Consider the following 56869-nt stretch of genomic DNA (forward strand, 5'->3'; position numbering starts at 1 on the left):
CGTGCTGGTGGAACCGGGCGTCTGGAACCGCCGGCGCGTGCACGCCAGGATCGGCGCCTGCCCGGTCCTCGAGAAGCCCGCCGAACCGGCGCCGCGCGGTCATCGGTCCTGGACTCGCCTCCCCATGACGATCTCCCGCCGGCCGTCGGCGCGGACGTCCTCCGGTTCCCCGGTGACCTCGAATCCATTGCGCCGGTAGAGCGCGATCCGTGCGAGTTGTTAGTTTGCGATACGTGGACCTCTTCACTCGCTCGTGGACAGCATTGCGGACCGCGGTCGCCGATCTTCCGGACGAGGACTTCGCCCGGCCGTCCGGGTGCGCCGGGTGGTTGGTGCGGGATCTGGTGTGTCACTTGATCATCGACGCTCAGGACGTTCTGATCACGCTGGTGACACCGGCCGATGCGGAACCGACCCGGACGGCGGTGACCTACTGGGAGACCGCGGACAAGCCGCCGACCGGTGACGATCCGCTCGACGCGTTGATCGTCCGGTTGGCGGCGGCCTATCAGGATCCGGGTCTGTTGAAGTTTCACCTCGACGATGTCGGCGCCGCGGCGGGACGGGCTGCGGCGCTTGCCGATCCGGGTCTCCGCGTGAGTACGCGCGACATGATTCTCACCGCCGGTGACTATCTGTCCGCATATGTCCTGGAGTGGACTCTGCACCACCTGGATCTGGTCGCACATCTGCCGAATGCGCCCCAGCCGCCTGCTGAGGGCCTTGCTTACACCCGGCATCTGCTCGAACAGATCGCGGGCACACCATTTCCGGCGTCGTTCTCCGACAAGGACGCACTGCTGCTGGGCACCGGACGACGTGCCCCGACTCCCGCGGAGCAAGCCGAACTCGACAGCGAGAGCGCGCGTTTCCCCGTCTTCCTCGCGTAAGCCTCCGGATCAGGGGAGCGCCCGACCGGCGTAGGCGGCGGCGAGGGTGCCGCCGAGGGCCGAAGCGGACACGATGGTCCAGGCGACGGGACCCAGTGGGACGCAGCCGAAGAAGGTGTTCACGCCGGGCGTCATGATCACGCCCGCCAGCAGCGCGGCGCTGCCCGCGGCGGTCACCCAGACCAGGGGGCTGTGGCGGCCGATCACCAGGGTTTGGCCCAGCTGGGTGGAGATGAGAGCGGCCAGGGCCATGGTCTCGGCGCGGCGCGGGCGACCGGTGGCGCGGCCCAGCAGCCAGGCCGCTCCCGCTCCGGCGGTGGTGCACGCGCCGCGTACGGCGACCGCCCGCAGGAAATCGCCGCCCAGGTCGGGGCGGGGGAGGGCGCTGAGTTCGGCGCCGGTGTCGGCGGGTTCGATGGCGTCCTCGGCGGTACGGGTGCCGGAGAGCGCGACGGCCATGGCCGGTCCGAGGTCGGTGAGCAGGTTGACCAGCAGGAACTGGCGGGTGCCGATGGGTGCGCGGCCGGACAGCAGGGTGCCGAGAACGGTGAAGGTCACCTCGCCGGCATTGCCGCCGACCAATACTCCGATGGCATCGCGCACGCGCTGCCACATGCCTCGCCCCTCAACGAGGGCAGTGAGCAGCACGGACAGATCGATGCCACCGGGATCGGCTGCCGGGCTTCCCGGACCCGGCGGCGGTGCGGTCGATGCACCGGGCTCCTCGGTATCGGAGTCCTCGCTGTCCGAGCGCGATGCGGGCTCCGTGGTCGCCGCAGCTGTCTCGGCCGCTGTATTGCCGAGTACCTGGTCCGCGCGCCCGGAGGTCTTCGCGTCACGGGGGTTCTTCGCGTCATGGGGGTTCTTCGCGTCATGGGGGTTCTTCGCGTCATGGGGGTTCTTCGCGTCATGGGGGTTCTTCGCGTCACGGGGGTTCTTCGCGTCACGGGAGTTCTCCGCGTCACGGGGGTTCTTCGCGTCACGGGGGTTCTTCGCGTCACGGGAGTTCTTCGCGTCATGGGGGTTCTTCGCGTTACGGGAGTTCTCCGTGTCACCGGGGTTCTCTGCGTCACGGGAATTCTCCGTGTCACGGGAGTTCTCCGGGTCGTCTGCGGTATCCGTGTCCTTCTCGGTCCCCGGGGCCGGCTCCGTCTCCGTGCGGATTCCGGTATCCAGCCGGGATGCGCTGTCGGTGTCGCCTGCCGAATCGGCCTCGGCGCGAACGTCATCCGAGCCGGTGATGATCAGGTCGGCGGCCTCGCGGGCGGCGACCGAGCCGCGGGCGGCCAGGCCGATGCCGATATCGGCGGTGCGGATGGCGGCGGCGTCATTGCTGCCGTCGCCGGTCATGGCGACCACATGACCGCGGCGCTGCAGGGCGGTGACTATGCGGACCTTGTGTTCGGGGGTGACGCGGGCGAAAACGGTTGCGCGGTCGATCAGATCGGCTTGCGCGTCCTCGTCGAGGGCGTCCAGGTCGGAGCCGGTGGCGACGGTGTCGGCGGGGATGCCGAGCTGCGCGGCGACGGCGCGGGCCGTGACCGGGTGATCGCCGGTGATCATACGCACGCTGATGTCGTTGCGGGACAGCTGTTCCACCAGGTCCGCCGTCTGCGGGCGGGGCGTGTCGGCCAGGCCGATGAAGCCGAGCAGGGTGAGTTCCTCGATCTCGTCGGCCACATCGTCGGGCTCGCGCTGGAAATCGCGGCGGGCCACGACCAGCACCCGCAGCCCGCGTTCGGCGAGTGCGCGCACGGCGTCCTCGGCGGCGGCTTGCTCGTCCGGGGTGAACTTCACCAGTTCGCGGTCGCCATTGCCGTTGGTGCGCAGCACTTGACTGCAATGGGGCAGTAGGACTTCCGGTGCGCCCTTCACCGCCAGCCGGATGTGGTGGGCGGTGTGCCCGACGGCGGCCGAATAGCCGCGGCTGCTCTCGAAGGGGATCTCCTCGATGGGATCCCAGGTGTGTGCGGCGCGCGCGCCCAGCGCGCGATCGGCGGCCTCGACGACGGCGCGGTCGGTGGCGTGCACCAGCGGACCGTCCTCGGGATGCGGGCAGGCGCGGGCGGCGGCGCGCAGCAGCCGCCGGGACTGCGCTGTATCGGCGGCCTGCGCGGTGTCCCAGGTCTCGTCCGTATCGCCCAGTGCGGCAAGGTGCAGGCGTCCGGCGGTGAGGGTGCCGGTTTTGTCGAAGCAGATGGTGTCGAGCCGGCCCAGGGCCTCGATGGTGCGGCTGGAGCGCACCAGCACGCCGCGCCGGGACAGCCGCCGGGTGGCGGAGAGCTGGGCGACGGTCGCCACCAGCGGCAGCCCCTCGGGCACCGCCGCCACCGCCACCGCCAGCCCGTCGGCCAGCGCCGGGCGCAGCGGCAGGCCGCGCAGGAAACTCGTTGCGGTGACCACGCTTCCGCCGCCGAGGGTGAGCGGCAGCACCCGCGCGGAGAGTTCCCGCAGCTGGGCCTGCACGCCGCCGGTGCGCGGCGGTCCGGCCGCGGCCAGCGCGCGCCCCGCCTCGGTGGCGGTGCCCACCGCGACCACCACCGCCCGCGCGGAGCCGTTCACCACGACCCCGCCCTCGAACACCATGCAATCCCGATTGCCCAGTGCCGCACCGGGTGTCGCGGACACCTGCTTGTCCACGGTCACCGATTCCCCGGTGAGCCCCGATTCGTCCATCTCCAGCCCGTCGGCCTCCAGCAGCCGCGCATCGGCGGGCACCACGTCCCCGCTGCGCAGCACGATGATGTCACCGGGCCGCAGATCGTCGGCGGGCGTATCGGTTTCCTCGTCGTCGTGCACCACATGCGCCAGCAGCCGCTCCCCGACCAGCAGCCGATGCAGCGACTGCCCCGCCCGCTGCCGCTGCAGGGCCGACACCACCGCATTCAACGCCAGCACCGACCCCACCAGCACCGCATCGGTCGGCGACCCCAGCAGCGCCGAAGCCACCGCCCCCACCGCCAGCAGCGGAGTCAGCGGATCCGCCAACTCCTTGCGCACCTGCCCGACGAACTGCATCACCCCCGTCGCCGGAGCCCCGATCCTTTCCGCCGCTTTGATCGCCCCCGCCGCCACCGCCCCATGCTCCGGCCGCTCCCGTCCCCCCGGCTCCGGCAGCCGCGCCAGCACCTCATCCGGCTCCAGCGCATGCCACGGCACCAACGGCACCGGCGTCACCTCATCCGCCCGCCCCGCCTTCCGCGCCGCCAGCACCGCCCCCGCGAAACTCAACAGCGTCGCACTCGCCACCGGCGACATCACCGCCACCGGCCGCGCCCCCACCGGCCCACTGGCCAGCAACAACCCACTCAACGTAGCCGCCGACAACGTCAACGTCCGCCCCCGCTCACTCACCGACCGAGCCACCCCCGCCGCCCCCACAATCTGCCGCGCACACCCCAAATCCGGACACACCACATCCGCCTGCCACGGAACCCGCACCCTCGCCCCCATGCCCCCACCGTCCGCCGCCCGATCATCGTCGGATGCGGCAGCGGGTTCGTTCGCCTGTCGTTCCAGCAAGCCGATGCCCAGATCCGCAGCGGCCAGGGCCTTGTGCCCGCGCCCGCTCAGGACCGCGACCACGTGGCCCTGCTTCTGGAGCCGTCGCACCACGGCGCTCTCGGAGCCGCCCGCGGGGACGAATTCGTCGGCGCTGCGCCGCAATTCGCCGGTGGACTCGTCGCCGATCAAGACCACTCGCAGCCCGGCCCGGCGCGCTGTCGCCAGCAAGGCCACGGCCTCCGGGTGCAGTTCGAGACCGATGAGCACTCGTCCGACGGCGCGTTTCCCGTCGTACAGCCGGTGCCACACCGGATCTCCGCGCCGGTCCTCGTCCGGTTCCGCTGTCCGGTTGCGGTTCTCGCGACCGTGCTGGTGGTCCTGCGCGCGAGTTTCTGCGCGGCCGGATGCGCGGGCAGTGGCCCGTGTTTCCCGCCCGCCAAGATCGTTCGCGTCGTCTGCCGCGCCGCTTCGCGTGCTACTGGATTCGCTTCCGTCGTCGGTGTCCATGGCGGCGGTTTGCGTGCGACCGGATTCGCCTCCGTTGTCGGTGTCCACGGTGGCGGTTTGCGTGCGACCGGATTGGCCTGTGTCGTCGGTGTCCATGGCGTCGATCCGCGTGCTGTCGGATCCGACTGGGCTGTCCTTGTTTTCAGCGTGCTGGGTGCGGCCGGCAGGCGTTCTGCGGCGGGCTGGGGGACCGGCGGCACGGTCCGTGTCGGGCGGTTCGCATTCCTCGAGGCGCAGGCGGTCGCGTTCGCGGCCGCGCGGGGGTGGGATGGGGAGGTCGGAGCCATTGCGCCACAGGAGTCTTTGCGCGGCGCTCCAGACGTGTTCGGTGGACCAGTCCGGGTCGTCGGTGTCGGCGGCGAGGACGACCGGCCGGTCGCCGCGGACGGCGTGGCGGTCCACGACCAGGGCGGAGACACGGTCGAGGCGGCGCCAGAGGATGGGGTCGATGGTGAGGACGCCTTGGCCGGCCATGAAGGTGGACAGCAATCCGGCGAAGGTTTCGCGCCCGGCGCGGGCCGCCCGCGGGACGCCCGCGGCGACGGCGTCGGCGGCATCGGAGGACTCGCGGCCACCGGTGAGGGTGGCCAGGGACACCAGGGTGGAGCCGGTGCCGACTTGTTCGGCGCAGCGTTCGATGGGCCCCGGCAGCAGGGGAGCGGGGCGCGGGGCGGGCGGTTCGTAGTCGTGCACGCCCGGATGATCGGAATCCGCGATGAGCTCGTCCCACCGCCGCCACTGCGTGTATCGGGAGTACGCCTCGACGACGCGCACACCGCGTTGCAGACTGTCGGCGAACAGTCCGGCGATCTGCGCGTCGAGCGCCTGCCCGAGCGCAGTGCCGATGGTGAGCACCGTATCGGCGCGGTGCGTGCCCAGATGTCGCACCAGCAGCGCCCGCACTCGCGGCTGCCCGTCCACGAAGGCCACGCCCGCGCGCAGCAGTTGCGCGGTGGTCGACTTCGGAAACACCGAATTCGCCACGGCCAGCGCCATTCCCGTCACATCGCCCGCCAACTGCACGGCGGCGGTGAGCACCGGTTCCCGGTCCGCGGGATCGGCCCGGTGCCGGCTCCACTCCTCCTCGTCGGTCCCCACCTGTTCTTCCACCGCCGCCAGCCGCGCCTCCACATCCTCGGCGCAGCAGCGATCGAGATCGACCGCGACGGTCACTCGCCCGGTAGCCGCATTCACCCGGACCCACCGCGCCCCCTCGACCCCTTCGAGCGCCTCGCGCACCGCGGCCCCCACCCGCGCCGCGTTCTTCGACCGCAACCCCTTCACCTCGGCGTGAATCCGATTGCCCAGCATGGTGACCCGCCGCTGCCGCCGCCCCGCGTGCACATCCATCAGCGACTCGAAGTCCCGCCCCACGCCGTCCGCGAGCTCACCCACCACCGCGGTGACCTCATCGGCGAACTCGGTAACCGCCTCGGGCAACACCGGCTCCAGCAGATCTCTGGTCTGCTGCGCCACCACCATCGCGGGCCGCCCGACCAGCCCCACGGCAATAGCCGTACCCCGCAACGGAATCCGCACCGACGCACCGACAATCGACCCCAGCACCGACATCACTCATCAACTCCAGCCGTCCGTCCCTGCACCGCCGACTCACCCGTGGCCCGCGCCGTCCCACTCCGCGCCGACGCCGAGCCCACTGCCTTCCCGCCACCGCCGTCCGCCGGTCCGCCGCCCTCGGACACCTCGGTCTCGCTGCCTGTGTGCCCACCGCCGTGCTCGGATGCCTCGCCGCTCATGCGGGCTGCACGTCTCGTCCCGCCCTGACCGGCTGAGCTTTCGCTTGTGCTGTTCGTCCGGGTGGATCCGCTCCGCGCCGACGACTTGTCGCCCTTCCCCGAGGCGCGCGTGGTTCCGGTACCACCGGCCGAACCCTTGCTCTTGCCGCTCTTGCCGGTGGCGCGTCCGGTTCCGCTCCTATCGGATGACCCGTCGTTCTTTTCGGTCGCGCGGGTGGATCTGCCCTTGGCGGATGAGCTGTCGCTCTCGGTTGCGTGGGTGGCTCCGCCCTCGGCAGACGGGCTGTCGCTTTTGGTTGTGTGGGTGGTCCGGCTGCCAGCGGATGAGCTCTTGGCCTTGCCGGTCGTGCGCGTAGATCCGCTGCCGGCGGAGGAGCTGTCGGTCTTGGTTGCGCGGGCGGATCGGCTGCCGGCGGATGAGCTGTCGCTCTTCGTCGCGCGGGTGGATCGGCTGCGAGCGGATGAGCCTGTGCTTTTGCCGCTCTTGCCGGTGGTGTGTCCGGGGCCGGCACTGCTGGACGAGCTGTCGCCGCGACTGGCCGTGCGGGTGGATCCGCTCTTGGCGGGCGAACTGCCGCTGGATGAACCTGCGCTCTTGCGGGTTGATCCGCTGCTGGCGGATGAGCTTGTGCTCTTGCTGGTTGCGTGTGCGGTTGCGCTGCCGCTGGATGAGCCGGTGCGCGCCGCTTCGCTGCGAGTGGAAGTGCTGTCGCTCTTGGCGGATGCGGCCGCGCGCTTGCGTGTCGCGGGCTGCTCGGCTGAGCCGCTGGGCGCGGCCGCCGGTCCGCTCGGGGCTGAGGTGCTCGACTCGGACCGAGTGGCGTGGCCATTGCCGACGGCGTGGGATTTGCCCTGTTGGACCGAATTCCTTTGTTGTCTGGCGCGTTTCACGGCAATGATGACGCCCACCGCTCCGGCCGTGGCCACCACGACGGGCCATTCCACCAGTCCGACCAGTCCGGCCGCCGCGGCGCCGAGAATCACCGCCGTGGGCGTATCCATGCGCGCCTTGGCCCCCGAGTACGCTCCGGTCACCGCCCCTCGCGCGGCTCCCGTGACGGCTCCGGCCGCCGCCCCGCCGGCCGCCGCGATCGCCCCGGTGGTCGCGGAAGCGGTCGCCCCCAACGCTTTTGCGCTCCCGACCGCCGTCGTGCTCGCGACTTTCGCGCCGGCGGCGGCTGTCACTCTCACCGTCTTCGCGGTTGCTGACGCGGTGGTGCTCAACAAGTTCGCCGTACCCGATGCAATGCCCATGATCGTTCCCGGAGATTGAAAGCCAAGACTTGTTGGTCGTGCCCGCGCGTGCGGGATGCAAACATCTCCGGCCGGGGTGATGTGGCTTTCTCAGGTGCGGCGAGCTCTGGTCAGAGGCCCCGGCTGAGGCGGAACGGCCCGCGGTCCCAGCGCCAGCCGTGGCGGAGGGTGAGGGCGGCCAGGTCCAGTAGTTCCATGCCGGTCTCGGCGCGGTGTTCCCGAAGTTCGGACCAGGTCAGGGGACCGGTGGCGAGGCGGTTGCGGAGGATGTTCTCGTGGCGGGCGTCGACCTCGCGGCGCATGAGATCGGCGACGCCGGAGCTGCTGCCGGTCCAGACGAGCCAGCCCCAGCCCTGGGCGTGGGCATAGGCGCGAGCTGCTGCGGCTTTTGCCCGGTTCACCTGGAATGCCACGTGGCCCAGCGGGATGACGTCCAGGAGAACCACACGGCCGTCGGCGAATTGGGCCACGGCGGTGGGGTAGTGGAGGCGTTCCTGGCCGTCGATGTCGTAGACGATCTCGACCGGGTACTCCTGGAAGTGGTCGACCCGGTCACTGCCGTCGAGCAGCCGCAGCAGCTGCGCTTGCAGACCGGTGTCGAATGTCGTTTCGCGGCCGAGCTTTTCGGAGAATATGGAACCGCGGCCATCATCGTCGAAGTCGGCGGTGCGGGCCGGGACGACGGGGAGATCACCGGGCGACCCGTCGCCCCATTCCACCCGGCGCAGCCACGGATTCCAGATGCCCGCGGGCACCTCCTCCGGCTGCTGCGGCGGCAGCAGATGCCAGCGCCCCTTCTGCTGCCACCCGGCGATGCGCTGGAATACGAAGCCCGCCATGCGTTTGGAGTCCTGCAGATCGTGCCCCGCCAGCCGGAGCTTGAGATACGCCCAATCCTGGGCCGCGATATCGGTATCGGTGGCATAGGTTTCGCCGAGCAGCGTGCGCACCAGCCGCTCATAACCCCACCCCACCGGATACCGCTCGGCGAACACGCCCAGATCCGGCTGCCCGGTGGCCTGCGCCTGCCGCACCATATTCCCGACCGCGCGCGTGTACAGCTGCCGCGCCCGGTCCCGCGACACCCCGAACCGCAACCCCAGCAGCGTCAGCGTCTCGGGCGGCTCCCCGTCCAGCCCCAGCCGGCAGGTAATGAGCTCGGCCTCGCGCGGCCAGTCCACCGCCCGCTCGGCCACCATCCCGGCCAGCACCTCATTGACATCCTCGAGCCCGAAGGACACCCGCTCGCGCAGGTCGTCACGCAGCCCGGGGCGCAACTCGCCCCGCACCGAATCCATCTCGCTCCTCGTCAAGGTGGCCCCTACCTCTTCGCCAGTCTGTTCGACGAGCCTAACCGCGCGCACCGACAGTTACCGCCAACCGAGCCCAGTGAGCATCGGACAAATCGACAACTGGAACGCCGTGCGGGCACGAGTGTTTCAGAGGTTGAACCCCTACAGACGCCCCCGCTGATCTTGTTGAATGCGCCCATGGCGAACCAGACCCGCATCCGCATCACCTGGCCCACCGGCCACCTCACCGCCACCCTCGACGACGGTCCGACCACCACCGCCCTGCGCGCGGCCCTGCCCATCTCCGCCACCGCGAGCACCTGGGGCGAGGAGGTCTACTTCGACACCGGCGTCCGCGTCGCCCGCGAACCCGACGCCCAGCAGGTCGTGGCCCCCGGCACCGTCGCCTTCTGGACCGACGGCGACTCCCTGGCCCTGCCCTACGGCCCCACCCCGATCTCACGCGCCCACGAATGCCGCCTGGCCAGCCCCTGCAATATCCTCGGCCGCATCGACGGCGACCCGCGCGATCTGGCCACCGTCCGTGGCGGTGACCCGATCCGCGTGGAACTGGTGAACTAGACCCGCTACCCGATGGCCGCGTTCATGATGGTGCCCGCGCTGGTGGCGATGATGCCGCCGATCATGGCTCCCGCCACCATCTTCGGGGAGGCGAGTCCGCCGCCGGACCATTTCTCCCAGGCGAAGCGGCCACCGGCGTAGGTGATGGCCAGGACGCCGCCCAGCAGCACGAACCAGGTGAAGTAGCGCACCAGTCGCATGAGTTTGTCCGCCGCGGGCGGTGTTTCGGGCGTGGGGTTGCCGATCTGCGCGAACACAGTCTCGTGGAGCGGGAGCACAGTGTCGTGGAAGGCGCTGAGCATGGTGATCACCAGACGAGATTACCGCGAAGAACGGGCAACATGCCCGGGATGTGCGCGAGATCTATTGCGCGAGAAGGAAATTCATTTTCGTCGAGGGAGTGACGAGATTCGTTGAGCGGATGACGAGATTCGAACTCGCGACCCTCACCTTGGCAAGGTGATGCGCTACCAGCTGCGCTACATCCGCATGCTCACGTTTCCGGGGCGTTTGCCCCGTCCGGCTTGCGAGAAAGAACCTTAGCCGATGATCTGCCAAGTTCCAAAACGCCCGGGAATTGCCGGATCTACCTGCGTATTCACCGCGGGGTGGCTTCCTCCTTGAGCGGCACGATCGAGGAGACCAGGGTGCGGTTCCCGACCACGGTGGTGATGACCAGCTGGGCGGGCCAGGTGCGCTTGGTCCCGTCGGGATGGGTCTCGCTGACGATCATCACGTGCTGTCCGTCGAACGGACCGGGCAGGATCTGCACGCAATAGGTGGTGCCGACCGGAATGGTGTCGATCCCGGCCTGGATCTCGGCCGCCGGGGGCGCGATGGCGTCGGGCGCGAACATCTCCCGCACCGCCTGCCCGGACCGGTCGCCGTAATACCGGCTCTGCAGTGCGAGGATCACATCCGGCCCGGACCCGGTCCCGCCCGGCCCGTTGCCCCGCACATGCGCCCCGTTCACCTCGTTCGGGCATTCGGCCGAGGGTTCGGCGGCCGCCACCGCCGAGGTCGGCGTGGAGGTGGGCCCGGCCAGGGTGGAGATGGGCCGCGGTTCGGTCTCCGGGCTCATCTTGGCGACCTGCACCGCCACGGCCGCGACCACCGCGAGGATGGCCAGCAATCCGAGCAGCGGCACCGCCCACTGCTGCCGCGAGCTCTCCGCCACCCGCCGATGCCCGACCGGCCGCCGCGCGGCCGCGCCCACGCGCCGCCGCGGTGCGGGTTCCTCGTAGTAGTCGTCGTCCTCGTCGTAATCGTCGTAGTCGTCGTCGTATTCGTCGACGGGCTCCGTTTTGCGCGGCTCGGGAATCCAATCCGACCAGGAGCCGGTGTAATCCGCGTCCTCCCGCGGTAGCTGCGGATCCGATTCGGTGGTGCTCATGGCGTCGCCTGCGGTTGGCCACTGGGAATGATGATCTGATACCCGCTGGTCGGCGCGCCCGAGGTGGTGAACGACGGCATCCCGCCGACGGTCGACGGCGCGGTGGTCGCGCCGAAGTCGAAGGGCAGCTGCCCGCTGGGCGGGATGGTGGACGGCGCGGTCGACGGCTTGAAATCCAGTCCGCCGCCGGGCCGATCGCTGCCGCCGCTGGGCTCCCCGCCGGATTCCACGACCCCGGCCAGATCATTGGCGACGGCCGCGAACCACTTGCCCACGAATTCCGCCGCGCTCTCACCGAATCCGGCGCCCTGCGGGTTGGCGTAGTCGTGCTTCTGCGCGGTGTTCCAGTACTTCACCCAGGTGGTGACATCCAGGAGATCCTTATTGTCGGTAACGTTGGTCACCACCGCGGTGAACGCCTGGCTCACCAGGCGGCTGATGGTCGCCGGCGGCACCAACTCGGTGACGGCCCCGAGCAGTTTGGTCCCGAGCACCGCCAGCCCGGCCAGGGGATTGGCCAGCCCGGCGGTGGCGATCTCGGCGATATTGGCCGGGGTGAGAATGCTCTTCGCCACGGCCACAATCGAGTTGAGCACGATCGAGCCGACCTTGACCACCGCCTGCAACGCCCCGCCCAGATCGACCGTGGTGCGCGGATCGGAGGCCTCGGCGACGCGCTGGGACAGCGACTTTTGCGGCGAGATGGACAGATTGGTGATCGAGGTGCCGGAGATGTCCTTGTTCACCACATCGGTCAGCGTCTTGATCGAGGTGGAGGCGAGCGCGTCCACGATCGACCGCAGCGAGGCGATGGGATCCCCGCCCGACAATTCCACCTGCCCGGCGATATTGGCTACGGCCGTCACCAGCGGCGCACCGGTCGGCGCGTCACACGCCAAATCCCCGGTGGTGCAGAAGCTCGCGACCCGTCCGCTGAGACTGCCGAAGTTGGCGGCCGTATCGCTCTCGGGCCCGATGCCCTTACCGCTGGCCGGCGTCGTCGACTGCGGCGGCGCCGGCAACGCCGCCACCGCTGCGCCATCGGTGCCCGGCGCGGGATCGGGCGCGGTCTTGCCGGGCGATCCCGGGAACAGCGGTGCGTTGGCATTGCGCGTCGGATCGCCGAACAGCGCCACCGCCGCGACCTTGTCGGCCGGGATGGCGCCCTTGCCCGCCCCGACCTCCTGTGCGAACAGCGAGGCCACATGCGCCCCTTGCGAATACCCGGTGATCGCGACCCGCGTCCCGTCGCAGCGCTCGATCGCCTGTTTCGCCATGGACTTCAACCGATCCAGGCCATTGGCGATCGATTGCGAATACGGCGTCTTGTCATTGGACACCGCCCCGCCGAACGAGGCCTCGTACGGCACATAGGCGCGGTCGACCATGCCCTCTTCACCGGCCCCGGCCATCATGGGCCGGAAGACCATCGACAGCATGCCGGTATCGGTCTGCACCTCGGCATCCGGCGAGGACTCTCCGGTGCCCTGAATCCCCAGCGCGTACAACGCCGGACATTGTTCGATGGGCAGTTCGGTCTCGGGCGGACTGCCGCCCGCACCGCCGATGCCCACCCCCGTGAAAACACAGACGGCGGTGGCGATCAGCGTCGCATTGCGCATTGCCGCCAGGGGCGGTCGTTGTCGAGCCACGTCGCACCTCGTTCGGGTCAAGAAGCGGTGTCTGCGCCGGAGTAGGCGCGGGCGGTGATCCGCGCGCCGGCCGTGCGGGCGGCGGCGAGGATCTGCTCGGCCAGAAGCCGAACCGGTTGCGGTGGGGTGCGGGTGGGATCGCCGTCGTCACGCGGGGTGACGTCGGCGTCGGGATTCCATTCCGCGAGTTCGTGCGGTTCCAGGGCGCGCCACGGCTCCAGCCAGCCGAGCCGCCAGGATTGCGCGCCGAGGGCTCTGGCCAGGGCTTCGACCTCGTCGCGCCGTTCTTCGGCCCGATCCGGCAGCGGGCGGGCGGAATCGGCGACGGTGACGATGCCCACGACATGACTTCCGGCGGGAGTGGCATTGTGGCGGTGCGAGAGCAGGGCGCGTTGCAGGGTCGCCAGACCGCGCATATGCGTGCGGGCGACCAGCACCACCAGCGGCGAATCCATATCCGCGCCCAGCCCGATGCGCGCGGGCCAGCGCTGCCCGGCGTCCCCGGCCCAGCTGAGGCTCGCGGCCAGCGAACTCACGCCCGCCCCGCCGTGCACGCCGACCAGCCAGACCAGCGGCGGGCGCGGCGGCCGATTCGGGACGGCGCGATGCCACATGGGCACGGGCGGCAGCGTAATCGCGGTCATCGCAACGCCCCCAGCAAGGCGAGGTAGGCGTCGCGGGTCTCGGCGGCGAGCCGATGCCAGGAGATGACGCCGCCGCTCGCGAGATGAATATCGAAGGGCACCTGGATGACTTCGCGCACCCACGAACCCAGATGGGTGCGCACGTGCTCGACCACGGTCTTCCCGGCCCCGGGCACCTGCTCGGTCAGCACGATCACCGCATCGCCGACCACGAACTCGCCGAAATTCTCGTCCAGCCATTGCAGGGCGGGCTGCAGCCGGTTGATGGCATCCGGGCGGGCGGCGACCGAGATCACCAGGCCCACCCGCGGATCGGCCAGCAGGGGAGCGGCCAGCCGGCTGGTCACCGGCGCGCCCGCATCGAAGACGGCCAGCAGACCGGCGGTTTCGAGATGCCGCTGCACCGACAGCAGCGATTCCCGCCGCGGCAGCGGATCCGGGCTGCGGTCCAGAATCCGCACACCCGTCGACGCCTGCCCCGAGCACGCGCCCACGGTGGAGGGCAGTTCGGGATGCGGGGTGAGCAGCCAATCCTGCACGGTGCTCACCGGTTTGGCCACATCGCAGCCGCGCAGCGCGAGATCGCCGCCGCCGAGGGTGGCGTCCACCGCCACCGGCCACACCTCGCCCTCGCTGTCCACGGCCGCCGCCGCGGCCAGCCCGAGCGCGGTGGTCGACGCCCCCGACGATCCGGATCCGCCGAGCACCAGCACCGACGGCAGCGCGGCCCGCACCAGCCGCCCCTGCCCGCCCCGCAACGGGACCGGGTCGGTGGGCTTGCCCGCGGGCGCGGGCTGGGCGAGTTCGGTTGTCTCGGAATCGCTCGCGCGCCGGATGAGATCGCGGACGTCGACCATCGCTCATCCACCTCCGGCATGGTCAGCGGTGCGGTCGGTCATGGCGGCTCAGCCTCCGGCGACGATCGAGCTGATCCGCACCTGGCCGTCGCGCACGGTGGTGGTCATGGTCTGCTGCCACGCCGATTGCGAACCGTCCAGGCGGCGTTCGTCCACCCGGACGTTCCAGCGGTCGGTCGCGACCTTGGCCACGGTCACGCAGTGCTGGGTGCCGACGGGGATGGAGGAGATCGCCTCGCGGGTGGATTGTTCCGGGGCGGCCAGTGCGTCCGGGGTGAGCAGGCCGCGCACGGCCTTCGCATCGCGCAGCACGTACCAGGAGTATTCGAGGCGCAGGATCACGCCCGGCCCGGTGGTGAGATCGCCTGCGCCGGAACCGCTGACGATATCGCCGTTATTGGCCTCCGGGCACCAGCCCGGCGCGGGCTCGGCCACCGGGGTGACATTCTCCGAGGTCGGGGAGACGGCCTGCGGCGGCTGCGTCTCCTCGGGCGTGACCGTCAGCAGCACACCGGCGATGACCAGCGCGAGCACGCCCACCGCCGCCGCGACCAGCGTGATGCGCTGCCGCAGCTGCTGTTTACGGCGCTCGACGCCCGCCCGCCGCCGGGCCTCCAGCACCAGCGGGGCCATCGGATCCTCGGCGAGCAGTTCCGCGGCCGCCACTCTCGATTTCCGCAGCGCACCGCGCTTGTGGAACGCCCCGTCGGCATCCCGGACCGGCGGCCGATCGCTGTCGAGCCACTCCGCCCATCCCGGAGCCGGTTTCGGTGCGGGAGCGGGATCCTCCTTGTCCAAGATCACCGGCAGGGCGGGCATCGGAGGGCGCGCCGCCGTGGTGTCATCGTCTTTCACGGCGTCACCTTCTCCGTTCCTCTCAAGCGGGCGGGGCCGGCTGCACCGCGGCCAGGAAATCCTCGGGGGTCAGCGCGGGCATGGCGGGCATGTTCGCGAGCGCGGCGCCGAGGGAGTTCACCTGCGTGGTGGCGTCGTGGACGGCCTGTTCGACGTTCTGGGAGAACTGATCGACCGCGGTGGAAACCTGTTCGACCACCGGGGCGACCGCCGCCGCGACGGGTTCGACGGCCTGCGCGATCGGGGCGGCTACATCGACGCCGGGGGCAATGGCCTCGGCCACCGGGGCGACGGCATTGATGATCGGCGCGGCCACTTCCTGCGCCGCGACGCTCGGAGCCGAAACCGGGGCTACCGCAGGCTGACCGGCAATGGGCGCAGCTGCATCGACCGTTGCGGGATCGGGCGGCTGAACTTCGGGAGTGCCACCGGACAAGCCGCCGAGCGCGCCGCCAGCAAGTGTGCCGACTGCAGCTCCCAAGACTCCACCTGGCAGAGCACCGACTGCGCCACCGATCATGCAGCCAGCCACGCCACCGATCGCCGCACCCGCAGGAGCGCCAGCACCGGCGGTTGGGATGCCACCGATCAATGCGCCTGCGACTCCACCAATCACCCCGCCGGCAACGCATCCTCCGAGACCGAAAACCGCCGTGCCCGCGATGCCGATTCCTGCTCCTACGACGCTCCCAGCAACGCTGCCAGCGGCCATGCGATCTGACTGTTCGCGCGGAAAACCCAGGCCGTCGTACATTGCGGCAATCTGCCACTCAGCCATGTCGAGGTAGGCCTGCGCCTTGTTGCGCGTCTTTTCGTCAATGAAATCGGGCAGTTGAACCTTGTTCGTGCCGACCCGCAGCTGATGTGGGTCGGCGGGCATGACAGCTGGCCCATTTGGGTCAGCCGGCTGAGGCTCAACGGCTTCAGGCTCACTGTCGCCCGCATCCGGAGTCTGTGGCGTGACCAATGTGTCGATATTCGGCTGCGTCTGCTGCTGTGGCCGCGGCCGGTTCGGTGGAGCAACGGGCGGATCCGGAATGTAATCCGCCGGACTCGGCGCGGGCGCGACCACCGGCGGTTCCGGGGTGGTGCTCAACCCCGGCTGCCCCTCACCCGGTACCGCCAGCCCGGGTTGCCCGGGCTCCGCGCCCGCTACCCCGTGGCCCGCCACCAGCATGAGCGGTAAGACGGATAATGCGAAGGAGGTACGTTTCGAAGTCATTCCCATTCCCCAATTCCCCGAAGATCCTGCGGGCCCTCCCGCTCGAAACCCCCTGCCAGTAGCGCCTTCCGCGCCCCTGACCCGCGACATCGCAGATGGCCCATCCGAACTGGTTCGTGACGACCCATGACGAAACCCCACCACCGTGCGATGATCATGTTGCCGGGTCGATATTACCCGTAACCGCTCCCCTCACAAGGGGATACGGAGCAGTCGGAACGAATAATTCAAGCAACGGGTTCCCGCGTCGTAATATCGCTCCCACACACGCAAGAGCCGTGCGCCGCAATCCCTCTCGCCCGCCCGCCGGTTCCCGGAAGGAATTCCCATGCGTGCCAAGGCAGCACACTTCACGCAAATTTTCTTGACCTTGGTCTTCGCCGCCGCGCTCGCCGCCTGCGGAACCCCCGCCCCCACCGTCACACCCACCACGACCACGCCACCTCCGGACCCGACCCGCCCACCCGCCGAAATCCGCTGGGAGCCCTACCAAGGCATCCAGCTACCGATCGGCGCACAGGACGGCCCCGCCAAACCGTCCCCCGTGGCCATCGGCTACTCCCATTCCCCCCAGGGTGCCGCCCTAGCCGCCATCAATCACACGCTTCGGCTTTCCCTGGCCCCCGACGGCGCCTGGCCCCACATAGCCAACCTCACCCTCATCACCGGCCCCGCCAAGGACTCCTGGGTCCTGGCCCGAGCCCAGATCTCCATCACCACCCCCGCCGACCCAGCCACCGCCCCCCGCATCTCCGCCTACAAGATCGCCTCCTACACCCCCGACCGCAGCGACGTCACCATCTACACCACCTACCCCGACGCCAGCATCGCCTCCACCACCCGCACCGTCCTCTGGGCCGCCGACGACTGGCGCCTGCAACTCCCCGACCCCGAGTCCAAAGAGCCCACCATCCAAGCCATCGACTTCATCCCCTACGACGCGATTCCTCTAACCCCACCCGCCTGACAGCGACCGATCAATTCAGATTCACGGTGTGCCGCCTGATGATGTCCTCGATCGGCCGCCCCGAACCGTCTCGGCCCGTCGATTCAACACCATCGAAGATGGCGTCCAGAATGTCAGCCCGATCGAGAGTGGCAGGCAGCCGATGCGACGCCCGCGCACTGACAATGACCGCATGCAGCACGGCCGCATAGACCCGCACCCGCGGCACAGCAAGCCGCCACCCCGATCCCTCCCACTCCCGCAACTGCGCCGCCACGGCATCGAGCACATCCACGATCACCTGAATCTCGACCCGATCGGGGTCATCGCAACACATGACGCCCCCCGAGAAACACAGCCCCATAACCGAACACCGCAACCCGCATCATCGCGAACACCGACTTGCGCCGTCTCGCCGGCGGCCGCGCGGCGGCCCGCCCATTGAGAACCATGCGCCCGGCCGCGACGAACACGTCCCGCACCCGCCGCCGCACCAGACACCGATCCACCCCGCACCCGAGATGCCACTGCATAGCGGTGTGGGCTTGAGTGGCAGTCAATTCGCCGGGGTCGGCGTAGCACGACCACAGCCCGCGCACCGAATACCCCACCGCGGCCGCCTCGGGCGTGGGGTGACCGACATCTATGGCCTGCTGCTTCTCGCGGTCGACGCGTTCGATAATCGCCTGCGCCGACCATGGGTTCGTCTGCTTGTTGCCGAACATCGTTGGCCTCCTCGGCCTCTCGTGGCTCCGTACGCCCAGATTCAGTTGCGCGGGAACGATGGTGAATGTCGGGCCGGGCGTGCCACCAGCACAGCACCAGCATTCGATAGAGACCAGCAAAACCGAGAACTCGATTATGATTGATCTGTTGCCGCAGAGCGGGATCCGCTTACGAGATGAAGTCAGATTCGATTTCCGATCCGATGTGACTCGATTTCTGGGAGAAGAACGTGAGCAGCATCGAAGACGACGGTCCTTCCTCGACCCTTCCGCGCCGCCAACTCGGGCGGTTTCTTCGCGAACAACGTGAATCGACCGGATTCACCATCGCCGAGGCGGCCAAACTGGTTGACCTGTCCAGAGCGGTCCTCCAGCGCATCGAGACCGGGCAGATTCAAAAAGTCCGCAAACAGGACGTCGACGCCTTGTGCAAGCTGTACGACGTCGGGGAAGACGAGACCGCGGCCGCCGTAGATCTTGCGGTTCAAGCTCGGGCCAAGAGCTGGTACCACGCCTACGGCGGGCTGTATAGCAGCGCCTTCAATATGTACGTCGGGCTCGAGGCTGCCGCCCGGCGGTTGACCACCTACCACGATCAGCACATCCCGGGACTGCTCCAGACCGCCGAGTACGCGCGAGCGATCATCAGCGCATTGCCCAGGTTCACCAGCCGGGAGGACATCGATACGCGCGTCGAGTATCGAATGAAACGCCAGGTGCTGATAACGCGCCGGACGAACCCGGTAGAGATGGACGTCGTGCTCCATGCGTCGGTGCTCCACCGGGTGATCGGTGGCCCGAATGTCATGGCGGGAGCGTTGCGGCATATGGCCGAGATGTCCAAGCTCCCCAACATCACGATCCGAATCCACCCGTACAGCGCGGGCCTGACGTGGGGGAGGCCGCACGGCTCGTTCATCCTCCTGGAGTTCGACCGGAACGCCAGAGGAGAGGCGATCGAGCCCCCGGTGGTTTACATGGATGGCGGGCTGTCCCAAGACGTTTACCTCGAGAAGACCGACGATGTGCGGCTCTATAGTGAGCTTGCTACGGCCATCCGGGGTACATGTCTGGGTGAGATAGAAAGCAGAAACCTGCTGCGGCAGGTAGCGAAGGAGCACGAACGTAGTGAACGGTAATCTATCCGGGATGGCGTGGTTCAAAAGCAGCTACAGCGAAGGCAGTTCGACCTGTGTCGAGGTGGCCTGGCTCGAGGGGGGAGCGGTCGGCATCCGCGACTCCAAGAATCCCAGCGGCCCCGCACTGGTCTTCGCTCCTGGCGAGTGGGATGCCTTCACCGCCAACATAATCGACGGCAACCTCACACACCCATAATGAACGCTCCTGGCGCTGAACCCACCACGATCAGCGAAGCGGCCGCTGAGCCGAGAACAACGTGACGTCACCGACGTCGGTGATCTCAACCTCGGCGAACGCGGCCCGCAACGCCGCCTCCAGTCCAACTCGATCATCGGCGGCGTTGTTGAACGCCCCAACGCGGGTGTAAACAGCGGTAAGCGCACGCCCGAACAGCGTGCGCGGCCGCTGGTTCAGGATCGTCGACCCGAACAACGTGCCATCCTTGGCAAGTACTCGCGCCAAATGCGCGAACGCGACACCTTTCTCCGCGAAAGAGCCCGGCACGCAGTGCATCACGAAGTTCACCCCGATGGAATCGAAGTCAATCCCCGCCCTGTCGGGCACCGGATCGAGCACGTTACCGGTAACGGCTCGCACCTCACATCCCTTGCCGCGCAAACGCCGCCGAGTGTGCTCCATCGGGACCCGGTTCAGATCCATCAAGGTGACGACGGCCCCGGCGACCCGCCGCGCGTTGACCAGATACCACCCCGACCCAGGCCCAACCTCGAGATGCCGCCGCCCAAAATGCTTGTCGTATGCCGCAAGCATGACCTCAGCCGGACACCGCCACGCAAACCGATCCGACAACCGAATCACCCACAGGTCATAAATCGCCAGAAACACCGGCGTATACGGCCGCACAGCACGAACCGCATCCTTGTCGACCATCGTGTACTTCACCCCCGTAGGACGTAATGACTTACGGTCGTTATTGCAGAACCGCTTCGATGAATTCCATAGGCGGACGGTACGAGTGCTCACATACATAGTGAGCGATCATGTCCGGTGTCGCGTATTTCACGCCATCAGTGCCCTCGACTCGAATCTCGCCGAACCCCACCGGAAAATCTCCGTTGGATGACTTAGTAACGGTTGGCGCTGGCATAGGTCCGGCGGGACGGGGACAAAGGTTGCATGTGTGCCAACCCCGAGTTCGATTTACCGAGTTACGGCACAGCTCAACCAATCGTTCAGAAAACTCTCCAGGAGTTTCCCCTCGGGCGTACACCTCCGCCTCGTCGAGCCAACCAATACTGATTGCCCCGTCCTTGAACTCGTCGATAAAAGAATACGGAGATGAATCCTCAAAATAGGTCATCAAACTTCACCCCTGTATGCAGCCAAGTGCACATTACCCTGGCTCGGCCTCAGCAACTTCGACAGCCGGGTCGGCTGAGCCGCGGTTACTGGGTATCTTAATACGGCAGCTTCATCCCTCTTTTCGCCATCATTTGACCATAGGCAGATTCCATCGATTCCACTTTCTCAAGGGCTTCCCTGACGGCAAATAAGGCATCATCGATGTTCCTGTTGCTGAGCTCCGCCTCGGCTTCCTGTAGAGTTTCCTTCAAGAGGTGTAAGCTGTCGCCCTGTATGGTCAATCCGGGAAACCTCCTTCCCTCCCAGGAGACGAGGGAATAATCGCCTTGCGTTTCCAGTAGCTGTGCTTCGAATCCCATTTTCTACTATCCTCCTAGATTTGGGTAGAAGGTCACGTAAGGGAGGCCTTCTGCGGGTGGATGGGTGAAGATGTCGATTCGCCGCCCGTATCCAAGCTCTGTCGATCCTTGTGGCAGCGATCCCTTGATTCTGCTCCGCATTCTCGAGTTTGCATCGGGTATCGAATAGTCCCAGTCGGACCACGGTCCAGCTGTGCCGGATGCCCGACTGCCAACAACATGAATTTCTACTCCACGAAGATTTGCAGCATTCTGGATGCGGAGAGCGTCGGACGGGGAGATGTTATCAATATTCCCGCCGTTACCGTACGTCGGCTTTCGGCATCCTTCAGGAGCGAGCCCGAGCGGGTCGCTCCAGACTATGGGGTTGTGCGGGTAGGTAATGGGATTCAGTGCGGGAGCCAAGCCGAGCGGGTCAGGTGTAAGGAATCTTCCTGTCGCCGCGTCGTAGAAACGATGAAGATTGTAGTTCAGCCCAGACTCTGAGTCATACTGTTGCCCGGCAAATCGCAGAAGCGTGGCCACATTCCCAACCCAAGAGACATGTCCCCAAAGGGTTGTTGCCGAGGCACCCTCGACGGAGGCGGAGTCGACGTCGATGAGTTCCGTTGGGTTTCCGACGAGATCGGTGACGATGGCGTAAAACTCACGATCGATGATCGCCGGGTCTGTGGACTGGGTGATAGGGATATGGGTGCTGGGTTTGTAGTGCCACCGGGTTGACAAGCCACCTGCGGTTTGTTCGGTGAGGTGGGTACCGTCCCAGGTGTAGTCGACGCGTTCTAGGACGGTGCCGTCGATGGCGAGGTGTTGTTTGGTGGCGCGGCGGCCGAGGGCGTCGTAGGTGTACCGCCACCACTGGTGGTCGGGTGTCCAGACGTCGGTGAGTTGGTCGAAGGCGTCGTACCGGTAGTGCCAGACGTCGGGCTTGCGGGACAGGCGGGTGGTGGATTTACGGATCAGGCGGCCGGATTCGTCGTAGTGATAGTGGGTGCGGCCGTCGTGGATGAGCAGGTTGTCACGGTACTTGCGGCGGGTGTGCTGGGTAGTGGTGGCGCGGGCGTCAACGGTTTCGAGCGGTGCGGTCGAGGGCGTGCTAGGAGTTTGGCTGTAGGTGATGTTGCTGAGTGCGTCGTAGGTGTATTGCTCGGTGAGGGTCCCGTTTTGGGCGAGGGTGGTCACCCGGCCAGCTGAATCCAGTTGATAGTCACGATAGATCGTGGCCTGATCAGCATGGGTGGTGTGATTGGTGATGTACCCGTCTGAGCGCCAGGTGTATTCGTCGGTGCGCAGTTGCCGGGGATCAGGGCGTGGGCTGGTGCCGAGGCCGAGGGTGGACAGGCGGGCGGGGAAGCCTGTGACGGTTTGGCGTTCGAGGTGGCCAAGCGGGTCATGCTGGTGTGCGATGGACAGTTCACCGACAGTCCATTCGGTGAGTTGTCCGGCAGGGTTGTGGGCGAAGCCGATGGTGTGGCCATCGGTGTCGAGAGCAGTGGGGCGGCCGCACCAGTCCCAGCGCCAGCGCGTTTGTGCGCCGGTGGGCGTAGTGCGGAGGTCTCGTCGGCCCATTGGGTCGTACTCGAATCGCATCGGGGTGCCCGCGTCGAGTGTTTGGGTGCTGAGCTGGCCGCCCGGGGTGTAGGTGAAGTCGAGGGCGTGGATTACGCGGTCGGCGTGGCCGCTGATGGCGGTGAGCAGGCGGCCGAGGGGGTCGTGGGTGTAGCGGCGCCAATCGCCGGAGTCGGCGGCGATTTCGGTGAGGCGGCCGAGGAGGTCGTAGCGGTGTCGGCGGGTGACGCTGGTGGCCGGGGTGACGGTGGCGACGCGGCCGGCGAGGTCGTGGGTATAGGTGGTGGTGGCGCCGTTGTAGTCGGTTTCCGAGGTCAGTCTGCCCGCGGGGTCGTAGCGGTAGTGCCAGGTGTGGCCGAGGGGGTTGGTGACTGCGGTGAGGCGGCGTTCGGTGTCGTAGGTGTAGCGGGTGGTCGAGCCGTCCGGATCGGTGCGGGAGATGGGCAGATCCCAGCTGCCGTAGGTGTATTCGGTGGTGCCGCCCGCGCGGTTGGTGTGGGTGAGCAGGTTGCCTTCGCCGTCGTAGGTCCACGACTCGTGGTGTCCGTCGGGGTCGAGGCGGCGGAGGAGTTTCCCTTCCGCGGACCAGTGATAGCGGGTGGTGTGGCCGAGGGGGTCGGTGACCGCGATGGGGTGGCCGAAACCGTCGCGAACGATGCGGGTGGTGGCACCGAGAGGGTCGACCACCGAAATTGGAAGACCGGCCGCGTCGACGGTGATAGCGGTACGGGCGGTGTTGGGTTCGGTGATCGTGGCGACCGCGCCACCCGGGTGATACGTGTAAGCGGTGCGGATTCCACCGGGATCAGTTGTGGCGGTGAGGTTTCCGTGTGCGTCCCAGTCGCGGTGCTCGGTGCTGCCGTCGGGATGGGTGATCGTCTCCGGGCGATTGCGCCAGGCGTAGTCGATGTCGATGGCGAGGCCGTCTGGGCGGACGATGCGGGTCACGTCGCCGTCGGCGGTGTAGGTGTAGTGGGTGATCGCGTTGTCGGGGGCGGTGACCCGCAGAGGTTTTCGGGCGGCGTTGTAGTCGATGCGGGTGTGCCCGCCCGCAGGGTCCATGATGTCGCGGACGCGCAGATCGTGGTCGAAGCCCCGGGTGGTGACCGCGCCCTGGGAATTGATGTGGCGGGTGAGATGGCCGGAACCATCAGGGTAGGCGAGATAGTCGAATCCGGCGTTGAGGATGCCGTCGGTGCCGTGTTGCAGGATCACGCGACCGGCGCTGTCGTAGGTGTTGACCATCGACGTGCCGCGGGAATCGGTCCACGACAGCATGCGGTCACGGTCGTCGTAGGTGTAACCGGTGGTGGCACCGGCGCCGTTGGTCACCGCCGCCAGATTGCCTGCCGCATAACCGAATCGACGCACGACCACGTGCTCCGGGTGATCGGAACCGGCCTGGCCGGCCCCCTCGGCATCGTCGAAACCGCCGCTGCCGCTGGATGTTCGGCTCGGGTCGAGGACGGTGAGCGCCGTGACCCTTCCGATGTCGGAATCGGTGGTGATCTCGACGCGGTAGCCGCCGCTGTGAGTGATCGCGGCCGGCGCGCCGTCGGCGTCGTAATGGAATCGAATGCGATTGCGGTGCCGATCGGTGATCGCCGCGAGCCGATACACCCCGAACATCCCATCGAGGCCGGGCTCGGGAGCGAAATGCCAGATGATCTCGCGTTCGGGATCGGCGACGCGGTAGGTGCCGGTATCGGCGCGCACGCACGTGTACCGCACCCCGCCGGTGAGCGGCGGCACCGCGGCACCGGGGTCGGCGTGCGGGTAGGCGAGCAGGAGCCCGTCCTCGCCGAGGAAGGTCACCTGCTCGGCGTCGACGACCACCCGCATATCCAATGTCGAGGACCAGGTGGGCCCGAACCAGCGGCCCCACCGATAATTCGAGCGATGCCGCCGCCGCAGTATCAGCGGCAGTACGCCCGGCAGGGTGAGATCGATTTCGGGCAGCAGGAATTCGCCCGTCGCGGCATCGACCGGGTCACCGCATTCGGCGACATCGCGAGCGGTTTGCGTATTCGCCGGGTCCCCGGCCGCATCGGCGACATCGCGGTCGGGACCGGGCGGGTCTTGCGGTGAATCCGAATCCGGTTGCCCGCCTTGGTTATCGGGTTCGGGACTTGGTTCGTGGGCTTTCGGCTCGTCCGGCCGGTCACCGGCATTGTCGTCGCCACGCGTATCGGGATCGCGGCCATGGATGGTGTCGTCGTCGGGAGACGATCCGTGCTCGGGTTCGGTGTGCGCGCGGGGTTCGGGGTCGCGGCGTGGTGTGTCCGGGGCGTCGGAGTGCGGGCGCGGCGGATTTCCTGCGTCCAGGTTGGTGCGTGGAGTTGTCGCGTCACCGGGGTGTGGGCGAGGACCTGCCGGGGTGTCCGGGGCAGGTCGGGCGCCCGGTGCCGGGTTGCTGGATCCCGAGCCGTGGTGGGCGGGGCTGACCGACGCCGGAGACGACGGACTCCGGCCGGACGGGCTGTCCGCCCGTGCCGGACCGGCGACCGGTTCCGGGCGGGTCACGGACCCGGGAGCATCCCGCAGCGGGGCTGAAGGGGCGGTGGAGGATGCGGGCCCCGCAGTCGGTTCGTCCGCGCGGGGACTGGGTTCCGCAGCCCGTTCGGGCGCGGAGCCGGTGGTGTCGGTGCGCCCGGTTCCCTCGTCGGGTGCTGGGGCATCGGACCGGGTTGTCGCCGGTGAGCCCGGCTCGGAATTCGGTTGGTGCCCAGGGCTGTTCGCACCGGGATCGGCGTGCACCGTATCCGTGCCGTCGGGGGTGATATCGGTGTCGGCGCGTGCCGGTGCGGGAGCGTCACCGGCTGGGTGGGTCGCGGGGGCGTCGGAGTCCGGACGTGGGCCCGGGGTGGCCGGGTCGTCGGCTCGTGCCGGTCCGGTCGAGTCATCTGGGCGTTGCGCCGGTGCGTCGGGCGTCGGATCGAGATGCGTTGGCGGAGTATAGGTGTCGCGCTCCGGTCCGGATGGGTCGGAGTCCGGCCGCGTACCGGGCGTGGCCGGGTCGTCGAGTCCGGACCCCGCCGACGGCTCGCCGGCGCGAGGACCGGCCGTGTCGACGGTCGTATCGGGCCGCGCCGTCGGTGAGTCCGGGCTGGGCTGCCCTCGCCCGTCCGACACCTCGACATGCCCGCCGCCGTCATCGTCGGTGTGCTCGCGGGCACCGGGCTGCTCGCGCGCGGGCGCGGGTTGATCCTGATGTGCCGCTTGCACATTCGCGTCGGGACGCTCCGGTTCCGGGGCTGCGCCCGCACCGCGATCCTGCGGCGGAGCGTCCACGTCCCGTGGGCTCTGGTCCGCCACATCGGGCGTATCCCGTTGCGGCACACCGCTGCTGGTATCGGCATGGTGATCGACCGGCGAGCCGGATCTGTCCGGCGCCGTCCGGCCGAGGTCGGGTGTGCGAGTCGGCGCATGGGGCGACGGGGCGAGATTGTCCACCTTGTTCAGCAGCGACACCGGCTTGGTGGCCAGCCCGGCGCCGCCGGTCGGGATGGCGGTCACCGCGTCGAAGGTCAACGCGCCGAGCGCTTCGAACGGGTTGGCCTTCGCATCGTCGATCATCGCGTCGACCACCGGCCCCGGGTCGGCGGCGGTGACCGCCAGGCCCCCAGCCATATTCGACAAATTCTCCAAGTACTCGCCCGGATGGGTGAGGTTGTAGACATCGGTCGGGTTGAGTTGCCGGACGAACTGCACCAGCCCCGACCCCGCGGTCGAGAGCCCGTCGATGAAGCTCAACTTCGCGTATTCGCCGATCTGCCCCAGGTCCTCGAGATCGGCGCCCATGCGGGAGATGAAGGGTGGTTCTTCCGGCGCGGTTGCCTTGGCCGCCGCGATATCCGTCACCGCCTGCGCTGCAGCGGTGTCGCGGTTGGTCCGTGCCCGCGTCAGGGTGTCGCGGGCGGCCTGGAACATCGGTGACCAGGTATCGACCACCGTGGTCTTGGCCTTCTCCTCATCCGAGAGCGAATTCCACCGCGCCAGCACCCGTCGCCGCTCCTGTACGGCCGCATTCCACTGCGCGATCGCATCCGCGGCCAATCCCTGGGCCGCCGACACCGCCGCAGCCCACGCCTCCAAGGCGGTCTTGGCGTCGGTGAACGCGTCGGCGGCGTCGGTCCACTTGGCGGGTTGCGGGGAGAATCCCACCTGGTACCCGTCCGCGCCCGAGCCCTCCCAGCCGCTGATATTCCCGACCGCGCGCAGCCCTTCCCCGGTCTGGTCCGCCGCCGTCGACAGCTTCCCGAGACTGGTGCCGGCCTCGGTGATCGCCGACGGCTCCCCGCGGATCAGCTCCTTCGGGTCCTCGGTCTCCCCCAGTTCGCGTTCCTCGACCTCACCGCCCAACGCCGAGGACACGTGGTCGCCCACATCGTCGAGGGACTCGCCGAGCGAATCCCACCCGAGCCCGCGGGCGGCGTCCGCGCCGACATCGAGCACATCGTCGACTGCCTCGCCGAGTTTCGCGGTGGCAGCTTCGGCCGCGTCCTCGACGGCCTCCCCGACCTGATTGACCTTGTCCTCGAGCCAGTCCCCGATACCCACGATCTGGCTTACTTCCCCTGTCCGGGTTGCGGATTCAGCAGCGGCTCGTACTTCTTCTGGATCTGCTCGACCTGTGCGGCGGCGCCCGTGTTCCAGCCCGGCGCGGGCATGCCGTCGACGTCCGCGACCAGTGTGGCCGGATTGCTCACCACACCGAGGTTGGCCGCCGCCTGCGGCCCGACCGCCTGGATGATCTCCAGGTTCATCTGTGCGGCAATCGTCGCCCGGTCGAACGATTCCCGGCTGTAATCGGCATTCAGCACCTGCGTGAACGCATTGTCGGAGAACGTGTCCCCCCAATCCCGGGCGGCGATCTGATCGCGGGTCAGGTGCGGGTTGCCGGCCAGATTGGTCCACAACACCTTGAACATCTCCTCGGCCTTGGCGTCCATCGCGTGATAGCGGCCCGCCGCCAACCCCAACGCTCGGGCGATCTCATTGCCCGACTGCACCAGCGCCCGCACACCCCACGACCACCGCTCGGTATAGGACTCGAACTCCGTCTGCACCGATGCCTTGCCCGCCTCCAACGCCGACAACGCCAGCAACGCCAACCCACGCCCGGACGCGGCGGTCTCCTTGAACCCCACCTCCGCCAGCGCATCGATCATTCCCGTGATGCCCTTGGCGGTCTGCTCCAACGCCGCCGGATCGACCCGCAACCGCTCACCCGCCACTACTCAGCCTCCCTCATCAGGAATTCCATGCCCAATCGAATTCCGGCTACATCCGATACGTGATTCGAAGCGGCGCAGCCTCTTCCCATTGCGGGGTTCCGGTGGTGGGCGCCGTCGGTCGGCTGTCGTGTGCGAGCTGCCCCAGTAACTGGGCAGCTTCGGCTTCGGCCTGCTCCCTCGCTCGGCGATGACAGCGTGAGATCACGGCGGCGAGTCGGGCGGCATCGGCTTTCATCGCCTCGGGATCGATCCGCAGGTCCGTGATCGTCCCGTACGCATCGGTCTCGACAACCACCATCCCCCGCGACTCCTGCGCACGCCCACGCACTTTCGACATCGCCTCATCGACCTGCCGGGCGCGAGCGGCCCGCTGCTGCGCATCCACCCTCACACCCCCTCATCCACCACCGAAACCGAGCATGCGCTGATCCGAGCGTCCCGCCCGATGCTAACCACCAGCCCGGAACCGGACAACTTCGCCCGCGGCGTCCCTTTCACCGCGCCGCGACAACCACCGGGCATGCTGCCGCGCAGGCGAATGCTAGGACCAAGCGGTGAGAGGTGACGTAAGAGAACTCGACGGCCCCCCATCGGCCCGGCCCTGGTCTTCGCTTCCGGCAAATGGGATGCCTTCACCGCCAACATAATCGACCAGAAGCCATATGGTTGGACATATGGGGCTGGCCGATGAGATCCGCGCGGAAGAAGCGAAGATTCGGGCGGAGCAGATCGCGGCTCGACAAACTGAACTCGATGGATGGCGAGCCACTTTCGAAGCGATCGATTCCGTAGCTGCCGACATAGCAAGCGCGTGCGTTCAGCTACTTCCGCCGGTTGGCAGGCGAGGCTGGATGTTGGATATCCAGAACCCGCGCAACTGGACGGGCGCAATGTGGGTCGTCTTCTATCCCGACGGGTCGTGGGGCATGGGTCGATCACCACGGCTACCCACTCAATTCAGATTTGTCCGCTGGCCCTCCGGGACGCGGTGCGGACAACGACCCGGATCGAATCCGTCCGGTCCCGAATCTGTCGGTTGCGGATGTCTCGAGGTCCGCGCAGAACGCGATGATGGCCCGGAGGGTGAGCAGGTAGCGGGCCTCGACCCTCCAGAGAAGCGGATCTCGATATGCGGCGCGGGGCAGACAGATCAGGAGACGAGTTTCAGGCCGACCACGCAGGCGACGATGCCCGCCAGCAGCAGGACCTTCAGCGAGCCGACGGCCTCGCCGCCGGTAGCCATCGAATAGACGACGGTCAGCACCGCGCCGATGCCCACCCACACGGCATACGCCGTACCGACCGGCAGATCGCGCATCGCCCACGCCAGCCCGGCCATGCTGCCGACCAGCGCCACGCCGAACAGCGCGGTCGGACCCAGCCGCGAGAACCCTTCGGACTTCCCCAGCGCGGTAGCCCACACGGCTTCCAGCACGCCCGACATCACAAGAATCACCCAAGACATGACAGACCTCCGAGGCCGTCTTGTCGCGCGCCGGGTACGGCTCCCTCGTCCGGGGTTCCAGAGCGGAACCGCCTTCCACCATGGCAAACAATGCGCTATCCGGGCAAGTTCACGCCCGGTGACTTCGATCGCCCTCCGAGAGCCATACGGCGAGAATCACTACTTTCACCCAAAGCCGCACGGCCGCAGTGTAAGTCCAGCCGTATCCGGGTAGGGTCTGCTTTCCGGTGTGGGTTCCGGAGCAGAAAGCGATGTGGGGGATATGGACCCGTCTGAACGTCCGCGCGAATTCGAGCTGTTGCTGCGCAGCGTCACCGAACCCGGTTCCGAGGGTGCGCTGCTGCTCGGTCCGGTGGGGTCGGGGAAGACCACGCTGCTGCGGGTGCTCGAACAATCGCTGACACGGCGCGGGCGGGCGGTCTTCCGGGTATCGCTCGCCGGATTGCGCTATCCCGACGGGGTCGGGGAACGCATCGTGACCGTGATCGCCGCGTCGTCCTACGGCCGGCTCGTCGGGACGACTCGCTTTCTGCGCTCGTCGGCGGGCGCGCCGCCGATCCGGGAGACAGCGGAATTCCTGGAACGCTTCGCCAGCCGGGTGCCCGAGCCGGTGCTGCTGCTGGACGCGCTCGACGATACGGCCAGCCCCTCGCGCTTCGCGGCGGCCATCGAGGAGCTCACCCTGCTGCTCGACGACTGGCGGTTCGTGCTGGCGGCGCGTGAGGATCTCCGGGAGTTCCGCCGCTTCACGGGTTTACAAGTGATCCGGATCGAGGAACCGATCCCGGATGAACTGTGGGGCTACGACTCCTCGAGAGCTATGCCCAGTCCGCCGGCGGGGGCCTTGGCGGGAGCGCCGCCCCTCACTCCCGGTTCCACCGTGGGGATGTCGATGGCCGAGAGCGTGAGCTCGGCGATCGATACCTCGCCGAACCCGGCGAAGGTCGCCCAGCTGCTCGAGGAGATCGCGCTCGCGGGCGGTTCGGCGAAGATCGTCACCCTGGCAACGAAGACCTCGATAGCGGAGGACGAGGTCCGCAGCCTGCTCGCCGCGGTACGGCTGGGGCCGCGGCCGCTCGATATCGAGGATGGCGACGATCCGTCGGTGGCGATGGGGGAGCCGCACAAACGCGCGATTCTCGCCGCCCGCATTCTCATCCCACGGTTTCGATTGGCGGACTTGACGTTCGGATCCGAGGAAGCCGAACGAGACGAGTTTCTGGACCGCAGCTTCGTTCATCGGGGAAAGCTGAAAGCGATTGTCGGCCAGCGCCGCTCCCTCGTCATCGGTGATCGCGGCTCCGGCAAGAGCGCGATCTTCCGGAGGCTGTGCACCGATGAGTCGGTGGACCGTACTCGAATCGATGTGCGTCCGGTGGCGAATACTGGTGAGCTGCTGCACCGCATCGTCGATGGCGATTCCTGGCTCGATGTGGACGGCTTGCGCGCCGTCTGGCTGATCGTCGTGGCGTCCGTGGTGGCGTCGGCGCTGCCCGCCTCCGCCTCGAAGCGATTGCGCCGCGACGCCGCCGATCTGCGCGCCGCCCTCGGCATGGCCGAGCCGCCCGGGCCGGGCCGCCGGATGCTCCGCGCGCTGGTTCACCCCCTGCGCGGTACCAGCGTGAAATTCGCGGTGGGACCGGTCAATCTCGAAACCCAATTGCCCTCGGGCGCCGAAACCGGTTCGCGCAGGGCCGAAGTGGATGTAGAAGCGTTTCTGCAGGAGGCGGAACTCACGCTGCGGCAGGCCGGACGGCGGGTGCTCGTGCTGTTCGACCGCATCGACGAGACCTTCAAATACGATCGGGCCAAACAGGAAGCCGTCGTGCAGTCGCTGCTGCAGGCCGAAGGGCGCGTATCGCTGTTCGAGAACATCGGCCTCACCATCTTTCTGCGGACCGACCTCTTCGAGCTCTATGACATCCAAGAGAAGAACAAGGTGGTGTCGCGGACGCTCACCCTGGAATGGTCCGAGGATCAGTGGTTGCAGGTGCTGATCCGTCGTGTGCTCGCCAATGAGGAGCTCGCGAAACTGGCCGACCGAGCGCGAAACGCGGACGGCTCCCTGGAGATCCGCACCGCACTGGAGATGATCTTCCCGGCCGAGATCGAAGGCCGGCCGATCGATCGCTGGCTGATCGACTCGCTGCGCAATGGAAACGGCGACATCTCACCGCGCTCGGCCGTGCTGCTCCTGCATCTGACCCGCGAGCTGTCGAGCAAGTCGGACGAGTACGTCACCGACCTCCCCCTCTTCCCCGAAGCCTCGGTGACGCCCGCCATGACGAAGGTGTCCGACCTGAGCTTCTCCGAGGTCGTCAATGACTTCAAGGTCGCGCCGTCGTTCGTATTGAACTGCCGCGCCGGAAAACTCACCGAGTTCGCCCTCCACGAAGTCACCGACCTCTTCGAAGCATCCGAGGGCAAGATCAGCGAACAGGTCCGCCTGCTCGAGCGCCTCGGCTTCCTCGAACGCGTGGTACAGGAGACCGAGACGGGGACCCGATCGCTGTTCCGGATCCCCCGCCTCTACACGCGCTGCTGGGATTACGCCTGAGCGTTCAGGCGAAGCGCTGCACGAAGCGCGGGCGCTGCGGCCGCTGTTGGACGAAGCCATCATTCAGTTCGCGGTCCGCGGCCGAACGACTCGGACGGTTGCTGGTCACGATGGAGCCGGGCGCGAAGTTCCGGTTCCCATTCCTCTAGGCCCTGGGCGGTGTCGCCGATGGGAAGGCGTTCGGGGTGTGGCCCACATCCTCATCGAACTCACCGATCACGTTGCCGGGCTGGATCAGTGGCTGTCTCAGGGCGGCTTTCTGCCCAAGGAATGGGAATGGGCCCACAGTGCCGGGAGGGCCAGACTCGCATCCATCTGCGTAACCAGCCCGCCGAGCTCGAAATCGGAAAGAAACTGGCGCTCAGCAACTTTGACCTGGGTATGCTACATCCATCCCAACGTCGCCATCAGAGGGGGAAAAAACGACTATGGCGAATTTGACTACCAACCAAAAAGCTGTGGTGGCCGTGCCTGGCTACTTCGCTGTTACTTCAATTTTAGGAGCGATGATTATCCAATTCATGATTACAGAAAAGGGGGATTGCTTTTCTCGGCGTTATGATCGGAAGGAGTGTAAGGCTGAGGTGAAAACGCTGGAGTCGATACTGTACTCACTTCTTGGATCGGCCTTGTTCTGGGGGCTCCTCGCGCTTGTTTTATTCATTATTTTTGCTAGTGGACCTTCTTCGGAAAGGTCACCGATAGGATTAGCCGAGGAAGACGATTGAGTTCGCTATTTTTTCAAGAGGTAAGCGATTGGCCGTCCGCATGGCATCGAATATCGCATACTTCTTGACGAGGGGTGGGCACTCGACACAGGAGTACCCGCCGGGGCCTGCCAGGCGAGCATGAGCAGATCGGTCACCTAGTTCGGCGCTAGTTTCGCCCCCCGACACGCAGACCGATCTGCGGTGATGGAGCAGGTGAGTAAAGGAGGAAGCGTGTCGGGTAATCGGTAGGTAGGGAAAGAGTTTCAGAGAGTGAAGATGTAGCTGGTTGGGTAGGAAGCGGTGTCGTTGGGTAGGTGGTCGGGTTCGGTGACGTGGCGTGCGTACGTGACGGTGGGATAGGTGGCATGGTCCGGAGCGCTGGCGCGGTGGTGATCTCCGGTGCGAAGAGTTGCGTCGAGGTGGCCGAGTCCGGTGAGAATTTCGCGGTTGCCAGCCCGGTACCGAGTACGGCCCAGTGGTGTTGTGCGGGTGGGGGATTCCCTGGGCGCGCGCCGCATTGTGTGGGGCCGCCCCTCCGAATTCCCGACCCCACCCCCCGGAGACCAACCGCGCGGTGTGTGACGGTAATTCGGTCGCGCACGCATTGGCGCGTTCCCTGGAACCCGGAGCCTCTGCGGCCCCCGGGCAGGCGGTGCGGGCAGGCGCAGGACCTGCCCCGGCGAGAGCGCGGCGTGCGCGCAGGGAATCCACGCTCTCCCGGGCGCTCCCATCCCGTTGACACGTACGTGTCAAACCGTTGGGCCGCAGGTTGAGGCGAATACGAACGGCATGGACTGTGGGCGCAAGATCCGGATATCGCGCAGTACCTTCGAGGCGGGGCCGATCTACTGCGGAAACTGCGGGGGAGCTTCGAAGTCGAGGGCGAACCTGGGATCCGCGCCTCAGTTCAGATCGAGTTCACACCGCTCGGTGCACGTTGAGTTCACGACAGCAGAAAGGCCCGGTCGAAACCGGGCCTGATCTGGCCTTACTCTGGTGCGCGATACTGGGATTGAACCAGTGACCTCTTCCGTGTCAGGGAAGCGCTCTCCCGCTGAGCTAATCGCGCATGAAAATCCCCCGTTGAGCGGATGACGAGATTCGAACTCGCGACCCTCACCTTGGCAAGGTGATGCGCTACCAGCTGCGCTACATCCGCATTCGCTTGCCGGGGCTCTGGGAGCCGATCGGCTTGCGGGACAGAACTTTAGCGTACAACCGGGGTGGAAATGCAAATCGGCACGTCAAAGAGTCGGGGCGGCTGATCGCGGCGCACCGGTGGCACGGTGGGGCGCTGAGCGGGAGCGCCCGGCAGGACTACGATTGGGCCGTGCCCGGATGTCTGCTGCCGCCCGCGGTGCCGTGGATTCGTCCGGCATCGCGGTGCCGACCATGAACACCGACGACGCCGCCGACAAGTACAGCGTGGTCGCCGTCGCGTCCTCGGCCGGGGGGATCGGCGCGCTCATCCGGGTACTCGGGGCCCTGCCCGCCACCTTGCCCGTCCCCGTGCTGGTCGTGCAGCATCTCGATCCCCGCCACAAGACGATCATCGCCGAATTGCTCGGCCGCAGAACACGACTGCGGGTCGAGTTGGCCAGGGCGGAGGTGACGGCCGAGCCGGGGACGGTGTACATCGCGCCGCCGAACTACCATCTGCTGGTCGAGCCGCACGGCGTGCTGTCCCTGTCCAGCAGCGAACTCGTGCATTTCGTGCGCCCCTCGGCCGATCTGCTGTTCGAATCGGTCGCCGGCGCCTACGGCGCCCGCGCCATCGCGGTGGTGCTCACCGGCACCGGCAGCGATGGCGCGATGGGGGTGAGTGCGGTGAAATCCCGAGGTGGCACAGTGATCGTGCAAGATCCCGAGGACGCGGAGTTCCGGGGAATGCCCACGGCGGCCCGAGCGACCGGGGCGGCCGATCTGGTCCTGCCGCTGGACGAGATCGCCGCGGTCGTCCGTGGTTTGGTGGAACCGGGTGAGGTATGACCGAGTCGAAGAGGGAGACCATGACGGAACCGAGCGAGACCGCCGACCCGGCGGCCGACGCCGCGTTGGAGGACCTGCTGGTTTTCATTCGTGATTCCCGTGGATTCGATTTCACCGGATACAAGCGCTCGTCGCTGACCCGGCGCATCCGCAAGCGCATGCACGAGGTGCGGGTCGGGGACTACCTCGACTACCGGGACATGCTGGAAAGTGACGCGGAGGAATTCCGCCACCTGTTCAACACCATCCTCATCAATGTGACAAGCTTTTTCCGGGACCTGGAATCCTGGGAATATCTGCAGCGCGAGGTGCTGCCCGAAATCATCGGGGCCGGTGATCCGGGCGACGAGATCCGGATCTGGAGCGCCGGCTGCTCCAGCGGTGAGGAAACCTATTCGCTGGCCATCGCCCTGGCCGAGGTGCTCGGTCTCGAGGAAGCCGTGCGCCGGATCAAGATCTACGGCACCGATGTCGACGAGGAGGCGCTGCGCGAGGCCCGCGCCGGCGTTTACCCCGCTCGCGCGCTGGAGAAGATGTCCAAGGAGCTGCGGGACAGGTATTTCGAGCCGGTCGGCGACAAGTTCTCCTTCCGCTCCGACCTGCGGCGGCGGGTCATCTTCGGCCGCCACGACATCACCCGCGACGCACCGATTTCCCGCCTCGACCTGCTGGTGTGCCGGAATACCCTGATGTACTTCAATGTCGAGGCGCAGACGCAGATCGTGGATCGCTTCCACTTCGCGGTCCGCGAGGGCGGTTTCCTGTTTCTCGGGAAGGCCGAACTATTGGTCTCCGATGGTGAACGATTCGAGGTCACCAATATGCGCCAGCGCATTTTCCGCCGCCGGGCGGGGCAGGCCGGGCCCGCGTATCTGTCCGGTCCCGCCCGGTTCGACAGCGAACTGGGGCAGGAGGTGCAAGGTTTGGTCAAGAAGCGGCAGCTCGGCGACCTGGCGCTCGAGACCGCGCCGTTCGGGATGCTCGGCATCGACGCCGACGGCCGGGTCTCGATCATCAACAATCAGATGCGCAGTCAGTTCGGCATGGCCGTGCACGATGTCGGCCGGCCACTGAGCGAACTGGAGATCTCGTATCGCCCGGTGGAATTGCGGTCCCTCATCGAGCAGGCGGTCAGCGAGCACCGCGCCATCCGGATCAACTCCGCCGAACGCAAGCTGGGCCCGGAGGAGGTCCAGTACTTCGAGGTGCACATTCAGCCGCTGTGGGCCGCGGACGGGGCCAGCGTCGGCGTGGCGGTCACCTTCGTCGACATCACGTTCGCCACCCGGCTCTCGATGGAAGTGAAGATCAAGCGCGAGGAGCTCGAGACCGCCTATGAGGAACTCCAGTCCACCAATGAGGAGCTGGAGACCACCAACGAGGAGCTCCAGTCCAGCATCGAGGAATTGGAGACCACCAACGAGGAATTGCAGTCCACCAATGAGGAATTGGAGACCACCAACGAGGAATTGCAGTCCGGCAACGAGGAACTCGAGACCATGAACGAGGAGATGCGCCTCCGCACGGACGAATTGGATGAGGCTAGAACGTTTTTGGAAGGCGTCCTCTACAGCGTCGGCGCCGGTGTGGTGGTCATCGACGGCGATCTGCGCGTACGCAGCTGGAACCGGGGCGCCGAGGAATTGTGGGGATTGCGGTCCGAGGAAGTGCAGAACGAGAGCTTCTTCACGCTGGATTTCGGCTTGCCGACCGAGATGGTCCATGAAAGTCTGCAGCAGTGCTTGAAAACCGGCAGGCGTGTAGGGCCGCTGGATATTCCGGCGCGGAATCGGCTCGGGCGGCCGATCATCTGCTCGATCGTCTGTTCACCGCTGGACGGGAGCCGGGATGGCGTGGTGCTGCTGATGGAGGAGTCCACGGCGAGCCCCGATGCGCGTATGGACTGATTGACCGTGCCACCGGGCTGGTGAGCGTACCCTTTTAGCGTGCCGAGTGACCCGGACTATCCCGCCTTGATCGTCCGCGAATGGCAGGAGTACAGCGCTGAACGCGAACGCGCCGCACGGGCGGCAGCCATCGCTGCAAGGTTCGAATTGCAATCCACGCAGGCGCCGTTGAGCTTGCGACCGCTCCGGGAGCGCATGGCCGAACTGTATCGGGGGATCGAGGAGCGCCACCTGGCCTGCGCGCGGCTGCACCAGAACTACGCGCGCCGTTTGCAGCGCTGGCTCACCGGCAGCCGCGCCACCTCGCGCCCGGTGTTCATGTCCGCGGTCGCCGCGCAACTCGGCGTGGACAGCGCCGCGATCACCCTGTTCGGCCCCGAACGGGAGGAACTGCTGGTGGCGGCGTCGGACAGCACCGCCCGCACGGCCCACGACCTGGAGCTGACCATGGAGGAGGGGCCGGCGCGAGATGTGCTGAACGGCAACGACCTCGTGGTCGCCCATCCTGGCGAGCTGCAGGCGCGCTGGCCGCAGTTCGGCCCGGCCCTGAGCGATCTCGGTGTGCGCGCCGTGCTCGCGGTGCCGCTGCGTTCGTCGGGTCTGCTCGGCGCCATGTGCGCCTATGCCTGCCGCGCGAAGCTGCACCGCGAGATCGCGCCGATGGCCGACCAGGTGGCCGATGTACTGACCAATGCGGTGCTGCTCGCTCCGAGCTCCGCCGATTCCGATGGTCTCGGCCTCGGCGGCGCGCTGTTCGAGGAGGCCGACTACCTGTCGAATGTGCACCAAGCGATCGGCAAGGTGGCGGTGCAGTGCGGGTGCGACGTCGACTCGGCGTGGGCGCTGCTGCGGGCGCGGGCCTTCGCCAGCGGAATATCGGTCGAGGAGCTGGCTCGCCAAGTCGTTGCCGGAGGTCTCCAATTGTGCTGATCTACAGGTCCTTTCATGCTCGATGACGTGGCCGCGGGAATGTCGGAGCTGGCAGTGCTGCTGCTCGCCGGGGACGATGTCACCGAATCTTTGCGCGCGATACCCGATATCGTGTCCCGCATGCTGCCCGGGCATCCGCTGGTCCGGGTCGTCGTTCCCGGCCCCGGTGACACCGGTGTCGACGAATCCTCTGGGGCCGAGGTGGTTCCCGCTCCGGGATTCCGCTCCCTCTGTGTGCTGCCGCTCGCGGTGAACAACCGGCAGGTCGGTACTCTCGCGCTCTATGCCACTCGCCGCGCCGGGATCAGCGACGAGACCCGGCACGCGGCGACCTTGACCGCCGACTACATCGGCGTGCTGCTGGATGTGGCGCACGGCGCCGCCCGGCGGGCGAAACTGACCGCCCAGCTGCGCGCGGCGCTGGCCTCACGCTCCACCATCGACCAAGCGCTCGGCATCGTCATGGGCCAGCAACGATGCACCCGGGCGGCCGCGTTCGACCGGTTGCGCGAGATCTCGATGCGGCGCAATATCAAGATCTCCGCGCTGTCCGCGGAGATCATCGAACAGGTCACCGGCGCGAAGCCGGTCGCACCGCATTTCGTGGAGCCCGGATAGCGTGCCGGGCACGGTGTCCAGGCATATGAGCTTGTCGCAATCGGTCTCGGTGAGGTCCGCCACCGCCCGCTCGGTGGCCAGCGGCGCGGCGAGCACGACCCGGATCGCGCCGAGGTCGTAGGCATGATGGCAGACGGCGCGGGCCGCGACCGGATCGTCGAGCACATCGGCGATGACGACCACGGTGCACCGGGCCACCGGGCTCGGGCCACGACCGTGCCCGGATGCCCGGGCATCGGCGATGTGCAGGGGGACATCGAGGGTCTCGGCCACTTCGCGGGCCACCTCGACACCGCCCGGCGCGATGGCGAGCATCGCCACATCGGGTCCGCGGAAGGCGCGCAGTCGATCGACCAGTCGGCGACCTGCCTCCCGGCGGTCACGAAACAACATGAGAGTGCTCCCGAGGTCTCGGCTTCGGCAGGTTCACCTGTCGCGAAAAATGGCGTTTCGCAACGCATTCAGCCGTAGTTCGGCGAAGAACAGACGCCGGGTGAGGTAGTTGCCCAGTGCGGCGATCACCGATGTGCCGGGCAGGCGCGCACGCGCGGCCCGCGGGGGCGGGATGTGCAGGAAGGCGTCGACCATGGCGGTCTCCTGAGTCGCTCGGGTGGCTCCGGAGCCGCGCTTCAGGACTCGAAGGAGAACGTAGTACAAAGGTTACGCTCGTCGAACCGCCGGAGACAGCGGAATTTTCGCATTCCGAAGGGTGTGAACAGTCGAGAGGAACGCGCCGATTCCCGCACCGGCGGCATTCATCAGCACGTCGTCGATCGACGAGTACCGTCCCAAGTCGAAGACGTACTGCGCGGTCTCGAGCACGGCGGACAGCGCGGCGCCGACCGCGAACATGCGGAAGACGCCCGCGAACCACGGAAAACGCAGCGGCAGAAAAAAACCCAGTGGGATGAAGAGAATCGTGTTGGCGACGATCTGCACCACGGTATTGGTCGACGCCTCCATCACCGTGGCGATCAAATCCCGGAACGGAACCAGGATCACCTTCCGCTCGCCATGTGCCGGGGTGAGGATCATCCATATCCACGGCAAGGTCCCCAGCAGTATCCCCGCCTCCGCGATCGACCATTGCAACGCTTCGCCGGGAGTCCGCCCGCGCCGCATCCGCCTCCGTGCCAGACTCGCCGCCCCGAATGCGACGACCGGCACCGCGATCGCCCACACCACGAGCACGTCCCCCCACGATTCCCACACCTGCCGCATCAGCCCACAGTAACCGCGCCCCGCGACCGTCAGCCGCCGTCATTTCCGGGGTCGCCGTCACCCGGACCGCCCGGGCACGCCGGCGGTCCGGTAATTTTCCGCATGTGAGCACCGATTACGACACGATCGTCGACGAGATCCGCACGCTCCACCACGACCTGGCGCTATGGCTGGGCACCGCCGGCGCCACGGCCGCCCTGGACCGGTTCCTGACCCAGCAGCACCCCGACTTCTCCATGGTCACTCAGACCGGGATGGTGGTGGCCCGCGAGCCGCTGGCGGCGGGCCTGCGCGGCGCGGGCAACTCGACCCCCGGTCTCACCATCGAGGTCCTCGACATCGAAATCCTGCACCATTCGCCGGATTCCACCGTGGCCCGCTTCAAGGAAGTGCACCGCCACCCCTCCGGCCCCCGCGCCCGCTTCACCACCGCCCTCCTGCTGGCCGATCCCGAGGCCCGCAATGGCCTGCGCTGGCGCACCGTCCACGAGACCGCGGTGGCCCGCTGAGCTTCCGGCTCAGGAACGAGCGGTCTCCCGGGCGGCGGTGGCCAGGATGCCGGCGAGGTCGGCCGGAACGGGCAAGGTGGTCAGGAGACCGTATTCCCCTCCGCCACAATCCGAATCGCCCGCTGCATCCGCAACCATCGCATATACGGGCGCAACGGCAACCCCACCTCCGCCCGCACCCACCCGCGCAACCCGTCCGCCGCGCGAATCCCGTCGGTGAGGCGCGCCCCCGCCACGGATTCGGGATCCACATGCACGAGCCGCCCCATCCCCGTTCCCCACACCACCTCGTGCACGGCATCCGCCGGAATCACCACGGCCTCCGATTCCGCCCGCACCCCCACCCGATCTCCGATTTCGACCCCGCTTGCGGCGCTGATCACCTGAACCGTGTGATGCGCGTGCAACCCGGCCGTCCCGATCGCCCCCTCGACCACCATCAACCCGGGCCGCACCCACGCCCGTCCCACCCATCCCGCACTACTCACCCCGCCGGTCTCCCTTGCGCCAGGAGCATGGAAACCGGCAGCCGGGCACTGGGTTCCGGTTAAGATCGGGGGCACGACATGATCACCGCGTGGGGTGCTCGGGCCGCATGTCGGTAGCGGTGTTCGGCGCTCAGGAAGAGACTTCCGCCATGACCACCAGACGCACTGTCCTTGTATTGTCCGCTCTGCCAATGATTTTGGCCGCAGGTCAGGGGGTGGCGACGGGTGCGCCCGCCGCCGAACCGCAGCCGCTGCAGGCCGGGACGACCGTTATCGAAGTGCCCGCGTGGGTGGATACCCGCACCCGGGAGAAGGCGCAGGCGTATCTCGATGTCGCCGAATGGCAGATCGCCACCGCCTACGACAGCATCGGGTTCTCGCGGGAGGAATCCGATCGGCGGGCCGCGTCGACGGTGATCGGCGGGGGTATCGGGGCGGTGGTCGGCACCCTCGCCGGGGGGACGTTCGCGGTCGAGGGGTGTCTCAAGGGGATGGCGGTGGGCGGCATCATCGGTGGCACGGCGGCTGGTGTGCCCAGCGCGGGCATCGGTGTTCCGCTGGGCGCGGCGATCGGCGGGACCGTGGGATGCATGGTGGGCGGTGTCGTGGAGGGCGTACCCGCCGCGGCATTGGGGGCCGCGATCGGCGCGTCCGTGGGCGGTACCGCCGGTGGGGCGCTGGGGAGCGGGGTCGACGTGGAGCAGCCGGCGCCGCCACCGCCGCTCATCGATGTGGCCGCGCTGATACCGAATGCGCAACCCGCGGTGGAGATTCCGGGGCCCGACCTCGGCGCGGCGGTGCGCGCGACCGCGGATACCGTCGCCGCGATCGGTCCCGAAGCCGGTGCGGCGGTCACCTCGCTGCGGGCGGCGATCGATGCGATGCCGCCTTTGAGCCCCGAGATTCTCGGTCCACTCGCCGCACCGATGAACGAACTGGTGACCACGCTGGGCGCCGGCCTCTGACGTCCGCTCGACGAGCCGCGTTCAGCAGTGAGCCGGTGGCGACAGTCGCCCGCCAGCAGCGTCGCGGGCGCGGCGAACCTGCGATCAGTGGTGCGACCTGCGACAGATCGGCGACCGAGGAACGTCTGCTCGCCGGCTGGCCCGGCGTGTCCTCAGCCACCGGAACCCGTGGTGGTCGTCGCGGGTGGCGCGACGGTCAGCCCGGCCGAGAGGCAATAGATGATTTTCCTGATCAGGCCGTATTTCGCAGCTGGTTTCCGCCTGAATTCGGATTACGGGCGGGGTCGCCGTATGGGATCGTTGGCCGGGTGAGCGGGAGATTCCTCAATATCGATGTCGACGTCCACGCGGACACGGATTTGTCCGGGCTGCGTGCGGAATTCGGGGACGATATCAGCGTCCTGTACTGCGGTGCGGACGAACCGCGCAGGTTCCGGCTGTCCTTCGAATGGAACGAGCCGGTCGGCGACGGCATCGAACCGGACGAGGTCGCGCGCGGCCTGTGCGCGGTCGTGGAGCGATTGCCGGCTCGCGGCCGCGCACTGTGGGATTCCGCCGCCGATCGGGTCTTCGACATCGGATTCGAGGCGGAATCGGGCCGCGGGACCGGGCAGGCCCTGCTGCAGCCCGGCACACTGGTGCGGATCGGTGAACTCCGCGCTCGCCTCGCATGCTCGATCTACACCCTCCACCTCACCGAAGCGGAGCCATCTGGCATGAATCAGTGAACGAGCGTACTCTCACTACTTGTTGATCAAGGAGTGCTAGTCACACTGTAGAGGGGCGATCAGGTATGAAGTCGCAGTATTCGAGTGAACGATCGTTCCTCGGTGAACTCGCCCGCGAACTCTCCCGCGTCGGCCGCCGCAGCGGCCGCAGACTCTCCCGCGTCGGCAGCGATGCCGCCTATCAGACGGCCGTCGAAGTCCAGGAACTGCTCACGGAGAGCAGGCATCTGGTGCTCGGCGCCATCCGCGCCAAGGCCGATGAACTCGGCGTGCGCGCCCGGCGACTCTGACGAATTCTCAACGGTAAGAGCAGCTTCGGCTCGGCCGGGCCGGGCGCGGAGGGTGCGAGCCGTCCCACGCCGGTGCTTGCGCGCAGCGCAGCCGGACCGGGCTGCCGCCATTCCCGGCCGTGACGACCTGCGGCGCGAGCACCTCGAGCAGGCGCTGTGGATCGCCGGTTTCCAGTGCGCGCCGGAATGATTCGAGCACCGCGCGGGTCCGGATGGGGGAGACCTCGGCCCGCGGGCGGCGGGTCTGGACGTGCCGGCGCGCGCGGTGCGCGATCTGGTGGACGGCCTCGGGGGATTTGCGAAGAGCGGACCCGATCTCGTCGCAGCCGACGTCGAATACCTCGCGCAGGATGAAGACGACCCGCTCGGTCGGCGACAAGGTCTCCAGCACGACCAGGAGCGCCATCGACACGTTCTCGTCGCGCTCGACGTCCTCGGCCGCATCCGGTGCGGTGAGCAGTGGTTCGGGCAACCACGAGCCGACGTGTTCCTCATTGCGACGCTGCCTGCTGCGCAACCTGTTGAGCGACAACTGGGTTGTGGCCCGGGCCAGGTACGCGCGCTGATTGCGCACTCGGCCGAGGTCGACCCCGATCCATCGCAGCCGGGTTTCCTGCACCACGTCCTCGGCGTCGGCCGCGGACCCGAGGATCTCGTAGGCCACCGTGAACAGCAGGCTGCGGTGAGCGAGGAACGACCCGCCGACCGGCGACAAGAGCGCCCGCGGGGCTCGGCGCGGCCATCGTCGGCTGGAAGGGCTGCAACAGGCCTGCGGGTCGCTACGGAACAGCCCGAGCGAACAGAGTTTCAGCGGCTGATCTACGCGCTGACCATTGGCGTCGGTTGGGAGGCGCAGATCGCGCTGCGTGACGTGCGCGGTCTCGACCCGCAGTCCGAGGCGGAGGTCGTGCGCTGGGCGGCGCGTGTGCTGGTGGAGGCCGCGATCCGGGAGAGCGGCGCAAAAACGGTGCGCGACAGCGGAATTTGATCATGCGCTCGGCCGGCGCGCCGCGCGATACCGATTCGCGAACAGGTCCGGCGAAGTACCGTCGTTCGGTATGGCGGAACTGGTTCTCGGTCCGGTGTTGCGGCATGTCGACGCGACATCGGCGACCGTCTGGGTGGAAACCGACAGCGCGTGCGAAGTGGATGTGCTCGGCCACCGGGCGCGCACCTTCCAGGTGGGGGAGTTGCACTTCGCGCTGGTGATCGTCGATGGGCTGGAAACGGGCGCATCGATTCCCTACGAGGTGCGCCTCGATGGCGAAATCGTCTGGCCGGAACCGGAATCGGCGTTTCCTCCGAGCCGTATTCGCACCCGGCCGGTCGAAAGCCTGCTGTTCGGTTCCTGCCGCGCGGCCAAGGCCACTCCGGGCGCGCTGGAGTCGGACAAGGTCGGGCCCGATGCTCTGGACGCCTACGCGATTCGGATGAGCCGGTTACCCGACAGCGAATGGCCCGATGCGCTCCTGCTGCTCGGCGACCAGGTGTACGCCGACCAACCGACCCCGCAGTTGCGCGCATGGCTGACCGCGCGGCGCGCCGGCGAGGAACCCGAGGACGAAGTTGTCTCGTTTCGCGAATACGCCGAGCTCTACCACGAGTCCTGGTCGGACCCGGAAATCCGCTGGCTCATGTCGAATGTCCCGACCTCCATGATCTTCGACGATCACGACATCCGCGACGACTGGAACACCTCCCGCGCCTGGCGTCGTCAGATGGCTGGAAAACCGTGGTGGCGCAGGCGTATTCGCGCCGGGCTGGCGTCCTACTGGGTGTACCAGCACATCGGGAACCTGGATCCGGCCGAACTCCGGAACAATTCGCTCTTCCGCGAGGTCACCGAATCGGAGAAGGACGTCCAAGACCTGCTGGAGGACTTCGCCGAACAGGCCGATCAGGAAGTCGACGGCCGCAAGCCGACCCGATGGAGCTACCGCCGCGACTTCGGCCGAATCCGCCTGCTGGTCATGGACACCCGAAGCGGCCGCATCCTCGACGGCCAGCGCCTCATGGTCAGCAATGACGAATTCGCCTGGATCGAGCACAACGCCGCCGGCGACCACGACCACCTCCTGATCGGCTCCTCCCTCCCGTGGCTGATGCCCCCGGTGGTCAGCCACATCCAATCCCTCAACGAGCGCGCCGCCGATCTCCCCGGCTGGCGCGGCCGCTTGGGTGAAAACCTCAGACAGGCAGCCGATCTGGAGCATTGGCCCGCCTTCCGGGGCTCCTTCCACCGCCTGGCCGCCCTCATCCACCGCCTCGGCTCCGCCCCCGCGGCCCCCGCCACCATCTGCGTCCTCTCCGGCGACGTGCACCACAGCTACGCCGTCCGCGCCGACTACCCGGCCCCCACGAAATCCGAAGTCCTCCAACTGGTCTGCTCACCCGTCCACAATGACCCCCCGAAGCGCTTCCACCTCCTCTTCACCCTGCTGTGGTCAACCCCGCTGGCCCGGCTACTCCGCCGCCTGGCCACCCTCCGCGGCATCCCACCGGACCCGATCCGCTGGCGCAAAGCCAGCGGCCCCCACTTCGGAAACTCCATAGCCACCCTCCGCTTCACCGCCCGCTCCGCCCACTTCACCCTCGAAACAGCCCACCCCCGCACCGGCCTCCACCCGGTGACTCGCCTCCCCCTCACGCCCCCGCCACCTCATTGACATCCCGAGCCGTCAGTATCCGCCGCGGATACCCCTCCCGAGCCACCGCCAACACCGCCCGCCACCGCCCCTGTCAGCGGCCAGTTGAAACTCTCCGCTGGCGGCCATTTGGTGGGAGCTAACCGGCCGCCAGGCAACCTCATCGCAATCAGATTTCCGGCTGACCGCAAGGGGTATGCGGCAGAAGCGGATGGTTTTCCTCTCCGCGTGACCGCGTTTTCTAGAGTTCGATGACGACCTTGCCCTTCACGCGCCGACTGGCCTGGAGTTCGACCGCGGCGCGGATCTGTTCGATCGGGAAGCTCGCGGCTATGGGGATCCGGAGGCGGCCGGTCGCCACCAGGTCGGCGAGTGCTTCCAGCGTGCCGGGGGCGGCGTTGGCGCCGTTGGCCGATGTGATTCCGTCGATCTGGGCGGCGATGGCGGTGATACGGCTGTCGGGGACCCCGAGTGTCCTTGCGGCGTGGACTGTTTCGGTGCCGAAGAGATCGATCGCGGCGGTGATACCGCTAGGGGCGATGGCGCGGACCCGGTCTTCCAGGCCGTCGCCGTAGGTGACCGGCTCGGCCCCGAGCTCGCGCAGGTAGTCGGCGGACGCCGCTGATCCGGTTCCGATCACCCGCGCCCCGGCGATCCGGGCGAGTTGCACGGCGAACACCCCAACTCCGCCGCCCGCGCCGCCGATCAACACGGTGTCCTCCGGCCCGACTTCGACCACGGCCACAGCGGCCGAGGCCGTGCGCCCGGCGATGGTGAGGGTGGCGGCGGTACGGTCGTCGACGCCATCGGGAGTGTGATGGGCTTCGTTCGCCGCAATGCCCGCGCCCGGATCGATCACCACGAAATCGGCGACCGCGCGCGAGAGGGCGCCGCCGAACACTCGATCGCCGGGCGAGAAGCCTGTCACCCCCGCACCGATCTGGTCGACCACGCCGGCATAGTCGGTCCCGAATCCGACCGGCAGGGTGAATCCGAACCGGCGGGCGGTGTCCGCGTCAGAGGTCATGTACCAGTCCATCGGATTCAGTCCGGCCGCGGTGACCCGCACACGCAGCTGTCCCGGTCCGACCTCCGGAACGGGAACCTCACGAACTTCCAGTACTTCCGGTCCGCCGAACGAATCGAGCCGGACCGCCCTGCTCACGGTGTCATCGTGCACCTGCATGCTCGCCTGCCTCCCGATGTCTGTCTGATGGAATTGCCGGAGAGTGCCGTGATCAGGCTGCCTGCCCGCGTGCGCGGCGCGGCGAAGTCAGTGCCGGTAACGCATAACCCACCACCGCGAGCAGGTAGAGGATCAGCGCGGCGACGGGAACAACCAGCCCCACCGCCGCAATCGCGGCGAGCGCTACGAATCCGACGACTGCCCGGCGAATCTCGGTCCGGACGACGTCGGCGCCACCGCCCGGCTTCAAGAGCGTCGGGTCCCGCCGCACTGCGATCCACATGACAATCCACGCGCCCGCCTGAACCGCGGCGGTGAGGAAGTAGAAGGCGGTCGCAACACCGGCATTTCGGCCGCCACCCTCGAGATGATGCGCCAGCACCGTGGTGGGGAAAGGCAGAAAGGCCACACAGAGCAACACCAGTAGATTCCCGAGCTGAAGCAGACCGTTCACCCGCTGGATACGGGCGAAGGCCGCGTGGTGATACAACCAGATCACCCCGATGGTGGCGAACGATCCCAGGTAGGCCAGGTAACTCGGCCACAGCCCCAACAGCTGCTCCAACAGATCGTCCTGACCTTCCGGCAGCCGAATATCGATCACCAGCAAGGTGATCGCGATCGCCATGACGCCATCACTGAACGCTTCCACCCGAGAAGCGCTCAGCGGCCGAACGGGGACTTCCGCAGTCGACGCATCGGTCATGGTCAGGACTTTACGAGAACAACTCCGTTCTGCCAGGTCAACGCTCCCGGACCGCCAGGCCGGCCACCAGAACCGCAGCGCCCAGACACCCTGAATTCGGCATTTCAGTGCGTTCGTTGGCTCAGCTGATCGGCCTCTACCGCACGTTCGGGTACCAGCTCCGGTGAGTATGGTTGCTCCGGTGTGATCACGCAGGTGGTGGAGCCGGAGTCACCGGGGCTGCTTTCGCCACTTCACTACTGGGGAGGCCAGTTGATGATTACTGCGGTTTGCTGACCAGGTGTGAATGCCATGTCGGTAGGTGCCATTCCCTGACCAACTCTTCGTAGATCCTGCTCAGATTGGCGGCCGTGGCGAAGGTGGTCTGGATCTCGATGCCGGCCATGATCATCTGCATGTCGTCGAGTGGTTGCCGGTACAAAGGCAGCAGCTCACGCAGCGCCATAAATCGAGCTTGGGCATCATGCAAGACGAACCAGCCTCCACGATCGATGGGTCGCCAGATGTCGAGTCTGAGGTTCGAGGAGAGGAAGTGCTCGACCATGGCCAGGATACGGTCGGGTAGTGGGCTCGGTCCGTCAGCGATCTCATGCCTGTGGTGGTCCAGATCGTCGAGTAGACAAAGGATCTCGTTGTGCTGGTAGTTGAAGGTATTGAAAGCCGAATACAGCTTTGATCGGCGAGCAAGCAACCAGAGGTAGGTGATGCTCGCATCATCACGACCCAGCACGTTCTGCTTGGGCACATGGATTGTCACTGTCGTTTGTGAGTCAAAGTCAGGGTTGCCAGGTAGCAGAACTCTGGAAATGTAGTCGTTGAGGCACACGTAGTAGATAAGCCCGGTGTCCATCGTCGCGACACACAGCAGCACGGGCGTAGCGTTGCCCATCGCCTCGATCGTGAGGATCTCATCGACATCTAGGACACAGGGCAAGACCTCCATCTGGGCGGACTCGCCGCCGCTCGCCTGCTTCGGCCCGTACTTGGAGACGTTCCTACGTTCATGGAGTGTTATCGTCCGAAACGTCGACGTCGCACGGGATTTCACCTGGACGAACAGGTGCTCTCCGAGAGTGTCGGCACTTTTTCTGCTTTCGTCGGTCCAGTCGAAGACCTCGACGTGCAGATCGATCCCGAAGTCGGCGCTGATCTTGCGGGTCAACCACTGCCGTGGAAACGCCGCCGCGACCAACTCCTCACCAGAGTCCCCTTGCATCTGGTTCAGGCTGCGCCGCTTGCGATGCGCGATCCGCGCGCGCTCAGATCCAGCCACGTTCGCAAGTAGTCCTATCTGCACCGAGGGGCGTGCACTCGTTCGCCCGTGCAGCCTGCGGGATGGGCAGCAGTCAGGGCAACGCACGCGAAGTTGGTCGAGTTTAGCTGTCGCCTCCAGGGTTCTGGTCGGGGGCGGGTGACTCGGTAGCCAGTGGGAACCGATAGGGCGAGGTTGGTCTGTTCTCGACATATGTCACGCAGTGAAGCTTTGTGTAATCGGCATGAGCGTGCGCGCAATCGGGATGCTGATTACTTGCTAGGTGCTCTCAAGTGTCTGCCCGTGGGGAATTGAAACTGGCCGTACACGGGGAACTTTCGGTGGCCGCTGACAGCCCCGGAAAATCAGTTGCCGATCACCCCATCACCTGCGACCGTTGACCTACCGCAGGTCCTCGACCAGTGGTGTTCGGAAGGTTCCGGCCTGAGGAGGCCAGCCGGTCTTGAAAACCGGAGGGACGTCACGACGTTGGGGTTCGACTCCTCAACCTTCCGCTGTGATCGAAGCCGAAGCGGTCGAGGCACCGGGTTGTGATCCCGGACAAAGCGGGTTGGAGTCCCGCCGATCACCCCACCATCCCACCGCCCCAATGGTGGCGAACGTCCCTCCCCAACCTCCCCGTCCACCCGTACCCCCCGAGCTAGCCTGTGCTCGCACAAGATTCGAGACAGGAGCAACAATGGGCCTATTCGATAACCTCAAGGACGCCGCAGGCAAAGCCGCCGACCTGGCATCCCAACACGCCGACAAGCTGGACCCCCTGGTGGACAAGGCCGGCGACCTCCTGGACGAGCGCACCGAAGGCAAATACGCCGAACACGTAGACAAGGCCCAAGAAGCAGTCAAAAAGGCCCTCCACGACCAGCCCGCCCAGTAGCAAACTCCCCCCGGATCCGAAACACCGTCGACCGGGAACTGATGGCGGCAAAGCCCGAGAAGCCCCCGCCACCAGTTCCCGGTCGAAGTCGTTTCACATGCCTGCACGGTGAGGCCCGATTGCCGAAGGACTCCAACCGCGGTCCTGGTCGTCCTCGACGAGTAACGGTCCGAGTGACCGGGCGCTCCCTGATGAATTACGCGGGTATTCCGAGTCCTTCGGCGAGTATGGGCCAGGACTTGTAGAACGCATCGCGCCAGTATCCCCACGAATGAGTGCCCGCCGGTGCGTAATCGAACGTGGCCGGGATCTGAAGTTGGTTGAGCCGGTCCTGCAGGTTCCGGGTGCACCAGCCGGTGGCGGCCTCGATGACGCCGCCGACGATCAACTGGTTGGCGAGACCGTAAGTGCCTGGCAGGGCGTAGTCGCCATCGAGGGTGTCCCACTGGCCGGGCAGGCCGTTGCCGGTGGACACGAACAGCCTTGTGCCCCGCAGGGCTTCGGCATTCACGACCGGATCGTTCGCGACCCATGCCGGATCATCGTCCTCGCCGTACATATTGCGGACATCCCCGCCGCCGTAGGTCTCGACGACAAGTTTGGTGAACTGCTTGCCGGCCGGGTCCGCGATCTGCGCGCATCCGCTGTACCCGGCGACGGTCCGATAGAAGCCGGGCTTGGCTTCGGCCATCTGCAGCACCGCGGTAGCGGTCATCGAGTTCGCGGCGATCGCGTTGATCCCGTTGGTGCCCAACGCTTTGTCGATCAGCGGCGGCAGCTCGTCGAGGAAGAAGGTCCGCCACTTGTTGCGACCCATCGCAGGATCGTCCTTCTGCCAATCGGTGTAGTACGCGAAGGCGCCGCCGATCGGCATCACGACATTGACATCCTTGGTAGCCAGAAAGTCACCCACATCGGTCTTGGCCCACCAGGTGGCCGCATCCGTCCCGCCGCCCGCGCCGTTGACGAGGTAGAGCACCGGCCGAGGCGCAGACGCATCGCTGGGGCGCTGCACCTTGACCGTAATGTTCCTACCCATCGCGGCGGAGTAGACCTGCAGCGTCAGATCGCGGCCCTCGATCGTGCCCGAGGCGATCTTCGAACCGTCAGGTGCGACCGGGTCCGCGAGGAGCTTCTTGGACTCGATGATCGGATCACCGGTGTCGGCCAGGCCGTTTCCCGCGCCGAAGGCCGCGATACATGCCGCAACCATCGTGCCCGTGACCACGAATGACAATGCACGCCTGAGCGATTGGCACCTCAACTCGAACCCCCAAGTCCAATCCATCTGGTAACAGGAACTCTAAGGGACGCCGTCGATGTAGCGTCTGTAGCCATGTCCAGAGCGCTGTGCGCAGGGTCTTTCGACCCGGTGACCAATGGCCATATCAACGTGTTCGAGCGGGCAGCAGACCGGTTCGACGAGCTCGTGGTCGTGGTCATGGTCAACGCGAACAAGAAGACGATGTTCACCATCGACGAGCGTGTCGAGATGCTGAGCGAAGCCACGGCCTTCATCGGCAACGTGCGGGTGATGTCCTGGCAGGGGCTGCTGGGGGACTTCGTGCGCGAGCAGGGGATCACCGCGATCGTAAAGGGACTGCGGGGCGGCGACGCCGATTACGAACTGCCCATGGCGAAACTGCACCGCACGCTCGCCGGTGCGGACACGTGTTTCATCTCCGGTGACCCGGCCTACGGGTTCCTGTCGAGTTCGTTGGTCAAGGAGCTCGCCGCGCGGGGCGGTGGCGTGATCGACTTGGTGCCGGCGGCTGCGCACGGCCGACTGCTGAGGCGGCTGGCGGGTCTGGGCAACATCTAGGTCAGAACAGCAGAAAGGCCCGGTGGAAACCGGGCCTGATCTGGGCTTTCTCTGGTGCGCGATACTGGGATTGAACCAGTGACCTCTTCCGTGTCAGGGAAGCGCTCTCCCGCTGAGCTAATCGCGCGGGTCTTGATCTCTTCAATGAAGAAGAGGCGGCGACGGGAATCGAACCCGTGTGCACGGCTTTGCAGGCCGTTGCCTCACCACTCGGCCACACCGCCAAGCAGGCCGTGTTGGCCTCTCGAGCGGATGACGGGATTCGAACCCGCGACCCTCACCTTGGCAAGGTGATGCGCTACCAGCTGCGCTACATCCGCATTTCGTCCCGGGGGCCTCTCGGCTGGTCCCGCTGACGAGAGAGAACATTAGCCGACTATCTGCGCAGACAACAAATCGCCTGGTAGGAGGGGGTGAAAGTGAACTACAGGCTTGTAGTTCGCTACGCATCGCCGAACACTCGGGGATTCGGCATTCGGTTGACGCCCGAAAAACCGGTTCGTGGACCCTGTTGAGGTTCTGGAAGGGCGGCCTTGCGGGTAGGGGGTGGCGGTACTGCGCACAGTTGGGGCGGCCGGAGATCTGCGGCGCGTCGCGGGGCGCTCCCCGGTCGGGGGCCGGTTTTACGGCGTTGTGCACGCGATTTGGTGTGGTGGTGGGGGTGCGTGTTAATGTTCTTTCTCGTTCGGAGCGGCAGAAAAGCCCAGACGAGCAGCCACTTCGGTGGGACCCCTGGTTCTATAGCTCAGCGGGAGAGCACTCGCCTCACACGCGAGGGGTCGCTGGTTCGAACCCAGCTAGAACCACTTTGAAGAAGCCGCAGGTCGCTGACCTGCGGCTTCTTTGTCGTGTCAGTAGACCGAGGCGTCCTCGACAGCCCGCACCGCTGCCCCGGTGCGCCGCTGGCCCGGCTGGAGGCGCAGGTGGCGCTGCCTACGCTCTTTCGGCGGTTTCCGCAGATGAAACTGGCCGTTTCGCTGTCGCGATGGTTCGGCGCGGCGTCGAGTACGGCCTCCGACTCGGTGGCCTCGGTAACGGTCTCGCTGACCGTGATCCGGGGGCGGGCCAGCGAGTCGATCCCCTCCGGGTCGTACTCGGCGTCGGCCGAGGGCCGGGGGCGCGTACCGCGAACCGCTCCGGTCCCGGTTGGTGATCAGGTCTTCGGCGGCGTGGCGTTCGCCCATGCGACGGCGTTCGGGTGGCCTGATCTCGGACAGGTTTTCCAGCTGCACAGTGAGCATGTCGTGTCGTGCGTGGACAGGGCCGGGTTTCTCCAGAGCAGCCAGAGTGGTCGCGTCGGCGGGACGGAAGACTGCGGGCGGGATGCATTCATAGATGTACTCCGATTGGACCGTCGATTTCATGGGTCGGTTCCGATTGCGGCGGGACGTTCATGAAAGTACGGAGGTTCGGGGGTTGCGCCATCCGTGCTGGCTCAGCGGGAATCTCCGTGCTGGCACGGAGTTCGGGCTCGCCGGGGTGGCGGGGTGGCGGATACTGGGCTGAATCCGGCGGTAGTGCGAGGAGCGGCGGATGAACCGGTGGGCGGGGATCGGTGCGGGGGTCGCGACCGTTGTGCTGGCCGCGGCGGTGACGGCGGCGGTGGATTGGTCATCGGCGGCGTTGCATGATCCGGCCCGCACCCTGCTGCTCGGGCCGCGGGCGTCGTTCGTTTATGCGCGGAGTCCGGATCCGCCGGTGTTCGGGGCGGGCGAAATGGTGCTGTTCCTGGTGTGCGGGATCGGGTTCGTCGGCGCCGGCGTCGTGGTGTGCCGCACGCGTCCGGCGGACCGGGCGGGGTGGTTGATCGTGGTGGGCGGCTTGCTGTGGCTGGCGGCGGGACTGCGCCGGTCGAGTAGCCCGATCTTGTTCACCGTGGGGATCGTGCTGACGAATGCTCCTCTGCTGCCGGTCATTCCGCTCACTCTTGGATTCCCGAGCGGTCGGCTGCATTACCGGTGGGAGCGCTGGTTCGTGGGCACCTACCTGACGCTCTCGACCGTCGGGGTGGCGGCCGGGTGGTTGTTTCTCGACCCACGGGCCGAGCCCGCTCCACACCCGTCGTCGTCGGTGAATCTGCTTCTCGTACACCACGATCCGGCGATCGCGGAACCGATCCAGGTCACGGTGGGTTCGGTGGGCCTGCTGCTGGACGTGATCCTGGTCGTCGTCGTGACAGCGCGATGGCGATCCGGCACTCCCGCATACCGATTCGCGTTCGCGCCATTGGCCCTCAGCTTCCTGCTGTCGGCAATGGTGAGCGTGGTGGCTGCCGCCAGTTCGATGCAGGTGCCCGGCCTGAGCAGCGGCTGGGTGATCTATCTGCGGTATCCGGCCACCATGCTGCTGCCCGTGGCGGTGGCGATCGGCGTCATTCGGTTCCATATGGCGCGCGCCGCGGTCGGCACGGCGATAGTCGAGATCGGTGCGGCGCCCCTCGGCGATGAATTCCTCACCGCCCTGCGCCGCGCGGTGCGCGACCCCACGCTGGAATTGTGGACCTATGAGCCCGAATCGGAGTCCTACCGGGATCCGCGCGGCAATTACCGGCGCCTGGACGCCATCGGCGACACCATGGCCGCCACCGCACTCGAACGCGACGGCAAGCCGATCGGTGCGCTGGTCCACGACGCCACGTTGGCCACCAATGATCCCGGACTCCTGGCCGCGGTCCGCGCGACGGCGGCCCTCGCTCTTCAGCACGAGCGGCTGAATATCGACCTGCGCGCCCAACTGGCCGAGATGCGCCGCTCCCGCGAGCGGATCGTCACCGCCGCCGACACCGAACGCCGCCGGATCGAGCGCAATCTGCACGACGGCGCCCAGCAACGCCTGGTCTTCGCGGCCATCCTGCTGCGCCGCGCGCATCGCGCCGACGACCTCGAGACTCAGCGCACGCTGCTCACCGACAGCGTCGCCGAGCTCGACACCGCGATCGCCGAGCTGCGCGAGCTCGCCCGGGGCGTGTATCCGCCGGTCCTCACCGAGTGCGGATTGACCGCGGCCCTGCGGTCGCTGGCCGAGCGCGCGCCGCTGCCCGTGCGCGTCAGCGGCGCCCCGGCCGGGCGAGCACCGGCCGCCGTGGAGGCGGTCGCGTATTTCCTTGCCGCGGAGGCGGTCGCCAATACGATCAAGCACGCCGGCGCGACCGCGGCCGAGATCCGCCTCGCGCACGACGGGGATTCGCTGCGGATCACCGTGGCCGACAACGGGTCCGGCGGCGCCATCGCCACGCCCGGCGGCGGACTCGATGGGCTCGTCGATCGCGTCGCCGCGCTCGGCGGCAGCCTCACGGTGGCGAGTCCGGCAGGCGGCGGTACCCGCGTCACCGGAACGCTCCCGCTGAGCCGCACCTGATCGGAGAACCGGTTGTGTCCCTCACCGTCGCCCTCGCCGATGATTCCGCATTGCTGCGCAATGGAATCGCACTGCTCCTCGGTGCGGAGGGCATCGATGTGGTCGGCCAGGCGGCCGATCCGGACGCGCTGCTGGAGATCGTGGATGCGCATCGGCCCGAGGTCGCGGTCATCGATATCCGGATGCCGCCCTCCTACACCTCCGAGGGCATCGATGTCGCCGCTGTCATCCGCGCCCGCTACCCGCGCACCGCGGTGCTGCTGTTGTCGCAATACGTGGAAACCGAACACGCCCGGGAATTGCTGGCGGGCGGTGCGGCCGGTGTCGGCTACCTGCTCAAGGACCGCGTGTCCCACATCGACCAATTTCTCGACGCCCTGCATCGAGTCGCCGCCGGCGGCACCGCCATAGACCCCAGCCTCATCACGCGCATGCTCGCGACGCCCAGCCGTGACCGCCCCGCGCTCGGCGATCTCTCGCCGCGAGAACTGCAGGTGCTCGCCGTCATGGCGGAAGGTAGATCCAATCGCGGCATCGCGGCGGCGCTCTCGCTCGCCGAGCGCACCGTCGAGACTCACGTCAGCGCCATCTTCGCCAAACTCGCCCTGGCTCCCGCACCCGATGACCACCGCCGGGTGCTGGCCGTCCTGCATCACCTCAACGCCATCTCCTAGCGCCCGGACCGGGGCCGGATCGCGGGCGGATGCCGTCATGTGCAAGATGGGACGTATGCCCAACTCCAATCCGATCAGTGCATGGAAGTCGCTTCGCGAGGGAAACGAGCGGTTCGTCAATGGCGAGCTGCTGCATCCGAGTCAGGGTGCGGCGGACCGGGCCAAGCTGACGAGTGGCCAGCAGCCTTCGGCGATCTTGTTCGGATGTGGTGACTCGCGCGTCGCCGCCGAGATCATCTTCGATCGCGGGCTGGGCGATATGTTCGTGGTCCGGACCGCGGGCCACGTCGTGGACAGTTCGGTGCTGGGTTCCATCGAGTACGGCGTGCAGGTGCTGAACGTGCCGCTGATCGTCGTGCTCGGGCACGACAGCTGCGGTGCGGTGCGAGCGACGATCGATGCGCTGGACACCGGGGCGGTGCCGGGCGGGTTCATTCGCAGCGTGGTGGAGCGGGTGACGCCGTCGATTCTGCTCGGGCGGCGCGAAGGGCTGACGACCGTGGACGAGTTGGAGGCTCGCCACGTCGAGGAGACGGCTCGGCAGCTGCTGCAGCGGTCGACCATTGTGTCGCAGCGGGTCATGGCCGGCGAGTGCGCGATCGTGTGTGTCACCTACAACCTTGCCGACGGGCAGGCCAAGCTGAACAGTGTGTTCGGCAATATCGGCGAACTCGTTTAGAGCGGCGCGGGAGACAGGGCGTCCGCGAGCCCTGTGAGAGTTCACAATCGGCGATCGGATTCGCTGGTCCGATCGACAGTGCGGCAGCTCCCGCCGACCCGGCCGGGAGCCGCCGGACGGTCGTGAATTGCACAGGTGCACTGGGTATTTCGAGTCACCGGCGGGCGATCCGATGTCGCCGAGACGGCGGATGAGAGCAAGCACACATCATTGCCTGGCATTTGCCGAACCTAGACTGGCAGCGAGTTCGGATCGGCATCGACGCCCGTGGTCCGGACGTGTCGCGTGCGAATTCTCCCGAGGAGCCGATCCAGTTGAGCAGCGCCTTCCGACGCCGCATCTCGCCCACCGAACGGATGTATCTCTCAGCGCGGGAGGTGCATCCGCCGTTCTTGATTCAGGTGATCGTCGAGGGGGCGGGCACGCTCGATCCCGACCGGCTGCAGAGCGCGGTGGATCTGGCGTCGCGGTCGCATCCGGGTGCGCGGCTGGTGCGTTCGGGAAAGGACTGGGTCGCCGGCGCGGCCGCGCCCCGGGTGCGAGTGATACCGCAGGTCCTGCTCGACTACGACCGATTGACCGACGACGCGGTCGTCAACAGCCCCATCGCGCGACCGGACTATCTGTCCGAGGCGCCCAACTGCGAGGTGCTGCTGCTCACGGCCGATCCGGTCACCGTGATCTTCCGGGCCTTCCACGGCGTCATGGACGCCAAGGGGCTGCAGATGTGGGCCGGTGACGTGTTCCGGGTGCTGCGCGGTGCGGTTCCCGAGGGTGCGCTCGACACCACCACGGATCTGGAACTCGCACTGCGCCTGGGTATTCCGGGCAAGCCGGTGCCGATGCGGATGGGCTTCCGCTCGCCCGCCGGGCGCGGCGCGGATATCGCGGGCCGTCCGTTCCTGCTGCGGCATCGCACCCTGCCGGGCACGAATCCCGCCATCGTGGCGCGAATCGGTGAGATCGTCACCGGCGCAATCGGTTCGCGGGCGCGGCTGATGATTCCGGTCGATCTGCGCAGGCATGATCCGGAACTGGCGTCCACGGCCAACCTCACGCTGCCGTTGTTCCTGGACGTCACGCCGGGGGAGGGCTGGCGGGAGATCAACGCGCGCATGCTCGCCGGGCTCATGTGCCGCGACGAGCTCAATCAGATGAAGAACCCTGGGCTGGAGCGGATTCCGGCGCCGATCGCGAAGGCCGTCATGCGCTCCATCGAAGCGGTGGGCAGACGGACGGGGCGTAACCTGTGCTCGGCCATTATTTCTCACGCGGGGAAGATCTCGCTGGAGGATTTCTCCTCGCCAGATTTCACGCCGACCGGCGTGGTCGCGATTCCGGCGCACACCGGGCTGGCGCCTATCAGCTTCGCGATCGTCGAATCGGAGCACTCGACCGGAATCACGGTGTCCTGCCGCAATGGTCGCGGTGTCGCGGAACGGCTGGAGCGCCTGCTCGGCGAGATCGCGGGTGTGCTCGGGGACGCGAATCCAGAGTCCGGTCCGGCATCCGCATCGACCGCCGACGCGAAGCCGGACCCCGTCTCCGCGACCGTAACGACGTCC

At 67.2% G+C, this 56869-nt stretch carries 50 protein-coding genes, 9 tRNA genes, 1 pseudogene and 1 riboswitch (2 of these 61 only partly in view); of the genes and pseudogenes, 28 read left to right on the forward strand and 32 right to left on the reverse strand.

What is annotated here, in order from left to right; translation table 11 throughout:
- Nucleotides 1-199, forward strand: partial view of an HAD-IB family phosphatase gene (locus ACYQ5L_RS14155; protein ID WP_459957806.1) — the end only. The gene continues 572 nt to the left of window position 1, outside the view; 199 of the gene's 771 nt are visible here — the last part of the coding sequence; its start codon lies off the left edge, out of view; its stop codon occupies nt 197-199.
- Between the two features lie 34 nt (nt 200-233).
- Nucleotides 234-890, forward strand: coding sequence for a maleylpyruvate isomerase N-terminal domain-containing protein (locus tag ACYQ5L_RS14160; protein ID WP_459957807.1), 657 nt, complete (start codon nt 234-236; stop codon nt 888-890).
- A 9-nt stretch (nt 891-899) separates the two neighbouring features.
- On the opposite strand, the gene ACYQ5L_RS14165 is transcribed toward ACYQ5L_RS14160, so the two are convergent.
- Nucleotides 900-6473, reverse strand: coding sequence for an HAD-IC family P-type ATPase (locus tag ACYQ5L_RS14165; RefSeq protein WP_459963429.1), 5574 nt, complete (start codon nt 6471-6473; stop codon nt 900-902).
- 231 nt (nt 6474-6704) lie between these two features.
- Between ACYQ5L_RS14165 and ACYQ5L_RS14170 the strand changes: the two genes are divergently transcribed.
- Complete coding sequence (locus ACYQ5L_RS14170; RefSeq protein ID WP_459957808.1) at nt 6705-7931, forward strand: hypothetical protein; 1227 nt, start codon at nt 6705-6707, stop codon at nt 7929-7931.
- Nucleotides 7932-8022: 91 nt separating this feature from the next.
- Here ACYQ5L_RS14170 and ACYQ5L_RS14175 read toward each other — a convergent pair whose 3' ends face one another.
- Entirely contained in the window at nt 8023-9210 is a 1188-nt protein-coding gene (locus ACYQ5L_RS14175; protein WP_459957809.1) for a hypothetical protein, read from the reverse strand.
- Nucleotides 9211-9402: 192 nt separating this feature from the next.
- Between ACYQ5L_RS14175 and ACYQ5L_RS14180 the strand changes: the two genes are divergently transcribed.
- A complete protein-coding gene (locus tag ACYQ5L_RS14180; RefSeq protein WP_459957810.1) occupies nt 9403-9786 on the forward strand; it encodes a cyclophilin-like fold protein in 384 nt (127 codons plus the stop codon).
- Nucleotides 9787-9791: 5 nt separating this feature from the next.
- Here the strand turns inward: ACYQ5L_RS14180 and ACYQ5L_RS14185 are convergent, their stop codons facing one another.
- The 8 genes from ACYQ5L_RS14185 to ACYQ5L_RS14220 all read right to left on the reverse strand — a co-directional run bounded on the left by ACYQ5L_RS14185 (nt 9792) and on the right by ACYQ5L_RS14220 (nt 16283).
- A complete protein-coding gene (locus ACYQ5L_RS14185; RefSeq protein WP_459963430.1) occupies nt 9792-10088 on the reverse strand; it encodes a hypothetical protein in 297 nt (98 codons plus the stop codon).
- A 114-nt stretch (nt 10089-10202) separates the two neighbouring features.
- Nucleotides 10203-10275: transfer RNA gene (locus ACYQ5L_RS14190), tRNA-Gly, on the reverse strand.
- Between the two features lie 109 nt (nt 10276-10384).
- On the reverse strand, nt 10385-11179 hold the full coding sequence (locus ACYQ5L_RS14195) for a DUF8176 domain-containing protein (RefSeq protein ID WP_459957811.1): 795 nt from the start codon (nt 11177-11179) through the stop codon (nt 10385-10387).
- On the reverse strand, nt 11176-12831 hold the full coding sequence (locus ACYQ5L_RS14200; RefSeq protein WP_459957812.1) for a cutinase family protein: 1656 nt from the start codon (nt 12829-12831) through the stop codon (nt 11176-11178). Before ACYQ5L_RS14200 ends, ACYQ5L_RS14195 begins: the two co-directional genes overlap by 4 nt.
- Nucleotides 12832-12848: 17 nt before the next feature.
- The gene (locus tag ACYQ5L_RS14205) at nt 12849-13475 is read right to left on the reverse strand and encodes a hypothetical protein (protein WP_459957813.1); all 627 of its coding nucleotides are present in this window, start codon (nt 13473-13475) and stop codon (nt 12849-12851) included.
- Nucleotides 13472-14332, reverse strand: a complete 861-nt coding sequence (locus tag ACYQ5L_RS14210) for a MinD/ParA family ATP-binding protein (protein ID WP_459957814.1) — start codon at nt 14330-14332, stop codon at nt 13472-13474. Before ACYQ5L_RS14210 ends, ACYQ5L_RS14205 begins: the two co-directional genes overlap by 4 nt.
- Before the next feature lie 48 nt (nt 14333-14380).
- Complete coding sequence (locus ACYQ5L_RS14215; protein ID WP_459957815.1) at nt 14381-15187, reverse strand: DUF8176 domain-containing protein; 807 nt, start codon at nt 15185-15187, stop codon at nt 14381-14383.
- A gap of 22 nt (nt 15188-15209) precedes the next feature.
- The gene (locus ACYQ5L_RS14220) at nt 15210-16283 is read right to left on the reverse strand and encodes a hypothetical protein (protein WP_459957816.1); all 1074 of its coding nucleotides are present in this window, start codon (nt 16281-16283) and stop codon (nt 15210-15212) included.
- A gap of 490 nt (nt 16284-16773) precedes the next feature.
- Here ACYQ5L_RS14220 and ACYQ5L_RS14225 point away from each other — a divergent pair, with 490 nt between their 5' ends.
- The gene (locus ACYQ5L_RS14225; RefSeq protein ID WP_459957817.1) at nt 16774-17376 is read left to right on the forward strand and encodes a DUF8175 domain-containg protein; all 603 of its coding nucleotides are present in this window, start codon (nt 16774-16776) and stop codon (nt 17374-17376) included.
- 10 nt (nt 17377-17386) lie between these two features.
- On the opposite strand, the gene ACYQ5L_RS14230 is transcribed toward ACYQ5L_RS14225, so the two are convergent.
- Both ACYQ5L_RS14230 and ACYQ5L_RS14235 read right to left on the reverse strand, forming a co-directional pair.
- Nucleotides 17387-17656: a hypothetical protein gene (locus tag ACYQ5L_RS14230; protein ID WP_459957818.1), complete on the reverse strand. Its 270-nt coding sequence runs from the start codon at nt 17654-17656 to the stop codon at nt 17387-17389.
- 22 nt (nt 17657-17678) lie between these two features.
- Nucleotides 17679-18080 (reverse strand): hypothetical protein, encoded by a 402-nt coding sequence (locus tag ACYQ5L_RS14235; RefSeq protein ID WP_459957819.1) that lies wholly within the window; start codon nt 18078-18080, stop codon nt 17679-17681.
- Between the two features lie 230 nt (nt 18081-18310).
- Here ACYQ5L_RS14235 and ACYQ5L_RS14240 point away from each other — a divergent pair, with 230 nt between their 5' ends.
- Together ACYQ5L_RS14240 and ACYQ5L_RS14245 are read left to right on the forward strand one after the other, a co-directional pair.
- Nucleotides 18311-19219: a helix-turn-helix domain-containing protein gene (locus ACYQ5L_RS14240; protein ID WP_459957820.1), complete on the forward strand. Its 909-nt coding sequence runs from the start codon at nt 18311-18313 to the stop codon at nt 19217-19219.
- A 10-nt stretch (nt 19220-19229) separates the two neighbouring features.
- Nucleotides 19230-19415, forward strand: coding sequence for a DUF397 domain-containing protein (locus ACYQ5L_RS14245; protein ID WP_459957821.1), 186 nt, complete (start codon nt 19230-19232; stop codon nt 19413-19415).
- 30 nt (nt 19416-19445) lie between these two features.
- On the opposite strand, the gene ACYQ5L_RS14250 is transcribed toward ACYQ5L_RS14245, so the two are convergent.
- The 7 genes from ACYQ5L_RS14250 to ACYQ5L_RS14280 all read right to left on the reverse strand — a co-directional run bounded on the left by ACYQ5L_RS14250 (nt 19446) and on the right by ACYQ5L_RS14280 (nt 29173).
- On the reverse strand, nt 19446-20111 hold the full coding sequence (locus tag ACYQ5L_RS14250) for a class I SAM-dependent methyltransferase (RefSeq protein ID WP_459957822.1): 666 nt from the start codon (nt 20109-20111) through the stop codon (nt 19446-19448).
- Nucleotides 20112-20151: 40 nt separating this feature from the next.
- A complete protein-coding gene (locus ACYQ5L_RS14255; RefSeq protein ID WP_459957823.1) occupies nt 20152-20541 on the reverse strand; it encodes a DUF7919 family protein in 390 nt (129 codons plus the stop codon).
- Between the two features lie 97 nt (nt 20542-20638).
- Nucleotides 20639-20902 carry a DUF6959 family protein gene (locus ACYQ5L_RS14260; RefSeq protein WP_459957824.1) on the reverse strand — a complete coding sequence of 88 codons (264 nt, stop codon included), beginning with the start codon at nt 20900-20902 and terminating at the stop codon, nt 20639-20641.
- A 6-nt stretch (nt 20903-20908) separates the two neighbouring features.
- Nucleotides 20909-27031 carry a putative T7SS-secreted protein gene (locus ACYQ5L_RS14265; RefSeq protein ID WP_459957825.1) on the reverse strand — a complete coding sequence of 2041 codons (6123 nt, stop codon included), beginning with the start codon at nt 27029-27031 and terminating at the stop codon, nt 20909-20911.
- An 8-nt stretch (nt 27032-27039) separates the two neighbouring features.
- Nucleotides 27040-27708 (reverse strand): hypothetical protein, encoded by a 669-nt coding sequence (locus ACYQ5L_RS14270; RefSeq protein ID WP_459957826.1) that lies wholly within the window; start codon nt 27706-27708, stop codon nt 27040-27042.
- A gap of 46 nt (nt 27709-27754) precedes the next feature.
- A complete protein-coding gene (locus ACYQ5L_RS14275; protein WP_459957827.1) occupies nt 27755-28093 on the reverse strand; it encodes a YbaB/EbfC family nucleoid-associated protein in 339 nt (112 codons plus the stop codon).
- Nucleotides 28094-28858: 765 nt separating this feature from the next.
- Nucleotides 28859-29173 carry a DMT family transporter gene (locus ACYQ5L_RS14280; protein WP_459957828.1) on the reverse strand — a complete coding sequence of 105 codons (315 nt, stop codon included), beginning with the start codon at nt 29171-29173 and terminating at the stop codon, nt 28859-28861.
- Between the two features lie 8 nt (nt 29174-29181).
- Nucleotides 29182-29247: riboswitch (guanidine-III (ykkC-III) riboswitch) on the reverse strand.
- A 188-nt stretch (nt 29248-29435) separates the two neighbouring features.
- On the opposite strand from ACYQ5L_RS14280, the gene ACYQ5L_RS14285 reads away from it, so the two are divergent.
- Entirely contained in the window at nt 29436-31730 is a 2295-nt protein-coding gene (locus ACYQ5L_RS14285; RefSeq protein ID WP_459957829.1) for a P-loop ATPase, Sll1717 family, read from the forward strand.
- A 187-nt stretch (nt 31731-31917) separates the two neighbouring features.
- A complete protein-coding gene (locus ACYQ5L_RS14290) occupies nt 31918-32292 on the forward strand; it encodes a hypothetical protein (protein WP_459957830.1) in 375 nt (124 codons plus the stop codon).
- A gap of 1142 nt (nt 32293-33434) precedes the next feature.
- On the opposite strand, the gene ACYQ5L_RS14295 is transcribed toward ACYQ5L_RS14290, so the two are convergent.
- Together ACYQ5L_RS14295 and ACYQ5L_RS14300 are read right to left on the reverse strand one after the other, a co-directional pair.
- Nucleotides 33435-33509: transfer RNA gene (locus ACYQ5L_RS14295), tRNA-Val, on the reverse strand.
- Between the two features lie 17 nt (nt 33510-33526).
- Nucleotides 33527-33599: transfer RNA gene (locus ACYQ5L_RS14300), tRNA-Gly, on the reverse strand.
- Between the two features lie 179 nt (nt 33600-33778).
- Here ACYQ5L_RS14300 and ACYQ5L_RS14305 point away from each other — a divergent pair.
- The 4 genes from ACYQ5L_RS14305 to ACYQ5L_RS14320 are packed head-to-tail and all read left to right on the forward strand — an operon-like array spanning nt 33779 to nt 37884.
- Entirely contained in the window at nt 33779-34429 is a 651-nt protein-coding gene (locus tag ACYQ5L_RS14305; RefSeq protein WP_459957831.1) for a chemotaxis protein CheB, read from the forward strand.
- Nucleotides 34430-34449: 20 nt separating this feature from the next.
- Nucleotides 34450-36336 carry a CheR family methyltransferase gene (locus ACYQ5L_RS14310; RefSeq protein WP_459957832.1) on the forward strand — a complete coding sequence of 629 codons (1887 nt, stop codon included), beginning with the start codon at nt 34450-34452 and terminating at the stop codon, nt 36334-36336.
- Between the two features lie 39 nt (nt 36337-36375).
- Entirely contained in the window at nt 36376-37266 is an 891-nt protein-coding gene (locus ACYQ5L_RS14315) for a GAF and ANTAR domain-containing protein (RefSeq protein ID WP_459957833.1), read from the forward strand.
- Nucleotides 37267-37281: 15 nt separating this feature from the next.
- Complete coding sequence (locus tag ACYQ5L_RS14320; RefSeq protein WP_459957834.1) at nt 37282-37884, forward strand: GAF and ANTAR domain-containing protein; 603 nt, start codon at nt 37282-37284, stop codon at nt 37882-37884.
- 426 nt (nt 37885-38310) lie between these two features.
- Here the strand turns inward: ACYQ5L_RS14320 and ACYQ5L_RS14325 are convergent, their stop codons facing one another.
- Entirely contained in the window at nt 38311-38472 is a 162-nt protein-coding gene (locus tag ACYQ5L_RS14325) for a hypothetical protein (RefSeq protein ID WP_459957835.1), read from the reverse strand.
- 72 nt (nt 38473-38544) lie between these two features.
- Nucleotides 38545-39105 (reverse strand): VanZ family protein, encoded by a 561-nt coding sequence (locus ACYQ5L_RS14330; protein ID WP_459957836.1) that lies wholly within the window; start codon nt 39103-39105, stop codon nt 38545-38547.
- A gap of 104 nt (nt 39106-39209) precedes the next feature.
- Here ACYQ5L_RS14330 and ACYQ5L_RS14335 point away from each other — a divergent pair, with 104 nt between their 5' ends.
- A complete protein-coding gene (locus ACYQ5L_RS14335) occupies nt 39210-39614 on the forward strand; it encodes a hypothetical protein (RefSeq protein WP_459957837.1) in 405 nt (134 codons plus the stop codon).
- Between the two features lie 80 nt (nt 39615-39694).
- Here ACYQ5L_RS14335 and ACYQ5L_RS14340 read toward each other — a convergent pair whose 3' ends face one another.
- Nucleotides 39695-40102 carry a hypothetical protein gene (locus ACYQ5L_RS14340; protein ID WP_459957838.1) on the reverse strand — a complete coding sequence of 136 codons (408 nt, stop codon included), beginning with the start codon at nt 40100-40102 and terminating at the stop codon, nt 39695-39697.
- A 191-nt stretch (nt 40103-40293) separates the two neighbouring features.
- Between ACYQ5L_RS14340 and ACYQ5L_RS14345 the strand changes: the two genes are divergently transcribed.
- The 3 genes from ACYQ5L_RS14345 (at nt 40294) to ACYQ5L_RS14355 (ending at nt 42085) form a co-directional block, all read left to right on the forward strand.
- Nucleotides 40294-41067: a hypothetical protein gene (locus ACYQ5L_RS14345; RefSeq protein ID WP_459957839.1), complete on the forward strand. Its 774-nt coding sequence runs from the start codon at nt 40294-40296 to the stop codon at nt 41065-41067.
- A gap of 308 nt (nt 41068-41375) precedes the next feature.
- A complete protein-coding gene (locus tag ACYQ5L_RS14350; protein ID WP_459957840.1) occupies nt 41376-41795 on the forward strand; it encodes a hypothetical protein in 420 nt (139 codons plus the stop codon).
- 65 nt (nt 41796-41860) lie between these two features.
- The gene (locus ACYQ5L_RS14355) at nt 41861-42085 is read left to right on the forward strand and encodes a hypothetical protein (protein WP_379195484.1); all 225 of its coding nucleotides are present in this window, start codon (nt 41861-41863) and stop codon (nt 42083-42085) included.
- Between the two features lie 103 nt (nt 42086-42188).
- On the opposite strand, the pseudogene ACYQ5L_RS14360 reads toward ACYQ5L_RS14355, so the two are convergent.
- A pseudogene (locus ACYQ5L_RS14360) lies at nt 42189-42800 on the reverse strand (sigma-70 family RNA polymerase sigma factor); the annotation flags it as partial.
- Here ACYQ5L_RS14360 and ACYQ5L_RS14365 point away from each other — a divergent pair.
- Nucleotides 42768-43073 carry a hypothetical protein gene (locus ACYQ5L_RS14365; protein WP_459957841.1) on the forward strand — a complete coding sequence of 102 codons (306 nt, stop codon included), beginning with the start codon at nt 42768-42770 and terminating at the stop codon, nt 43071-43073. The pseudogene ACYQ5L_RS14360 and the gene ACYQ5L_RS14365 sit on opposite strands and share 33 nt — an antisense overlap.
- A 70-nt stretch (nt 43074-43143) precedes the next feature.
- Nucleotides 43144-44751 (forward strand): alkaline phosphatase D family protein, encoded by a 1608-nt coding sequence (locus ACYQ5L_RS14370; RefSeq protein ID WP_459957842.1) that lies wholly within the window; start codon nt 43144-43146, stop codon nt 44749-44751.
- A gap of 220 nt (nt 44752-44971) precedes the next feature.
- Here ACYQ5L_RS14370 and ACYQ5L_RS14375 read toward each other — a convergent pair whose 3' ends face one another.
- The 3 genes from ACYQ5L_RS14375 to ACYQ5L_RS14385 form a co-directional block, all read right to left on the reverse strand.
- Nucleotides 44972-45895, reverse strand: coding sequence for an NADP-dependent oxidoreductase (locus tag ACYQ5L_RS14375; protein WP_459957843.1), 924 nt, complete (start codon nt 45893-45895; stop codon nt 44972-44974).
- Nucleotides 45896-45968: 73 nt separating this feature from the next.
- A complete protein-coding gene (locus ACYQ5L_RS14380; RefSeq protein ID WP_459957844.1) occupies nt 45969-46622 on the reverse strand; it encodes a TMEM175 family protein in 654 nt (217 codons plus the stop codon).
- Nucleotides 46623-46881: 259 nt separating this feature from the next.
- A complete protein-coding gene (locus tag ACYQ5L_RS14385) occupies nt 46882-47895 on the reverse strand; it encodes a DUF4365 domain-containing protein (RefSeq protein ID WP_459957845.1) in 1014 nt (337 codons plus the stop codon).
- A 410-nt stretch (nt 47896-48305) separates the two neighbouring features.
- On the opposite strand from ACYQ5L_RS14385, the gene ACYQ5L_RS14390 reads away from it, so the two are divergent.
- From ACYQ5L_RS14390 to ACYQ5L_RS14400, 3 genes are all read left to right on the forward strand, one after another.
- Nucleotides 48306-48389, forward strand: a tRNA-OTHER gene (locus ACYQ5L_RS14390).
- Nucleotides 48390-48391: 2 nt separating this feature from the next.
- Nucleotides 48392-48468 (forward strand) — tRNA-His (locus tag ACYQ5L_RS14395).
- A gap of 106 nt (nt 48469-48574) precedes the next feature.
- On the forward strand, nt 48575-48772 hold the full coding sequence (locus tag ACYQ5L_RS14400; protein WP_459957846.1) for an antitoxin: 198 nt from the start codon (nt 48575-48577) through the stop codon (nt 48770-48772).
- A 196-nt stretch (nt 48773-48968) separates the two neighbouring features.
- On the opposite strand, the gene ACYQ5L_RS14405 is transcribed toward ACYQ5L_RS14400, so the two are convergent.
- On the reverse strand, nt 48969-49985 hold the full coding sequence (locus ACYQ5L_RS14405; RefSeq protein WP_459963431.1) for an alpha/beta hydrolase: 1017 nt from the start codon (nt 49983-49985) through the stop codon (nt 48969-48971).
- 123 nt (nt 49986-50108) lie between these two features.
- Between ACYQ5L_RS14405 and coaD the strand changes: the two genes are divergently transcribed.
- Nucleotides 50109-50594, forward strand: coding sequence for a pantetheine-phosphate adenylyltransferase (gene coaD, locus ACYQ5L_RS14410; protein ID WP_459957847.1), 486 nt, complete (start codon nt 50109-50111; stop codon nt 50592-50594).
- A gap of 52 nt (nt 50595-50646) precedes the next feature.
- Here coaD and ACYQ5L_RS14415 read toward each other — a convergent pair.
- From ACYQ5L_RS14415 to ACYQ5L_RS14425, 3 genes are all read right to left on the reverse strand, one after another.
- Nucleotides 50647-50721, reverse strand: a tRNA-Val gene (locus tag ACYQ5L_RS14415).
- 26 nt (nt 50722-50747) lie between these two features.
- Nucleotides 50748-50818 (reverse strand) — tRNA-Cys (locus tag ACYQ5L_RS14420).
- 23 nt (nt 50819-50841) lie between these two features.
- Nucleotides 50842-50914 (reverse strand) — tRNA-Gly (locus ACYQ5L_RS14425).
- A gap of 414 nt (nt 50915-51328) precedes the next feature.
- Between ACYQ5L_RS14425 and ACYQ5L_RS14430 the strand changes: the two genes are divergently transcribed.
- The 5 genes from ACYQ5L_RS14430 to ACYQ5L_RS14450 all read left to right on the forward strand — a co-directional run.
- A tRNA-Val gene (locus ACYQ5L_RS14430) sits at nt 51329-51400 on the forward strand.
- Between the two features lie 727 nt (nt 51401-52127).
- Entirely contained in the window at nt 52128-53951 is a 1824-nt protein-coding gene (locus ACYQ5L_RS14435) for a sensor histidine kinase (RefSeq protein ID WP_459957848.1), read from the forward strand.
- A 14-nt stretch (nt 53952-53965) separates the two neighbouring features.
- Nucleotides 53966-54625 carry a response regulator gene (locus tag ACYQ5L_RS14440; protein ID WP_459957849.1) on the forward strand — a complete coding sequence of 220 codons (660 nt, stop codon included), beginning with the start codon at nt 53966-53968 and terminating at the stop codon, nt 54623-54625.
- Between the two features lie 55 nt (nt 54626-54680).
- Complete coding sequence (locus ACYQ5L_RS14445) at nt 54681-55304, forward strand: carbonic anhydrase (RefSeq protein ID WP_459957850.1); 624 nt, start codon at nt 54681-54683, stop codon at nt 55302-55304.
- A gap of 314 nt (nt 55305-55618) precedes the next feature.
- Nucleotides 55619-56869: the 5' portion of a non-ribosomal peptide synthetase gene (locus ACYQ5L_RS14450; RefSeq protein ID WP_459957851.1), read on the forward strand. The gene runs 1824 nt beyond the window's last position; 1251 of the gene's 3075 nt are visible here — the first part of the coding sequence; it begins with the start codon at nt 55619-55621; its stop codon lies off the right edge, out of view.

Source organism: Nocardia sp. IFM 10818, assembly GCF_054655275.1.

Excerpts from the sequence above, each read along its gene's own strand:
- ACYQ5L_RS14165 (WP_459963429.1), bottom strand. The coding sequence starts at position 6,473 with ATGTCGGTGCTGGGGTCGATTGTCGGTGCGTCGGTGCGGATTCCGTTG.
- ACYQ5L_RS14175 (WP_459957809.1), bottom strand. The coding sequence starts at position 9,210 with ATGGATTCGGTGCGGGGCGAGTTGCGCCCCGGGCTGCGTGACGACCTG.
- ACYQ5L_RS14180 (WP_459957810.1), top strand. The coding sequence starts at position 9,403 with ATGGCGAACCAGACCCGCATCCGCATCACCTGGCCCACCGGCCACCTC.
- ACYQ5L_RS14185 (WP_459963430.1), bottom strand. The coding sequence starts at position 10,088 with ATGCTCAGCGCCTTCCACGACACTGTGCTCCCGCTCCACGAGACTGTG.
- ACYQ5L_RS14195 (WP_459957811.1), bottom strand. The coding sequence starts at position 11,179 with ATGAGCACCACCGAATCGGATCCGCAGCTACCGCGGGAGGACGCGGAT.
- ACYQ5L_RS14205 (WP_459957813.1), bottom strand. The coding sequence starts at position 13,475 with ATGACCGCGATTACGCTGCCGCCCGTGCCCATGTGGCATCGCGCCGTC.
- ACYQ5L_RS14210 (WP_459957814.1), bottom strand. The coding sequence starts at position 14,332 with ATGGTCGACGTCCGCGATCTCATCCGGCGCGCGAGCGATTCCGAGACA.
- ACYQ5L_RS14235 (WP_459957819.1), bottom strand. The coding sequence starts at position 18,080 with ATGTTCGGCAACAAGCAGACGAACCCATGGTCGGCGCAGGCGATTATC.
- ACYQ5L_RS14245 (WP_459957821.1), top strand. The coding sequence starts at position 19,230 with ATGGCGTGGTTCAAAAGCAGCTACAGCGAAGGCAGTTCGACCTGTGTC.
- ACYQ5L_RS14250 (WP_459957822.1), bottom strand. The coding sequence starts at position 20,111 with ATGGTCGACAAGGATGCGGTTCGTGCTGTGCGGCCGTATACGCCGGTG.
- ACYQ5L_RS14255 (WP_459957823.1), bottom strand. The coding sequence starts at position 20,541 with ATGACCTATTTTGAGGATTCATCTCCGTATTCTTTTATCGACGAGTTC.
- ACYQ5L_RS14260 (WP_459957824.1), bottom strand. The coding sequence starts at position 20,902 with ATGGGATTCGAAGCACAGCTACTGGAAACGCAAGGCGATTATTCCCTC.
- ACYQ5L_RS14280 (WP_459957828.1), bottom strand. The coding sequence starts at position 29,173 with ATGTCTTGGGTGATTCTTGTGATGTCGGGCGTGCTGGAAGCCGTGTGG.
- ACYQ5L_RS14285 (WP_459957829.1), top strand. The coding sequence starts at position 29,436 with ATGGACCCGTCTGAACGTCCGCGCGAATTCGAGCTGTTGCTGCGCAGC.
- ACYQ5L_RS14305 (WP_459957831.1), top strand. The coding sequence starts at position 33,779 with ATGTCTGCTGCCGCCCGCGGTGCCGTGGATTCGTCCGGCATCGCGGTG.
- ACYQ5L_RS14310 (WP_459957832.1), top strand. The coding sequence starts at position 34,450 with ATGACGGAACCGAGCGAGACCGCCGACCCGGCGGCCGACGCCGCGTTG.
- ACYQ5L_RS14320 (WP_459957834.1), top strand. The coding sequence starts at position 37,282 with ATGCTCGATGACGTGGCCGCGGGAATGTCGGAGCTGGCAGTGCTGCTG.
- ACYQ5L_RS14325 (WP_459957835.1), bottom strand. The coding sequence starts at position 38,472 with ATGGTCGACGCCTTCCTGCACATCCCGCCCCCGCGGGCCGCGCGTGCG.
- ACYQ5L_RS14330 (WP_459957836.1), bottom strand. The coding sequence starts at position 39,105 with ATGCGGCAGGTGTGGGAATCGTGGGGGGACGTGCTCGTGGTGTGGGCG.
- ACYQ5L_RS14345 (WP_459957839.1), top strand. The coding sequence starts at position 40,294 with ATGATTTTGGCCGCAGGTCAGGGGGTGGCGACGGGTGCGCCCGCCGCC.
- ACYQ5L_RS14355 (WP_379195484.1), top strand. The coding sequence starts at position 41,861 with ATGAAGTCGCAGTATTCGAGTGAACGATCGTTCCTCGGTGAACTCGCC.
- ACYQ5L_RS14370 (WP_459957842.1), top strand. The coding sequence starts at position 43,144 with ATGGCGGAACTGGTTCTCGGTCCGGTGTTGCGGCATGTCGACGCGACA.
- ACYQ5L_RS14380 (WP_459957844.1), bottom strand. The coding sequence starts at position 46,622 with ATGACCGATGCGTCGACTGCGGAAGTCCCCGTTCGGCCGCTGAGCGCT.
- ACYQ5L_RS14400 (WP_459957846.1), top strand. The coding sequence starts at position 48,575 with ATGGGCCTATTCGATAACCTCAAGGACGCCGCAGGCAAAGCCGCCGAC.
- ACYQ5L_RS14405 (WP_459963431.1), bottom strand. The coding sequence starts at position 49,985 with ATGGTTGCGGCATGTATCGCGGCCTTCGGCGCGGGAAACGGCCTGGCC.
- coaD (WP_459957847.1), top strand. The coding sequence starts at position 50,109 with ATGTCCAGAGCGCTGTGCGCAGGGTCTTTCGACCCGGTGACCAATGGC.
- ACYQ5L_RS14435 (WP_459957848.1), top strand. The coding sequence starts at position 52,128 with ATGAACCGGTGGGCGGGGATCGGTGCGGGGGTCGCGACCGTTGTGCTG.
- ACYQ5L_RS14445 (WP_459957850.1), top strand. The coding sequence starts at position 54,681 with ATGCCCAACTCCAATCCGATCAGTGCATGGAAGTCGCTTCGCGAGGGA.